53 protein-coding genes (1 of these 53 cut by a window edge) are annotated in these 56,894 nt (G+C 59.1%); 31 read left to right on the top strand and 22 right to left on the bottom strand.

The window, feature by feature from the left end; translation table 11 throughout:
* The 6 genes from U367_RS0121895 to U367_RS0121870 all read right to left on the bottom strand — a co-directional run.
* Positions 1-1,021 carry the 5' portion of an MFS transporter gene (locus U367_RS0121895; RefSeq protein ID WP_028618614.1) on the bottom strand. 287 nt of this gene lie to the left of the window's left edge, so 1,021 of the gene's 1,308 nt are visible here — the first part of the coding sequence; the start codon lies at positions 1,019-1,021; its stop codon lies off the left edge, out of view.
* Between the two features lie 141 nt (positions 1,022-1,162).
* Complete coding sequence (dgoD, locus tag U367_RS0121890; protein WP_003170741.1) at positions 1,163-2,311, bottom strand: galactonate dehydratase; 1,149 nt, start codon at positions 2,309-2,311, stop codon at positions 1,163-1,165.
* A gap of 47 nt (positions 2,312-2,358) precedes the next feature.
* The gene (locus U367_RS0121885; protein ID WP_028618613.1) at positions 2,359-2,979 is read right to left on the bottom strand and encodes a 2-dehydro-3-deoxy-6-phosphogalactonate aldolase; all 621 of its coding nucleotides are present in this window, start codon (positions 2,977-2,979) and stop codon (positions 2,359-2,361) included.
* Position 2,980: 1 nt separating this feature from the next.
* Positions 2,981-3,940 carry a 2-dehydro-3-deoxygalactonokinase gene (locus tag U367_RS0121880; RefSeq protein ID WP_028618612.1) on the bottom strand — a complete coding sequence of 320 codons (960 nt, stop codon included), beginning with the start codon at positions 3,938-3,940 and terminating at the stop codon, positions 2,981-2,983.
* A 96-nt stretch (positions 3,941-4,036) separates the two neighbouring features.
* Positions 4,037-4,366, bottom strand: a complete 330-nt coding sequence (locus tag U367_RS0121875; protein ID WP_028618611.1) for a DOPA 4,5-dioxygenase family protein — start codon at positions 4,364-4,366, stop codon at positions 4,037-4,039.
* A 31-nt stretch (positions 4,367-4,397) separates the two neighbouring features.
* A complete protein-coding gene (locus U367_RS0121870; RefSeq protein WP_028618610.1) occupies positions 4,398-5,348 on the bottom strand; it encodes a choline sulfate utilization transcriptional regulator in 951 nt (316 codons plus the stop codon).
* Positions 5,349-5,451: 103 nt separating this feature from the next.
* Here U367_RS0121870 and betC point away from each other — a divergent pair, with 103 nt between their 5' ends.
* The 3 genes from betC to U367_RS0121855 all read left to right on the top strand — a co-directional run bounded on the left by betC (position 5,452) and on the right by U367_RS0121855 (position 9,598).
* Positions 5,452-6,966 carry a choline-sulfatase gene (betC, locus tag U367_RS0121865; protein WP_028618609.1) on the top strand — a complete coding sequence of 505 codons (1,515 nt, stop codon included), beginning with the start codon at positions 5,452-5,454 and terminating at the stop codon, positions 6,964-6,966.
* Between the two features lie 15 nt (positions 6,967-6,981).
* The gene (gene choX, locus U367_RS0121860) at positions 6,982-7,896 is read left to right on the top strand and encodes a choline ABC transporter substrate-binding protein (protein ID WP_028618608.1); all 915 of its coding nucleotides are present in this window, start codon (positions 6,982-6,984) and stop codon (positions 7,894-7,896) included.
* Positions 7,897-8,029: 133 nt separating this feature from the next.
* Complete coding sequence (locus tag U367_RS0121855) at positions 8,030-9,598, top strand: SulP family inorganic anion transporter (protein WP_028618607.1); 1,569 nt, start codon at positions 8,030-8,032, stop codon at positions 9,596-9,598.
* 119 nt (positions 9,599-9,717) lie between these two features.
* On the opposite strand, the gene aroE is transcribed toward U367_RS0121855, so the two are convergent.
* Both aroE and hemF read right to left on the bottom strand, forming a co-directional pair.
* The gene (aroE, locus tag U367_RS0121850) at positions 9,718-10,536 is read right to left on the bottom strand and encodes a shikimate dehydrogenase (RefSeq protein WP_028618606.1); all 819 of its coding nucleotides are present in this window, start codon (positions 10,534-10,536) and stop codon (positions 9,718-9,720) included.
* Positions 10,536-11,468 (bottom strand): oxygen-dependent coproporphyrinogen oxidase, encoded by a 933-nt coding sequence (hemF, locus tag U367_RS0121845; RefSeq protein ID WP_028618605.1) that lies wholly within the window; start codon positions 11,466-11,468, stop codon positions 10,536-10,538. Before hemF ends, aroE begins: the two co-directional genes overlap by 1 nt.
* A 159-nt stretch (positions 11,469-11,627) precedes the next feature.
* On the opposite strand from hemF, the gene U367_RS0121840 reads away from it, so the two are divergent.
* A complete protein-coding gene (locus U367_RS0121840; RefSeq protein WP_028618604.1) occupies positions 11,628-12,605 on the top strand; it encodes a quinone oxidoreductase family protein in 978 nt (325 codons plus the stop codon).
* A gap of 81 nt (positions 12,606-12,686) precedes the next feature.
* Here U367_RS0121840 and U367_RS0121835 read toward each other — a convergent pair whose 3' ends face one another.
* From U367_RS0121835 to U367_RS0121825, 3 genes are all read right to left on the bottom strand, one after another.
* Positions 12,687-13,244 (bottom strand): L-threonylcarbamoyladenylate synthase, encoded by a 558-nt coding sequence (locus U367_RS0121835; protein ID WP_003170728.1) that lies wholly within the window; start codon positions 13,242-13,244, stop codon positions 12,687-12,689.
* Positions 13,245-13,298: 54 nt separating this feature from the next.
* The gene (gene dprA / locus U367_RS0121830; RefSeq protein ID WP_028618603.1) at positions 13,299-14,393 is read right to left on the bottom strand and encodes a DNA-processing protein DprA; all 1,095 of its coding nucleotides are present in this window, start codon (positions 14,391-14,393) and stop codon (positions 13,299-13,301) included.
* A 63-nt stretch (positions 14,394-14,456) separates the two neighbouring features.
* Positions 14,457-15,233 (bottom strand): hypothetical protein, encoded by a 777-nt coding sequence (locus U367_RS0121825; protein WP_028618602.1) that lies wholly within the window; start codon positions 15,231-15,233, stop codon positions 14,457-14,459.
* A gap of 135 nt (positions 15,234-15,368) precedes the next feature.
* Here U367_RS0121825 and def point away from each other — a divergent pair, with 135 nt between their 5' ends.
* The 5 genes from def to U367_RS0121800 all read left to right on the top strand — a co-directional run bounded on the left by def (position 15,369) and on the right by U367_RS0121800 (position 19,950).
* On the top strand, positions 15,369-15,875 hold the full coding sequence (gene def, locus U367_RS0121820; RefSeq protein ID WP_016978734.1) for a peptide deformylase: 507 nt from the start codon (positions 15,369-15,371) through the stop codon (positions 15,873-15,875).
* 67 nt (positions 15,876-15,942) lie between these two features.
* On the top strand, positions 15,943-16,893 hold the full coding sequence (gene fmt, locus U367_RS0121815) for a methionyl-tRNA formyltransferase (RefSeq protein ID WP_028618601.1): 951 nt from the start codon (positions 15,943-15,945) through the stop codon (positions 16,891-16,893).
* A complete protein-coding gene (gene rsmB / locus U367_RS0121810; RefSeq protein ID WP_028618600.1) occupies positions 16,890-18,200 on the top strand; it encodes a 16S rRNA (cytosine(967)-C(5))-methyltransferase RsmB in 1,311 nt (436 codons plus the stop codon). Before fmt ends, rsmB begins: the two co-directional genes overlap by 4 nt.
* A 22-nt stretch (positions 18,201-18,222) precedes the next feature.
* Entirely contained in the window at positions 18,223-19,596 is a 1,374-nt protein-coding gene (trkA, locus tag U367_RS0121805; RefSeq protein WP_028618599.1) for a Trk system potassium transporter TrkA, read from the top strand.
* 42 nt (positions 19,597-19,638) lie between these two features.
* Complete coding sequence (locus U367_RS0121800) at positions 19,639-19,950, top strand: tetratricopeptide repeat protein (RefSeq protein ID WP_028618598.1); 312 nt, start codon at positions 19,639-19,641, stop codon at positions 19,948-19,950.
* A gap of 111 nt (positions 19,951-20,061) precedes the next feature.
* Here the strand turns inward: U367_RS0121800 and U367_RS0121795 are convergent, their stop codons facing one another.
* Positions 20,062-20,949: a lysophospholipid acyltransferase gene (locus tag U367_RS0121795; protein ID WP_028618597.1), complete on the bottom strand. Its 888-nt coding sequence runs from the start codon at positions 20,947-20,949 to the stop codon at positions 20,062-20,064.
* A 40-nt stretch (positions 20,950-20,989) separates the two neighbouring features.
* Positions 20,990-21,547 (bottom strand): DNA-3-methyladenine glycosylase I, encoded by a 558-nt coding sequence (locus tag U367_RS0121790; protein ID WP_028618596.1) that lies wholly within the window; start codon positions 21,545-21,547, stop codon positions 20,990-20,992.
* 81 nt (positions 21,548-21,628) lie between these two features.
* Here U367_RS0121790 and glyQ point away from each other — a divergent pair, with 81 nt between their 5' ends.
* The 4 genes from glyQ (at position 21,629) to U367_RS0121770 (ending at position 26,025) form a co-directional block, all read left to right on the top strand.
* Positions 21,629-22,582 carry a glycine--tRNA ligase subunit alpha gene (glyQ, locus tag U367_RS0121785; protein WP_003187265.1) on the top strand — a complete coding sequence of 318 codons (954 nt, stop codon included), beginning with the start codon at positions 21,629-21,631 and terminating at the stop codon, positions 22,580-22,582.
* Complete coding sequence (glyS, locus tag U367_RS0121780; RefSeq protein WP_028618595.1) at positions 22,579-24,633, top strand: glycine--tRNA ligase subunit beta; 2,055 nt, start codon at positions 22,579-22,581, stop codon at positions 24,631-24,633. Before glyQ ends, glyS begins: the two co-directional genes overlap by 4 nt.
* A gap of 2 nt (positions 24,634-24,635) precedes the next feature.
* On the top strand, positions 24,636-25,172 hold the full coding sequence (gene gmhB / locus U367_RS0121775) for a D-glycero-beta-D-manno-heptose 1,7-bisphosphate 7-phosphatase (RefSeq protein ID WP_161634130.1): 537 nt from the start codon (positions 24,636-24,638) through the stop codon (positions 25,170-25,172).
* A gap of 82 nt (positions 25,173-25,254) precedes the next feature.
* Positions 25,255-26,025, top strand: coding sequence for a lysophospholipid acyltransferase family protein (locus U367_RS0121770; RefSeq protein ID WP_028618593.1), 771 nt, complete (start codon positions 25,255-25,257; stop codon positions 26,023-26,025).
* 182 nt (positions 26,026-26,207) lie between these two features.
* Here the strand turns inward: U367_RS0121770 and U367_RS0121765 are convergent, their stop codons facing one another.
* Positions 26,208-28,487 carry a CHASE2 domain-containing protein gene (locus U367_RS0121765; RefSeq protein ID WP_028618592.1) on the bottom strand — a complete coding sequence of 760 codons (2,280 nt, stop codon included), beginning with the start codon at positions 28,485-28,487 and terminating at the stop codon, positions 26,208-26,210.
* A gap of 3 nt (positions 28,488-28,490) precedes the next feature.
* A complete protein-coding gene (locus U367_RS0121760; RefSeq protein ID WP_028618591.1) occupies positions 28,491-29,408 on the bottom strand; it encodes a FecR family protein in 918 nt (305 codons plus the stop codon).
* Positions 29,409-29,654: 246 nt separating this feature from the next.
* On the opposite strand from U367_RS0121760, the gene U367_RS0121755 reads away from it, so the two are divergent.
* Positions 29,655-30,377 (top strand): response regulator transcription factor, encoded by a 723-nt coding sequence (locus U367_RS0121755; RefSeq protein ID WP_028618590.1) that lies wholly within the window; start codon positions 29,655-29,657, stop codon positions 30,375-30,377.
* Between the two features lie 105 nt (positions 30,378-30,482).
* Here the strand turns inward: U367_RS0121755 and gyrB are convergent, their stop codons facing one another.
* The 4 genes from gyrB to dnaA are packed head-to-tail and all read right to left on the bottom strand — an operon-like array spanning position 30,483 to position 36,688.
* Positions 30,483-32,900, bottom strand: coding sequence for a DNA topoisomerase (ATP-hydrolyzing) subunit B (gene gyrB / locus U367_RS0121750; protein WP_028618589.1), 2,418 nt, complete (start codon positions 32,898-32,900; stop codon positions 30,483-30,485).
* Positions 32,901-32,904: 4 nt separating this feature from the next.
* Positions 32,905-34,008 (bottom strand): DNA replication/repair protein RecF, encoded by a 1,104-nt coding sequence (gene recF / locus U367_RS0121745; protein ID WP_028618588.1) that lies wholly within the window; start codon positions 34,006-34,008, stop codon positions 32,905-32,907.
* Positions 34,009-34,028: 20 nt separating this feature from the next.
* The gene (gene dnaN, locus U367_RS0121740) at positions 34,029-35,132 is read right to left on the bottom strand and encodes a DNA polymerase III subunit beta (protein ID WP_010207719.1); all 1,104 of its coding nucleotides are present in this window, start codon (positions 35,130-35,132) and stop codon (positions 34,029-34,031) included.
* A gap of 38 nt (positions 35,133-35,170) precedes the next feature.
* On the bottom strand, positions 35,171-36,688 hold the full coding sequence (dnaA, locus tag U367_RS0121735; protein WP_032864428.1) for a chromosomal replication initiator protein DnaA: 1,518 nt from the start codon (positions 36,686-36,688) through the stop codon (positions 35,171-35,173).
* Positions 36,689-37,273: 585 nt separating this feature from the next.
* Between dnaA and rpmH the strand changes: the two genes are divergently transcribed.
* From rpmH to mnmE, 5 genes are all read left to right on the top strand, one after another.
* Positions 37,274-37,408: a 50S ribosomal protein L34 gene (gene rpmH, locus U367_RS0121730; RefSeq protein ID WP_003213577.1), complete on the top strand. Its 135-nt coding sequence runs from the start codon at positions 37,274-37,276 to the stop codon at positions 37,406-37,408.
* A 16-nt stretch (positions 37,409-37,424) separates the two neighbouring features.
* The gene (rnpA, locus tag U367_RS1000000131105; RefSeq protein ID WP_068937760.1) at positions 37,425-37,829 is read left to right on the top strand and encodes a ribonuclease P protein component; all 405 of its coding nucleotides are present in this window, start codon (positions 37,425-37,427) and stop codon (positions 37,827-37,829) included.
* Positions 37,822-38,067: a membrane protein insertion efficiency factor YidD gene (yidD, locus tag U367_RS1000000131100; RefSeq protein ID WP_003213574.1), complete on the top strand. Its 246-nt coding sequence runs from the start codon at positions 37,822-37,824 to the stop codon at positions 38,065-38,067. Before rnpA ends, yidD begins: the two co-directional genes overlap by 8 nt.
* 2 nt (positions 38,068-38,069) lie before the next feature.
* Positions 38,070-39,752: a membrane protein insertase YidC gene (gene yidC / locus U367_RS0121720; protein WP_028618586.1), complete on the top strand. Its 1,683-nt coding sequence runs from the start codon at positions 38,070-38,072 to the stop codon at positions 39,750-39,752.
* Positions 39,753-39,831: 79 nt separating this feature from the next.
* Positions 39,832-41,202 (top strand): tRNA uridine-5-carboxymethylaminomethyl(34) synthesis GTPase MnmE, encoded by a 1,371-nt coding sequence (gene mnmE, locus U367_RS0121715; protein ID WP_028618585.1) that lies wholly within the window; start codon positions 39,832-39,834, stop codon positions 41,200-41,202.
* Between the two features lie 83 nt (positions 41,203-41,285).
* On the opposite strand, the gene U367_RS0121710 is transcribed toward mnmE, so the two are convergent.
* The 3 genes from U367_RS0121710 to U367_RS0121700 form a co-directional block, all read right to left on the bottom strand.
* Positions 41,286-43,724, bottom strand: a complete 2,439-nt coding sequence (locus U367_RS0121710; protein ID WP_028618584.1) for a TonB-dependent siderophore receptor — start codon at positions 43,722-43,724, stop codon at positions 41,286-41,288.
* A gap of 92 nt (positions 43,725-43,816) precedes the next feature.
* On the bottom strand, positions 43,817-44,761 hold the full coding sequence (locus tag U367_RS0121705) for a FecR domain-containing protein (protein WP_028618583.1): 945 nt from the start codon (positions 44,759-44,761) through the stop codon (positions 43,817-43,819).
* Positions 44,761-45,267 (bottom strand): sigma-70 family RNA polymerase sigma factor, encoded by a 507-nt coding sequence (locus U367_RS0121700; RefSeq protein ID WP_028618582.1) that lies wholly within the window; start codon positions 45,265-45,267, stop codon positions 44,761-44,763. The genes U367_RS0121705 and U367_RS0121700 overlap by 1 nt, the downstream gene beginning before the upstream one ends.
* A gap of 565 nt (positions 45,268-45,832) precedes the next feature.
* Here U367_RS0121700 and mnmG point away from each other — a divergent pair.
* The 12 genes from mnmG to atpD all read left to right on the top strand — a co-directional run bounded on the left by mnmG (position 45,833) and on the right by atpD (position 56,855).
* Positions 45,833-47,725, top strand: a complete 1,893-nt coding sequence (gene mnmG, locus U367_RS0121695; protein WP_028618581.1) for a tRNA uridine-5-carboxymethylaminomethyl(34) synthesis enzyme MnmG — start codon at positions 45,833-45,835, stop codon at positions 47,723-47,725.
* Positions 47,722-48,366, top strand: coding sequence for a 16S rRNA (guanine(527)-N(7))-methyltransferase RsmG (gene rsmG, locus U367_RS0121690; RefSeq protein ID WP_028618580.1), 645 nt, complete (start codon positions 47,722-47,724; stop codon positions 48,364-48,366). The genes mnmG and rsmG overlap by 4 nt, the downstream gene beginning before the upstream one ends.
* An 18-nt stretch (positions 48,367-48,384) precedes the next feature.
* Positions 48,385-49,182, top strand: coding sequence for a ParA family protein (locus U367_RS0121685; RefSeq protein ID WP_016978715.1), 798 nt, complete (start codon positions 48,385-48,387; stop codon positions 49,180-49,182).
* A gap of 9 nt (positions 49,183-49,191) precedes the next feature.
* Entirely contained in the window at positions 49,192-50,064 is an 873-nt protein-coding gene (locus U367_RS0121680) for a ParB/RepB/Spo0J family partition protein (RefSeq protein WP_016970690.1), read from the top strand.
* 148 nt (positions 50,065-50,212) lie between these two features.
* Entirely contained in the window at positions 50,213-50,620 is a 408-nt protein-coding gene (locus U367_RS0121675) for a F0F1 ATP synthase subunit I (RefSeq protein ID WP_010565865.1), read from the top strand.
* Between the two features lie 16 nt (positions 50,621-50,636).
* On the top strand, positions 50,637-51,506 hold the full coding sequence (gene atpB / locus U367_RS0121670; RefSeq protein WP_016978714.1) for a F0F1 ATP synthase subunit A: 870 nt from the start codon (positions 50,637-50,639) through the stop codon (positions 51,504-51,506).
* Between the two features lie 134 nt (positions 51,507-51,640).
* On the top strand, positions 51,641-51,898 hold the full coding sequence (gene atpE, locus U367_RS0121665) for a F0F1 ATP synthase subunit C (protein ID WP_002555987.1): 258 nt from the start codon (positions 51,641-51,643) through the stop codon (positions 51,896-51,898).
* Positions 51,899-51,954: 56 nt separating this feature from the next.
* Positions 51,955-52,425 (top strand): F0F1 ATP synthase subunit B, encoded by a 471-nt coding sequence (locus U367_RS0121660; protein WP_008439543.1) that lies wholly within the window; start codon positions 51,955-51,957, stop codon positions 52,423-52,425.
* A gap of 12 nt (positions 52,426-52,437) precedes the next feature.
* A complete protein-coding gene (locus U367_RS0121655) occupies positions 52,438-52,974 on the top strand; it encodes a F0F1 ATP synthase subunit delta (RefSeq protein WP_028618579.1) in 537 nt (178 codons plus the stop codon).
* Positions 52,975-52,995: 21 nt separating this feature from the next.
* Positions 52,996-54,540, top strand: a complete 1,545-nt coding sequence (atpA, locus tag U367_RS0121650) for a F0F1 ATP synthase subunit alpha (RefSeq protein WP_010207686.1) — start codon at positions 52,996-52,998, stop codon at positions 54,538-54,540.
* A 50-nt stretch (positions 54,541-54,590) separates the two neighbouring features.
* Complete coding sequence (atpG, locus tag U367_RS0121645; RefSeq protein WP_028618578.1) at positions 54,591-55,451, top strand: F0F1 ATP synthase subunit gamma; 861 nt, start codon at positions 54,591-54,593, stop codon at positions 55,449-55,451.
* 27 nt (positions 55,452-55,478) lie between these two features.
* Positions 55,479-56,855, top strand: coding sequence for a F0F1 ATP synthase subunit beta (gene atpD, locus U367_RS0121640; RefSeq protein WP_010207684.1), 1,377 nt, complete (start codon positions 55,479-55,481; stop codon positions 56,853-56,855).
* The last annotated feature ends 39 nt before the right edge of the window (positions 56,856-56,894 follow it).

Raw genomic sequence — 56,894 nt, 5'->3', positions numbered from 1 at the left:
CCGTCGAGTCCACGTAGTTGGCGCCGATGATCGCCGTGGAAATCAGCAGCCCGCCGATGATCGGCAACTTGCGGGCAAAGCCCACCGACGCGCCACGACGAATCAGCCAATCGGAAAAGATCCCGGAACACAGCACGCCGACAAACGCCGCGAGGAATGGTAATGACGCCAGCAGGCCGGACTTGATGAAGTCCATGCCGCGGTATTTCACCAGGTAGGTCGGGAACCATGTCAGGAAGAACCACAACGTGGAGTTGAGGCAGAACTGCCCCAGGTAAATGCCCCACAGCTTGCGCTTGCTCAACACGATGCCCAGGTCGACCCAACTGAACGGCGCCTTGGCAGCTTTTTCCTGCATATCAACCAAGCCGCCACCTTCACGGATCAGGTCGATTTCAGCGGCGTTGGCGCCTTTGAAGTCTTTCGGTTCGCGGTACACCGCGTACCAGATAACTGCCCACAGGATCCCCACGCCACCGGTCGCGACAAACACCATGTGCCAGCCAAATGCATGCTGCAGCCAGGCCAGTACCGGCGTCAGGAATGCCAACCCGACAAACTGCCCGGAGGTATAGACGCCAATCGCCGTGGCGCGCTCGCGCTCAGGGAACCAGGTGGTGACTACGCGGCTGTTGATCGGATAGGCCGGGGCCTCTAAAGCCCCTACCGCCATGCGCAACACAAACAGCGCGATAAAGCTGGCCGCGAAGCCGAGCATGACGGTGGCGATGGACCACAACAGCAGCGCCGCCGTGTAGAGAATACGCGGCGGCACGCGGTCCACCAGCCAACCGCCGGGAATCTGCATGGCGGCGTAGGTCCAGCCGAACGCAGAGAAAATCAGCCCGACGTGCACCGGGTCGATCCCCAGTTCACTGGTCAGGGCCGGGGCGGCGATGGACAGGTTGCTGCGGTCGAGGTAGTTGATCACCACGGTGATAAACAGCAGCACCATGATGAAGAAACGCTTTCTGGTAGGCGTGACTAAAGAAGCCTGCCCGGTGAAGGATTCAGGGTGCATGGGGGTTGCCTCTTCTTATGCTTATTGAGGTATGGACCAACTTGTAGGAGCCGACTTGCCGGCGATGGCGGCGCGCCAGTCGACACCGGCAGTGGCTGATCCACCGCAATCGCCGAGCCGGCTCCTACAGATAAGCGGTGCTTACCACTCGGCGAAGCTGCCGTCGGCATGCCGCCAGATCGGATTACGCCAGCGGTGGCCGATGGCCGCGCGTTCGATCACGTATTCCTCATTGATCTCGATGCCCAGGCCCGGTCCGTTGGGGATCTTCACAAAGCCTTGGTCATAGTCGAACACGCCCGGATCGCGCACGTAATCGAGCAGGTCATTGCTCTCGTTGTAGTGAATGCCCAGGCTTTGTTCCTGGATAAACGCGTTGTAGCAGACCGCGTCCAGTTGCAGGCACGCCGCCAGGGCAATCGGGCCCAGCGGGCAGTGCAGGGCCAGGGCCACGTCGTAGGCTTCGGCCATGTTGGCGATCTTGCGGGTTTCGGTGATGCCACCGGCATGGGACGCATCCGGCTGGATGATGTCGACGTAGCCTTCGCTGAGCACACGCTTGAAATCCCAACGCGAGAACAGGCGCTCGCCCAGGGCAATCGGCGTGCTGGTCAACGGGGCCAGCTCTTTCAGCGCTTCGTAGTTCTCGCTGAGCACCGGCTCTTCGATGAACATCAGTTTGTACGGGTCGAGTTCCTTCATCAGCACCTTGGCCATGGGCTTGTGCACCCGGCCATGGAAGTCGACGCCGATGCCGACGTTGGGGCCGACCGCATCACGCACGGCGGCGACGTTGGCCAGGGCCAGGTCGACCTTTTCGAAGCTGTCGACGAACTGCAGCTCTTCGGTGCCGTTCATTTTTACCGCCGTGAAGCCACGGGCCACGGCCTCTTTGGCAGCGCGGGCGGTGTCGGCGGGACGGTCGCCACCGATCCATGAGTACACGCGGATCTTGTCGCGCACCTGGCCACCGAGCAAGTCGCTGACGGAAACACCGAGGGCCTTGCCCTTGATGTCCCACAGCGCCTGGTCGATGCCGGCGAGGGCGCTCATGTGCACGGCGCCGCCGCGATAAAAGCCGCCGCGATAGAGCACGGTCCAGATGTCTTCGATATTGCGTGGGTCTTTGCCGATCAGGTAGTCGGACAGTTCTTCAACGGCAGCCGCCACGGTGTGAGCGCGGCCTTCGACCACGGGCTCACCCCAGCCGGTCACGCCCTGGTCGGTCTCGACCTTGAGGAAGCACCAGCGCGGAGGGACGATAAAGGTCGTCAGTTTGGTTATTTTCATCTGTTATCTCTCTTATAGATGCGGCGCCTGTGGGCGCGAAACTTGATTCAGTTCAGGGCTTTCCAGGCGGCGACATAAGCCTGGGCGCGACTCGCTACCTGATCCACGGTCATACCCGGTTTGAACAACCCGGAACCCAGCCCGAAACCTTTGGCGCCGGCGTCGATGAACACCTGCATGTTGTCCGGGGTAATGCCACCCACCGGCAGCAGCAAGGTGCCGGCCGGCAATACCGCCAGCCACGCCTTGATCACCGAAGGGCCCATTTGCTCGGCGGGGAACAGCTTCAACACGTCAGCACCTTCGGCCAGTGCGGCGAAGGCTTCGGTGGGCGTGGCCACGCCCGGGGACAGAAACAGGCCCGCGGCTTTGGCGGCACGCAACACCTTGGCATCGCTGTGGGGCATAACGATCACCTGGCCACCAGCAGCCTTCACGTGCTCGACCTGCTCCGGCGTCAACACCGTGCCAGCACCGATCAGGCAATCGGCGGGCAAACTGTCGCGCAGGGTGCGGATACTGGTGTAGGGATCAGGCGAATTCAGCGGGACTTCGATCACCCGAAACCCTGCCTGGTACAGCACCTGGCCGACAGCCTGGGCTTCGTCCGGGCGAATGCCGCGCAGGATGGCGATCAAACCGTTTTGCGCGAGTGCTTGCTTGAGCATGTCAGGCCTCCAGTACAGGTTGAGTGAGCCCGCCCGCTAAGGCCAGTTGCCACAGGCCGCGCTCGGTGGCTTCCTGCGCCAGGCTGACGTGGGCAAAGCCGCAGAGGGCGAGGGCGCGTTGATAGCGGGCGCAAAGGGGCGCGGCGCCGACCAGGATGATCGGCTTGTGTTTGGCGCTGTCGGGCAGACCGGCGAGTTCATGGCCGATAAGCAAGCCGGACAGGTAATCGGGCTGTTGGTCAGGGGCGAGTTCGCCGGTGAGCCCCAGGGTGCGGGCACTGAACAAGGTGGACAGCACGCCGCGCTGGCCGTCTTCGGAAAGCGCCACGTGCACGCCTCGGTCGAAGGCTTCGACCTGGAATTGTTCGGACGGCAGCTGAGTACGTCCAAGGATGCTGTGTTTGCTCAACACCGCAAACAGCTCGCCGGTCATAAAGGTATCGAAATGCGTGATACAGCCCTCGACCACCTCGACCCACTTGGAATGGCTGCCCGGCAGGCCGATCAACACATCGGCACCCAGCCCATGCAGCACGCCCAGCACTTGGGTTTCTTCGCCACGCATCACATTGGGCAAGCCGACCTGCTCGATCACGCCCGGCACGATGTGCACGTCCACGCCGCGCAGGCTGTGCACCTGATGCAGCGCCTGGCCGAGGCTGGCGACATCGACCGGGGTATTGCGATAGGCCGCTTCGCTCCAGCCCTGGGCGCTGCCGACCATGCCACAGGCAATTACCGGTAGCCCGGGCTGGGCGTCGAGCCAATCCCCGCACGCCGCATCGAACGCCAACTCGAAACCGTTGCTGCAACGCACGCCGGCAATGTCCCGGGGTTCGCTGGGCAAATGCATGATGCCCCACCCCAGCGAGCGCTGTTCCAGCACCACGCCGGCGGGGCCGAGTTTATAAGCACGAAGGGAGCTGGTTCCCCAATCGAGCGCGATCAATTGCGCCTGCATCGCTTCACCTGAGTTCTGAGCGGATGCAGCGAATATAAACCTACGCGAACGGAAGTCTCAATATATAAATATCAATCCCATATTTAGGGATAACATTTAAGAAAAGGCTGACAGGTTCAGCTCCCGCATCGCCCCCATCCAGACGGCATAATCAGTGTGGTCCTTCAGGTCATCACCGGTTTCGGGGTGCAAAAAAACCACCAGTCCATTGCGATGAATCACCAACCACGGCAACACGACACCGATGTACTCAGGATCGAACGCCAACTGGCAGCTCCAATCCGGGTGCGGGCCTACCGGTCGTTCGTGCACACGGCCCATGCGCAGTGGGAAGAGTTTGGCGGCGTCTTCGCACAAGGTGCGCGCCTGTTCGATGGTGCTCGCGTCGAAGTAGATATGGGCGTGGTAGCCCTTGATACGTTGCATGGCGGACTCCGGATCCAATATGCGCCAGATGCTAGACCGCAATGGACGGCAGGGCCAGCCCGGTCAGCGACTGTGCGCTGCTGGCTTGCTCCGCCACCAGCCAGTCAACGAAACGCTCGACCAATTGCCCCCGACGTTTGCGCTGGGGTTGCACCACGTAATAGCCAAAGCGCGAGATCACCGTGTCGCTGACCGGCCGGCACAACCAGCCCTGCTCCAGCAGGTTATCCACAAGGTGCCGCCAGCCGATGGCCACGCCCTGGCCGGCAATCGCCGCCTGAATGAGCAGGGTGTAGTTGTCGAAACGCAGTTGGCCAGGCGTTGGCGCGCTGGCGATGCCCAGTTCGCGAAACACACCGCTCCAGTCGAACCACTGGCTGTTGTTTTCCTGGCGCAGGTGCAGCAGCGGGAAATCGTGCAAATTTTGCACAGTCAATCGCGTGGCCTGGTCCTTGAGCCACTGCGGGCTGCACACAGGGAACACTTCCTCATTGAACAACCACAGGCTGTCGCCCTGCTTGAAACGGCCGTCACCAAACAACACTGCCACGTCGATATCGCTGCGCAAGGTGGCGTGGTTGCGCTCGCTGGTCACCAGGCTGACATCGACCTGCGGGTTGGCCTGGTGAAATCGATGCAGGCGCGGCATCAGCCAATAGGCGGCGAAGGCGAAGTCGGTGGCGACTTGCAGCACTTCATGCTGGTCCTGTTGGGTAATGAGGCTCAGCCCCTGGTTGATGCCCTGCAACCCACCTTGCACATGCTCGAACAGCAGGGCGCCGGCGTCGGTCAGTTCGATCCCCCGGTAGATACGATCAAACAGGCGGATCGCCAACTGTTCTTCCAGGCGCTTGATCTGTTGGCTGATAGCCGGCTGGGTGGTGCCCAGTTCCATCGCAGCGGCGGTAAAGCTGCGATGACGTGCGGCGGCTTCGAAAGCACGCAGCAAATCGAGGGACAGGTCACCAAGGGCTTCATACATAAGCTGTGCTTATCCTAGACATTGCTTTTCATGGGCTTTACCCCACTTTTCATGGGCTGCATGCTCTTTCGCATAAACACCGCCTATGGAATGCCGATAGATCATGAAGCGCAAGAACATTCTTTTCATCATGGCCGATCAAATGGCCGCGCCGTTGCTTCCGTTCTACGGTTCTTCGCCTATCAAACTACCGAATTTGAGCCGCCTCGCCGCACAAGGCGTGGTGTTCGATGCCGCCTATTGCAACAGCCCGTTGTGCGCGCCGTCGCGTTTCACCCTGGTGAGTGGCCAGCTGCCGAGCAAGATCGGCGCCTACGACAACGCCGCCGATTTCCCCGCCGACGTGCCGACCTACGCCCACTACCTGCGCCGCCTCGGCTACCGCACCGCGCTGTCGGGCAAGATGCACTTCTGCGGTCCCGACCAGTTGCATGGCTACGAAGAACGCCTGACCAGCGACATCTACCCCGCCGACTATGGCTGGGCGGTGAACTGGGATGAGCCGGACGTACGCCCCACTTGGTATCACAACATGTCGTCGGTGCTGCAAGCCGGGCCGTGCGTGCGCACCAACCAGCTGGATTTCGACGAAGAGGTGGTGTTCAAAGCCCAGCAATACCTGTTCGACCATATCCGCGAAGACGGCGACCAGCCGTTCTGCCTGACGGTGTCGATGACTCACCCCCACGATCCCTACACCATTCCCAAGCCGTTCTGGGACCTGTACGACGACGCTGATATCCCGTTGCCTGCAACACCCGCGCAAAGCGATCTCGACCCACATTCCCAGCGCCTGCTCAAGGTCTACGACCTGTGGGACAAGCCGCTGCCTGTGGATAAGATCCGTGATGCGCGCCGTGCCTATTTCGGCGCGTGCAGCTACATCGACAGCAATGTCGGCAAGCTGCTGCAGACCCTGGAAGACACCGGGCTGGCCGACGACACCCTCATCATCTTCTCCGGCGACCACGGTGACATGCTCGGCGAGCGGGGCCTCTGGTACAAAATGCACTGGTTTGAAATGGCCGCCCGCGTACCGCTGCTGATCAGTGCGCCAGGGCAATTCGCGGCGGGCCGCGTCAGCAAAGCCGTGTCCACCGCCGACCTGTTGCCGACCCTGGTGGAATTGGCCGGCGGCGAGCTGGACCCGCGCCTGCCGCTGGACGGCCGCTCGCTTATCCCGCACTTGCGAGGGCAGGGCGGGCACGACGAAGTGTTCGGCGAATACATGGCCGAAGGCACCATCGGCCCGCTGATGATGATTCGCCGTGGCGCCTACAAATTCATCTACAGCGAAGACGACCCTTGTCTACTGTTCGATGTACACAACGACCCTCGGGAGCAGGAAGACCTCAGCCAGTCGCCGCAGCATCAGGCGCTGTTTGCAGCCTTCCTGGACGAGGCGCGGGCCAAATGGGACATCCAGGCGATCCACCAACAGGTGCTCGCCAGCCAACGCCGCCGCCGTCTGGTGTTTGAAGCACTGATCCAGGGCAAGCTGAAGAGCTGGGATCACCAGCCACTGGTGGACGCCAGTCAGCAATACATGCGCAACCATATCGACCTCGACGACCTGGAGCGCAAGGCACGTTATCCACAACCCTGCCAAAACCAATAACACTGAGGGAAGGCCATGCAAAAATTAACTGTGATGCTGGGGCTCCTGGCGCTGGGAAGCGCCAATGTTTACGCAGACGCCAGTTGTGAAACGGTAAAGATGGCCGATCCGGGCTGGAGCGATATTGCGGCCACCAATGCCATCACCGGTTTCCTCCTGACGGGCATGGGCTATAAACCCAAGGTCGACACCCTGGCGGTGCCGATTACGTTTGGCGGGCTCAAGGACGGCCAGGTGGATGTGTTTCTGGGCAACTGGATGCCGGCGCAGCAGGGCTTCTATGACAAGTTCGTGGCCAATGGCGACGTGGTGCAACTGGCGAAGAACCTCGACGGCACTGAGTTCACCCTCGCCGTGCCCGACTATGTGTGGGACGCCGGGGTGCATGACTTTGCCGACCTGAACAAATTTGCCGACAAGTTCGACAAGAAGATCTACGGCATCGGCTCCGGCGCGCCGGCGAATATTTCGTTGCAGGAGATCATCAAGAAAAACGACTTCGCGCTCGGCCAGTGGAAGTTGGTGGAGTCCAGCGAACAAGCGATGCTCGCCGAAGTGTCGCGCGCCGTTAAAAAGCAGAAGTTCGTGACCTTCCTCGGCTGGACCCCGCACCCGATGAACGTGCAGTTGAAAATGCACTACCTCAAAGGCGGCGAGAAATATTTTGGTGACACCGGCAGCGTGTATACCTTGACCCGCAAGGGCTACGCACAGGCCTGCCCGAACGTGGGAAAACTGCTGACCAACCTGAGTTTTACCCAGGAGATGGAGAACAGCATCATGGCCGAGGTGGCCAACAACAAGGTCAGCAATGCCGAAGCGGCGAAGGCGTGGATCAAGGCCAACCCGGCGGTATTGGATAAGTGGCTGGATGGCGTGAAGACCGTAGATGGCAAGGATGCGCTGGCGGCCGTAAAAGCCAAACTCTGAATGCAACATCACCCCCTGTAGGAGCCGGCTTGCCGGCGAAGCACTCGAAAACGCCGCGTTTTTTCAGACAACCCGCGTTATCGTTAGCCACCTTCGCTGGCAAGCCAGCTCCTACAGTATTTCGAGCAGCCCGATGCCCCGGCCCAACCGCCATACACTTTTCCCCTTCCTCGCCTGGCTCCCGCGCCAGACCCGCGCCAGCGTTGGCCGGGATGCGATGGTGGGCCTCAGTGGCGCGGTTCTCGCCTTGCCACAGTCAATTGCCTACGCGCTGATCGCCGGTCTCCCACCCGAATACGGCCTATACGCCGCGATCATACCAGTGCTGATCGCCTGCCTCTGGGGTTCGTCCTGGCACCTGATCTGCGGCCCCACGGCGGCGATTTCCATTGTGCTCTACGCCAGCGTCAGCCCGCTGGCCGTGCCGGGCTCACAGGACTACATCACCCTGATCCTGTTGCTCACCTTCCTCGCCGGGGTTTTCCAGTGGCTACTGGGCATGCTGCGTTTTGGCGCGCTGGTGAATTTTGTCTCCCATTCGGTGGTGCTCGGTTTCACCCTGGGTGCCGCCGTGGTGATTGCGCTCGGGCAACTGCCCAATCTGCTGGGGCTGGATTTGCCGAGCCAAGCCACGGCGATCAATAGCCTGCTGGCACTGATCCACCATAGCGGCGAATGGGATCATGCCTCACTCACTCTCGGGCTCGGTACCTTGCTGGTTGGCGCACTGCTCAAGTACCTCGTACCGCGCTGGCCGACCCTGTTGATCGCCCTGGCGCTGGGCAGCCTGGTGGCGTGGCTGTGGCCGGCGATGTTCGGGCATGTGGCGCTGGTCAGTTCGTTTATCGGTAAACTGCCGCCGTTCAGCCCGTTGCCCATGGACTTGGACGTGATCCTGCGCCTGCTGCCGAGCGCCGTGGCGGTGGGCATGCTGGGGTTGGTGACCAGCCTGTCGATCGCCCGCTCGCTGTCGGCGCGTTCGCAGCAATTGCTCGACGCCAATCAGGAAGTGCGTGCGCAGGGCTTATCCAACATCGTTGGCGGATTTTTCTCCGGGTATTTGTCAGCCGGTTCGTTCACACGCTCTGGTCTCAGCTACGAGGCGGGCGCCTGTTCGCCGTTGGCGGGCGTGTTTTCCGCATTATGGGTGGCACTGTTTGCGCTGTTTGGCGCGGCATTGATCGCCCATATTCCGATCCCGAGCATGGCAGCGAGCATCTTGCTGATCAGTTGGGGGCTGGTGGACCGTCGCGGTATTCGCGCTTTATTCCGCGTCAGTCGTGCCGAATTCGTGGTGATGAGCCTGACCTGCGTCGCCACCTTGCTGCTGGAGCTGCAAACAGCGATTTACGCCGGGGTGCTGGCGTCGCTGTTTTTCTACCTCAAGCGCACGTCGCAGCCACGGGTTCAGCAATGGCGCGATGGTGATGAGGATGTGCTGCGAGTGGGCGGTTCGATCTTTTTCGGCGCCAGCCACTACCTGCAAGTGCGCCTGCAAAGCCTGCAGGGCGAACGGGTGGTGATCGAGGCGCAGCAGATCAACTTTATCGACTATTCCGGGGTGGAGATGCTGCACCAGGAGGCGCGGCGCTTGCGCGGGTTGGGGCGCAGCTTGACGTTGCGTCGGGCGCGGGCACAGGTCGTTGAAGAACTTAAGAAGCTGGAGGGGGCCGACAAGTGCCCCCTCCATTTCGAAGACTGAACCCACCCCTGTAGGAGCCCGGCTTGCCGGCGATAGCGCCCGCGAGGTCAGCACACGTCTTGAGGGCCAATCGCCGGCAAGCCGGCTCCTACAATGACCGTGCCCGTGCCAGATCGATGTCAGGCCAACTGGCGGCGCAGCTCGGCCAACACCGGCGCTGACTCCGGGCGCACACCGCGCCACAGGAAGAACGCTTCCGCCGCCTGTTCCACCAACATGCCCAGGCCATCCATCGCCACGGCTGCGCCTTGTTCGCTGGCCCAGCGGCAGAACGCGGTCGGCTCCTTGGCATACATCATGTCGTAGCAAAACGTCTTGCCTGGTTCGATCAGGCTGCCGGCAATCGGCGGTACATCGCCTGACAGGCTGGCGGAAGTGGCGTTGATGATGACGTCCACCGGCTCGCGAAGCCAGTCGAAACCACTGGCGGACACCGGGCCAAGATCATCGAACAACTCGGCGAGTAGTTCGGCCTTTTCCACGGTTCGGTTGGCGATGATCAGCGAAGCGGGCTGTTCGGCCAGCAACGGTTCCAATGCGCCGCGCACCGCGCCTCCGGCGCCCAACAACAGGATGCGTTTGCCTTGCAGGCTCAACCCGGCGTTGACCGTGAGGTCGCGCACCAGGCCGGCGCCGTCGGTGTTGTCACCCAATAGGCTGCCGTCGGCCAGCTTGCTCAGGGTGTTCACCGCGCCCGCGCGTTGGGCGCGTTCGGTCAAGGTGTTGGCCAAACGGTATGCCTCTTCCTTGAACGGCACGGTGACGTTCGCACCACGGCCTTGTTGGAAAAACTCACGGGCACAGCCGGTGAAATCTTCCAAGGGCGCCAGCAAGGTGCTGTAGTCCAGTTGCTCGCCGGTCTGCTCGGCGAACATGCGATGGATCAGCGGCGACTTGCTGTGGCCGATGGGGTTGCCGAACACGACATAGCGGTCCATCAGACAGCCGCCTTGGGCGCGGCCAGGCCCAGCCAGTCACGGTCTTGCAGGAAGTAGTCGGTGAGACGCGCTTCTTCGCTGCCGGCCTCGGCTTTCCAGTCGTAGCTCCAGCGCACTTGCGGCGGCAACGACATCAGGATCGACTCGGTGCGCCCGCCCGATTGCAGGCCGAACAGGGTGCCACGGTCGTAGACCAGGTTGAATTCAACGTAGCGGCCGCGACGGAATTCCTGGAATTTGCGCTGCTGCTCGGTGTAGGCGGTGGCCTTGCGGCGCTGCACGATCGGCAAGTAGGCGTCGATGTAGGCGTCACCGATGGCGCGGATGAAGGCGAAGCAGGTGTCAAAGTCCCATTCGTTCAGATCATCGAAGAACAGGCCGCCGATGCCGCGCGGTTCGTTGCGGTGCTTGATGTGGAAGTAGCTGTCGCACCAGGCTTTGTAGCGCGAATACACGTCTGGACCGAACGGTGCACAGGCCTGCTCGGCCACGCGGTGCCAGTGGATGCAGTCTTCGTCGTTGCCATAGTAAGGCGTGAGGTCGAAACCACCGCCGAACCACCACACCGGCTCTTCGCCTTCTTTTTCAGCGATGAAAAAGCGCACGTTGGCGTGGGAAGTCGGTACGTGTGGGTTGTGCGGGTGGATCACCAGCGACACCCCCAAGGCCTCAAAGCCACGGCCGGCCAGCTCAGGCCGATGCGCGCTGGCGGACGGTGGCAGACCGCTGCCAAACACGTGGGAAAAGTTGACGCCGCCTTTTTCGATCACCGAACCGTTTTCGATCACGCGGGTGCGACCGCCGCCGCCCGCAGGCCGGGTCCACGCGTCTTCGATAAAGCGAGTGTCCGTCTCAAAGGTTTCCAGGGCGCTGCAAATGCGGTCTTGCAGGTCAAGCAGGTAGGCCTTTACAGCCTCGGTGCGGGTAGTCATGGCATCACCTTGAATCGGGCAAAGCTACGCGAGGCCATTGGGCGTCGGCGGCAAATGGGCGCACAGGATACCACTGCACCCGGTTGCGCCGCAGTTGACGAAGATCAAGCTTAGGAGTGGGATAGGGGGCTATGCGAATTCGACCCAAGGAGAAGGCAGATGGCAAAACGTATCCAGTTCAGCGCCCATGGCGGCCCCGAAGTGCTTGAGTATGTGGACTACACGCCGGCAGATCCCGGCCCGCAGCAGGTTCGCGTACGTAATGAGGCGATCGGCCTCAACTTCATCGACACCTATTTCCGCAGCGGTCTGTATGCGCCGCCCGCGTTGCCATCGGGGTTGGGCGCAGAAGGCGCCGGGGTGGTCGACGCGGTCGGCAGTGAAGTCACTCAATTCAAAGTCGGTGACCGCGTGGCCTACGGCAGCGGCCCGCTGGGCGCCTACAGCCAACTGCATGTGTTGCCCGCCGCCAACCTGGTACATCTGCCGGACGACATCAGCTTCGAACAAGCCGCCGGCGCCATGCTCAAGGGCCTGACCGTGCAGTACCTGCTGCGCCAGACCTATGAACTCAAAGGCGGCGAAACCATCCTGTTCCATGCCGCCGCAGGTGGCGTGGGCTCCCTGGCCTGCCAATGGGCCAAGGCCCTAGGCGTCAAGCTGATCGGGACCGTGAGTTCGCCGGAAAAAGCCGCGCTGGCCAAATCCCTCGGCGCCTGGGAAACCATCGACTACAGCAAGGAAGACGTCGCACAGCGCGTGCTGGAATTGACCGACGGCAAAAAAGTGCCAGTGGTGTACGACGGCGTCGGCAAGGACACCTGGCTGACCTCGCTGGACAGCGTAGCGCCACGTGGGCTGGTGGTGAGTTTTGGCAATGCGTCAGGCGCGGTGGACGGGGTGAACCTGGGGATCCTGTCGGCCAAGGGCTCGCTGTACGTCACCCGGCCAACCCTGGCGACCTACGCCAACAACCCGCAAAACCTGCAGGCGATGGCGGATGACCTGTTCTCGATGATCAAGAGCGGCAAGGTGCGCATTGATATCAACCAGCGGTATGCGCTGGCGGAGGCGGCGAAAGCGCAGACGGAGTTATCGGGACGGCGGACGACAGGGTCGACCATTCTGTTGCCGTAAGGCTTCAGGGTGCTGTCGCCGGCAAGCCGGCTCCTACAGAAAGCACACAATCCCTGTAGGAGCCGGCTTGCCGGCGAGGTCTCAAGAAGGCCGCACCACCTCACCCGTCACCAGATCGCGAATCAGGCTCGGGTTCTTGCGCCCACCCAGGGCGCCACCCAGTACCAGGTCCACTTGGCCACGGAAGTATTGCTCCACGCGAATCCGCGTGCGCGCCGCCGGGCGACCCTGTGGGTTGGCCGAAGTAGAAATCAACGGCCCTACCAGCGAGCACAAATCCCTCACCAGCGGATGGTCAGTCACCCGCAGCGCTACGGTGTCGTGCACACCCGTCACCCACTCCGGCAACAAGTCCTGATGGGGCACCAGCCAGGTGTTCGGCCCTGGCCAGGTGCTGGCCATGCGGTCGATCCAGTCCTGCGGGAAATCTTCGAACAGAAAGTCGAACTGACGGATGTTGTCCGCCACCAGGATCAGGCCCTTGTCCACCGAACGGTTCTTGATGGCGAGCAAACGGTCCACTGCTTCTTCGTTCCACGGGTCGCAGCCCAAGCCCCAAACCGCTTCGGTTGGATAGGCAATCACCGCGCCTGCGCGAATTTCTCGTGCGGTTTCCAGCACACGCCACCGGTTGACCATTGTTCACTCTCCAGACTAAAGCTCTGCGCAGTTTACCGATCTTCTTTACAAAACCTAGCAGCGCGCAAGCCAGCGCCCGCTTTCGCAGATGACCTGACCTTCGAGCTCAAGCTCCGTAAGGGTTGCCAGCACCTGGGACAACGATCGCCCACTGGCAATCGCCAGGGCTTCGCTGGTGTGGGGCGCCGCGTGCAGCAACGCCACCAGCGGATGCACAACCGGCATCGGCGCTGGGCGGGACAATGCCTGCCAGCCACGTAAACCTTCCAGGATGTGCTCGATCGTCTCCACTAGAACCGCGCCGTCACGGATCAACTGGTGGCATCCCTTTGCACCGGGATGGTGGATGGAACCCGGGATCGCATACACCTCGCGCCCTTGCTCCGCCGCCAGCTTCGCCGTGATCAGCGAACCGCTGGCCATGCTGGCTTCCACCACCAACACACCCAGGGACAGGCCACTGATGATCCGGTTGCGGCGGGGAAAATTGCCCGCCTGGGGCGGTGCGTCCAGAGGAAACTCGGAAACCACGGCGCTGCCTTGGTCAATCATCGCCGCCGCCAGCCGTCGGTGGCGCTGTGGATAAAAATTTTCCAGCCCGGTGCCAAGCACACCGATTGTCTGGCCACCCACGTCCAATGCCGCCTGATGGGCTGCACCGTCAATGCCTAACGCAAGGCCACTGGTGATGACAAAACCGGCGCTCGCCAGACTGCGTGAAAACGCTGCCGCCGTGTCCATGCCGGGACGCGATGCACGACGACTACCCACCATCGCGAGTTGCGGTTTTTCCAGGATCGCAGGTTCACCGGCGACGAATAGCAACGGTGGCGCGTCATCGATCTGGGCAAGCAGTGCGGGGTAGTCAGGCTGGTCCCACATCAGCAAATGCTGGGCCGGGCGGGCCAGCCAGGCCAATGCCGCGCTGGCGCCGTCGCGGATTTCATGACTGCGCCGGGCATCAGCGCTGATGGCCGGCAACCCCAGCGAACGCCAGGCACTGGCAGGTGCGCTGATGGCTTTTGAGGCAGAGCCGAAGGCCTCGATCAATAAGCGAAAACGTTTCTGACCCAGTTCCGGCAGCCTGTGCAAGCGTAGTCGAGCTTCCAGTTCTGACGGGGATATTTCGTGGTTGTTTGTCGGATACATCTGATCATCCTTGACCGTAACAAGCTGTGGATAACTCTGTTGGTAACTTATTTAGCAGGCTATTTATTGCGTTTGATGAGCAGTCTCGAAACGGTCCATCACTGCCAGGGGTCGTGAGGCATTGAGAACCAGGCCGTAACTGAGTTTTTCGTAAGTGCGAAACACCAGCAGGGTGCCCGCGCGTTCGTCGGCCAGTTTGGTCGGTGCGCCGGTCAGGCTGTCGCGAACCTTGGCGCCGGTCTTGATCACGCTGAGCAGTTGGCCTTCAACCAGGCCGTCACGACGACCCTTGTTCAGGGTCACGGCATCCAGCACGCCGATCTGGGTCACGCCCTTGGGGATATCGATGATCTGCCCTTCGATAAAGGGCGTGGTTGGCGAGACCGCAAAGGCTGTCGGATCGGCCGGAGGTTGTGCACGTAACAGACGGTCACCGGGTCGCACCTCCTGGGTAATACGTTGGACGGCCAGGGTGGTGAGGTCGCCAGCCGTTACAAAACGGGCGGTGCCAATGTCGTCGGCGTTGATCCCCAGCAGCTCTCGGGTCTGCGGGTCGGTGTAGACCTTGCCGCCTCGGAATATGCCGTAAAGGGGTTGGGAAGGGTCCAGGTTGCCCCTGGCATGCACCCGCTCGCCATTGGCGCCGAGCACGCGGCCAGCCTCGGCAGCGACGATATACGGCGCGTTGTCCAGGTCCTGGGGTGTATCAAGGATGCGGTTATGCAGCAGGAATCGCTGGATAGCCTGTTGCGTCGGTTGTTCCAGGCGCTGGATGGGCTGGGGCAGCAGGGCCATGGAAAACGGGGACCACAGCAGCAAGACGAGTAGCGATTTCCTCATGGGGTGAATCTCCTTTATTATGTGCATTCGCGTGAAATGCCTTGGCCTTCGCGGCTTTTAAGGGTTTCACACCGGTCGTGTGGGTCCATCCCAACGCCGATTTGCCTCTACCTCACATGTGCAGCAATTACGCTTATGGCTATTTTGAACATCCTCGAATTCCCCGACTCGCGCCTGCGCACGATCGCCAAACCGGTGGCCGTAGTGGACGACAAGGTTCGTCAGTTGGTCGATGACATGTTTGAAACAATGTATGAAGCCCCGGGCATCGGCCTCGCCGCGACCCAGGTCAACGTGCATCAGCGCGTCGTGGTCATGGACCTGTCGGAAGATCGCAGCGAACCGATGGTGTACATCAACCCGGAGTTCGAACCGCTGACCGACGAGATGGGCGAATACCAGGAAGGCTGCCTCTCCGTGCCGGAGTTCTACGAGAACGTCGAACGCCCGCTGCGCGTGAAGATCAAGGCCCTGGACCGCGACGGCAAGCCATTTGAGCTGATTGCCGAAGGCCTGCTGGCGGTGTGCATCCAGCACGAATGCGACCACCTCAACGGCAAGCTGTTTGTCGATTACCTGTCCACGCTCAAGCGCGACCGGATCAAGAAGAAGCTGGAAAAAAAGCATCGCCAGCAAGCTTGATGCCCCTTCCAAAGGCTTGCTGCGGCAAGCCTTTTTCTTTTGTGACTGCTTTTAACCGAGACCTCCCATGACCGAGCCACTGCGCATTGTTTTTGCCGGCACGCCTGAATTTGCCGCCGAACACCTCAAGGCCCTGCTTGCCAGCCCTTATGACATCGTCGCGGTGTACACCCAGCCGGATCGCCCGGCCGGTCGTGGACAAAAACTGATGCCGAGCCCGGTCAAGCAGCTGGCGCTGGCGCACAACATTCCCGTGCTGCAACCGCCGACCCTGCGCAACGCCGAGGCCCAGGCCGAACTGGCCGCGCTGAAGCCGGACCTGCTGGTGGTGGTGGCCTACGGCTTGATCCTGCCGCAAGTGGTGCTGGATATCCCACGCCTGGGCTGCATCAACAGCCATGCCTCGCTGCTGCCACGCTGGCGCGGTGCGGCGCCAATCCAGCGCGCCGTAGAAGCCGGTGACAGCGAAAGTGGTGTGACCGTGATGCGCATGGAAGCCGGCCTGGACACCGGCCCCATGCTGCTCAAGGTCACCACCCCGATCACCGGCGAAGACACCGGAGGCAGCCTGCACGACCGCCTTGCCGAGCTGGGCCCACCTGCTGTGATCCAGGCCATCGCCGGCCTGGCCGCCGGCACCCTGGAAGGCGAAGTGCAGGACGACAACCTCGCCACCTACGCCCACAAACTCAACAAAGACGAAGCGCGCATCGACTGGAGCCGCCCGGCCGTGGAGCTGGAGCGCCTGGTGCGGGCCTTCAACCCATGGCCGATCTGCCACAGCACCCTCAACGGCGAAGCCTTGAAAGTGTTGGCCGCCACCCTGGCCGAGGGCAAAGGCGCTCCCGGTGAGATCATTGGCGCCAGCAAGGACGGCCTGTTGGTCGCTTGCGGCGATAAGGCGCTGTGCCTGACTCGTCTGCAATTGCCCGGGGGCAAGGCGCTTAATTTCAGCGATTTGTTCAACAGCCGTCGTGAGAAATTTGCCGTGGGCACCGTCCTTGGGGCTGCCCAATGAACCCACGTCTGGCCGCCGCCAAGGCTCTCGCCGCCGTCCTCCAAGGCAAGGCTTCTCTCAACAGTTCGTTGCCCACCCAACTGGACAAGGTCGAAGACCGTGATCGCGGTTTCACCCAGGATTTGGCCTTTGGCACGGCACGCTGGCAGCCACGCTTGTCGGCGCTGGCAACCAAATTACTGCAAAAGCCGTTCAAGCCGGCCGATGCGGATGTCGAGGCGCTGCTGCTGGTGGGCCTCTATCAACTGCTCTACACCCGCGTGCCCGCCCACGCCGCAATCGGCGAAACGGTCGGTTGCGCCGACAAGCTGAAAAAACCCTGGGCCAAGGCCCTGCTCAACGCCGTACTGCGCCGCGCCCAGCGCGAAAGCGAGGCGCTGCTGGCCGAGCTGGAACATGACCCGGTGGTGCGCACCGCCCATCCGCGCTGGCTGCAAAAGTCCCTGAAGGCGTTCTGGCCTGAGCAGTGGGAAGCCATTTGCGCGGCGAACAATGCGCACCCGCCGATGATCCTGCGGGTCAACCGTCGTCATCACAGCCGTGACGCCTACCTGCAATTGCTCAACGAGGCCGGCATCAACGCCACGCCATGCGTGTACAGCGTCGACGGCATCGTGCTCGAAGCCGCCACTGACGTGCGCAGCCTGCCGGGCTTTGCCGAAGGCTGGATCAGCGTGCAGGACGAAGCCGCGCAACTGGCCGCCGACCTGCTCGACCTGGCGCCGGGCCAGCGCGTGCTCGACGCCTGCTGCGCGCCAGGCGGTAAGACGTGTCACATCCTGGAAGTCGAAAAAGACCTGGCCGGTGTCGTCGCTGTCGACCTGGAGGCCAAGCGTCTGGTGCGCGTGCGCGAGAACCTGGCGCGCCTGGGCCTCAGCGCCGAGCTGATCGCTGCCGACGGCCGTGACACCGCCACCTGGTGGGACGGCAAGCCGTTCCAGCGCATCCTGCTCGATGCACCGTGTTCCGCCACCGGCGTGATCCGCCGCCACCCGGACATCAAGCTCACCCGCCAACCCGACGACATCGCCGCCCTGGCCGTGCTGCAAGGTGAGCTGCTCGACGCGATGTGGCCGACCCTGGAAGTCGGCGGCATCCTGCTCTACGCCACCTGTTCCACCTTGCCGACGGAAAACACCGAGGTGATCGAAGCCTTCCTCGCCCGCACCAGCGGCGCCCGAGAGCTGGACCTTGCCACCACGGCCGGCATCAAGCAGCCCCATGGCCGCCAGTTGCTCGCGCAAGAGGGCGGACACGATGGCTTCTACTACGCCAAACTGATCAAGATCGCCGCCGCGCGCGGCTGAATGGTTTTAAGGGAGTGACCGGATGAAAATCATCATCCTTGGGGCAGGGCAGGTCGGCGGTACGCTGGCCGAACATTTGGCCAGTGAAGCCAACGACATCACCGTGGTCGACACTGATGCCGAGCGCCTGCGCAACCTCGGCGACCGCCTGGACATCCGCACGGTGCAGGGCCGCGCGTCGTTTCCAACCGTGCTGCGCCAGGCCGGCGCCGACGATGCCGACATGCTCGTCGCCGTGACCAACAGCGACGAAACCAACATGGTCGCCTGCCAGGTCGCCCACACCCTGTTCCACACCCCGACCAAGATCGCCCGTGTGCGCGAGGCGGCCTACCTGACCCGCGCAGGTCTGTTCGACAACGACGCGATTCCCGTCGACGTGCTGATCAGCCCGGAACAAGTGGTCACCCATTACATCAAGCGCCTGATCGAAATTCCGGGCGCCTTGCAGGTGATCGACTTTGCCGGCGGCAAGGCGCAACTGGTCGCGGTAAAGGCCTATTACGGCGGCCCGCTGGTGGGCCAGCAACTGCGTCAGTTGCGTGAGCACATGCCCAGTGTGGAAACCCGCGTCGCCGCGATTTTCCGGCGCGACCGCCCGATACTGCCCCAGGGCGATACCGTGATCGAGGCCGACGACGAAGTGTTTTTCATCGCCGCCAAAGCGAATATTCGTGCAGTCATGAGCGAAATGCGCCGCCTCGATGAAACCTATAAGCGCATCGTCATCGCGGGCGGTGGGCAGATCGGCGAGCGTTTGGCCGAAGCCATCGAAAGCCGCTATCAGGTGAAGATCATCGAGATGAGCCCGGCACGTTGCCGGCATTTGTCCGACACCCTCGACAGCACCGTCGTACTGCAAGGCAGTGCCTCGGACCGCGACCTGCTGATGGAAGAGAACATCGCCGACGCAGATATCTTCCTGGCCCTGACCAACGATGACGAAGCCAACATCATGTCGTCGTTGCTGGCCAAGCGGCTGGGCGCGAAAAAAGTGATGACCATCATCAACAACCCCGCCTACGTGGACCTGATCCAGGGCGGCGATATCGACATCGCCATCAGCCCGCAGTTGGCGACCATCGGCACCTTGCTGGCCCACGTGCGCCGTGGCGATATCGTCAGCGTGCACTCCCTGCGCCGGGGCGCGGCGGAAGCCATCGAGGCGATTGCCCACGGCGACTCGAAGTCGAGCAAAGTGATCGGCAAGGCCATCCGCGATATCGGCTTGCCGCCGGGCACCACCATTGGCGCGATTATTCGTGATGAAGAGGTGATCATTGCCCACGACGATACGGTGATCGAAACCGGGGACCATGTGATTCTGTTTCTGGTGGATAAAAAACATATCCGCGATGTGGAGAAGCTGTTCCACGTGGGGTTGAGTTTTTTCTGATGACGCTATCGCCGGCAAGCCGGCTCCTACAGGATCCTTTGTATGCTTGAATCCTTGGAAAAAATGCTGGCCAAGGGTGTGGATAACTCCCTGCTGCGCTTTGGTTTGGGCAAGGGTTATTTGGACCTGAAGGACAACGCCAAGGCGGCGGAGCATTTGCAGAAATGCGTGGAGTTCGACCCCAAGTATTCGGCGGCGTGGAAGTTGTTGGGTAAGGCGCAGTTGGGCTTGGAAGAGCGTGCGGCGGCGCGGCTGGCGTGGGAGAAGGGCATCGAAGCGGCCCAGGCCCATGGCGACAAACAGGCCGAAAAAGAGATGACCGTATTTCTCAAGAAGTTGGAAAAACAACTGTAGGAGCGAGCTTGCTCGCGAAGAACTCAAAAGCACCACGAGCATTCATGCGTGTACGCGTTATCGTTAGAGATCTTCGCGAGCAAGCTCGCTCCTACAGTGTGCGGGTAGCCGTCAGTACCACCGCGCCTCGCCCGGCGGGCGTTTCTTGAAGCGCTTCATGCTCCACATGTACTGGCTCGGATAAGCGCCGACATACCGCTCCACCACCTTGCTCATTGCCGCGCAGGACGTGGCGGTGTCGGTGCTGTACATGTCTTCCGGCGCCGCTTCCAGGATCACTTTGTAACCCGAACCGTCCGGCAGCCGCAGCGCATGCAGGAACACACCTACCGCCTTGTGGCCGGCGAGCATGTTCGGCACGAACTTGCTGGTCAGCGCCTGGGTGGCGAAGAATGGCACGAAGATCCCGGCGGATTCGGCCGGCTCCGGGTCGGCGGGGATACCTACCTGGCCGCCTTTGCGCACTTCCTTGATCACACTGAGAATGCCTTCCTTGGTCGACGCGGCCACGCGGTTGCCCAGTTGCACGCGCTGCTTGCGCAGCAATTCGTCCACCGCCTTGAGTTTGGGTGGGCGGTAGAAAATGATCGGTTTGCATTGGCTGCAATAGAAGTGGTTCAGCACTTCCCAGTTGCCCAGGTGGCTGGTGATGCCGACCACGCCTTTGCCCGAGGCGAGGGCTTCGTGCAGCACTTCCAGGCCTTCGACTTCACGCACCAGGTCGATGGAGCGCTGGGCCGGCCAGATCCAGGCGCAGGCGCTTTCGGTCAGGGACTTGCCGATGTCCATCAGGCTGCGCCCGACCAGCGCTTCGCGCTCGGCTGGGTTCATGTCCGGGAAGCATTTGGACAGGTTGATCCGCACCGTGTCGCGGGAGCGGTTGGGGGTTTTCCACATGATCCAGCCAATGGCCGTGCCGACGGCCTGGACAGCGCGCCAGGGCAGTAGGGCAAACAGCCGGAGAGCGCCTACCAGCAAGGCGCCTTTAAACTTTTCCACAGGTCACTCCTGATCGTGTGTGGTGCGCAAAGCCGGCATTCTAACCGGCGTTGGCCAAGTCCGCGTAACGGTCGCAGTCTTGAGTGTGGTCCATGACCATGCCCGAGGCCTGCATGAACGCGTAGCAAATGGTTGGCCCGACGAAAGTGAAACCGGCTTTCTTCAAGGCTTTGCTCATGGCTTCAGCCTGCGGTGTAATCGCCGGCACTTCGCTGCGATCCTTGAAATTATTGACCCTGGGGATGCCGCCAACAAAGGACCAGAGCAACCCCACCGGGTCCTCCAACGCCAGCCAGGCAGCGGCATTGCGACGGGTGGCGTTGAGCTTCAGGCGATTGCGCACAATGCCCGGATCCTGCATCAGCGCTTCGATCTCATCATCGGTCAACCGCGCCAATCGCTGCGCGTCAAAACCAAACAAGACCTTTCGATAATGCTCACGTTTGCGTAAAACGGTGATCCAGGAAAGGCCCGCCTGGAACCCTTCGAGCAAAAGCAACTCGAACAAACCCTGCGCATCGCGCAGCGGCGTTCCCCACTCCTGATCGTGATAAGCCATGTACAGCGGATCTTCAGAACACCAAAAGCAGCGTGGCATAAGGCTCCAGGGGATGGTGGCGCGGCCGAATCGGGTATACTCCCGCTCTTTAAATCGCAGCCCAAGTAACAGGTGAATTTCGTGAGCCAGCCTACGCCAGCCGTGCGTACCTTCCAAGACTTGATCCTCGCCCTCCAGCAATACTGGGCCGAGCAAGGTTGTGTGGTACTTCAGCCCTACGATATGGAAGTAGGCGCCGGCACTTTCCACACCGCTACATTCCTGCGGGCCATTGGCCCGGAAACCTGGAACGCCGCTTATGTGCAGCCCAGTCGTCGCCCGACTGACGGCCGCTACGGCGAAAACCCGAACCGTCTGCAGCACTACTACCAGTTCCAGGTGGTACTGAAGCCGAACCCGGATAACTTCCAGGAACTGTACCTGGGCTCGCTGAAACATGTCGGCCTGGACCCACTGGTCCACGACATCCGTTTTGTCGAAGACAACTGGGAATCGCCGACCCTGGGCGCCTGGGGCCTGGGCTGGGAAGTCTGGCTCAATGGCATGGAAGTGACGCAGTTCACTTACTTCCAGCAAGCGGGCGGCATCGAGTGCTACCCGGTGACCGGCGAAATCACCTACGGTCTCGAGCGCCTGGCCATGTACCTGCAAGGCGTGGACTCGGTCTACGATCTGGTGTGGGCTGATGGCCCGTTCGGCAAAGTGACCTACGGCGACGTGTTCCACCAGAACGAGGTGGAGCAGTCCACCTACAACTTCGAACACGCCAACGTCGACAAACTGTTCGAACTGTTCGACTTCTATGAAAGCGAAGCCAAGCGCCTGATCGAACTCGACCAGCCGCTGCCGTTGCCAAGCTATGAAATGGTGTTGAAGGCCTCCCATACCTTCAACCTGCTGGATGCCCGCCGTGCCATCTCGGTCACCGCGCGCCAGCAATACATCCTGCGTGTACGCACCCTGGCGCGTTCCGTCGCCCAAGCCTACCTGCTGGCTCGCGCCAAGCTGGGCTTCCCGATGGCGACCCCGGACCTGCGTGATGAAGTGTTGGCTAAGCTGGAGGCTGCACAATGAGTGCTCAAGATTTCCTGGTTGAACTGGGCACAGAAGAGCTGCCACCCAAGGCACTGAACACCCTGGCCGACGCGTTCCTGGCCGGTATCGAAAAAGGCCTGCAGACCGCTGGCCTGAAATTCGCCGCGAAAAAAGTCTACGCCGCGCCACGTCGCCTGGCCGTGTTGCTGACCGCGCTGGAAACCCAGCAGCCGGACCGCAGCATCAACCTCGACGGCCCGCCACGCCAGGCGGCTTTCGATGCTGAAGGCAACCCGACTCAAGCTGCACTGGGTTTTGCCAAGAAGTGTGGCGTCGAGCTGAGCGAAATCGACCAGAGCGGTCCGAAACTGCGTTTCAGCCAGATCATCACCGGCAAGCCGACTGCCAGCCTGTTGCCGACCATCGTTGAAGACTCGTTGAATGATTTGCCGATCCCCAAGCGCATGCGCTGGGGTGCACGTAAAGAAGAGTTCGTACGTCCGACCCAATGGCTGGTGATGCTGCTCGGTGACCAGGTCATCGATTGCACCCTTCTCGCCCAGAAGTCCGGTCGTGATTCCCGTGGTCACCGCTTCCATCACCCGCAAGCTGTACGCATCACCTCGCCGGCCAACTACGCCGCCGACCTGCGTGCCGCCTACGTGCTGGCCGACGCCAACGAGCGTCGCGAGCTGATCAGCAAGCGCACCGAAGAGCTGGCTCGTCTGCAAGAAGGCACCGCCATCGTGCCGCCAAGCCTGCTCGACGAAGTAACTGCGCTGGTCGAATGGCCGGTGCCGCTGGTGTGCTCGTTCGAAGAACGTTTCCTCGACGTGCCGCAAGAAGCGCTGATCACCACCATGCAGGACAACCAGAAGTATTTCTGCCTGCTGGATGTGGATGGCAAGTTGCTGCCGCGCTTTATCACCGTGGCCAACATCGAAAGCAAGGACCCGCAGCAGATCATCGCCGGTAACGAGAAAGTCGTTCGCCCGCGCCTGACTGACGCCGAGTTCTTCTTCAAGCAAGACAAGAAGCAAAAGCTGGAAGACTTCAACCTGCGCCTGCAAAACGTGGTGTTCCAGGAAAAACTCGGCAGCGTCTACGACAAGGCCGTACGAGTCTCCAAGCTGGCCGCTTACATTGCGCCACGCATTGGCGGCGATTCCGCCTGGGCTGCGCGTGCAGGCTTGCTGTCCAAGTGCGACCTGGCCACCGAGATGGTCGGCGAGTTCCCGGAGATGCAAGGTGTTGCCGGCTACTACTACGCACTCAACGACGGCGAGCCGCAAGATGTCGCCCTGGCCCTGAACGAGCAGTACATGCCACGCGGTGCCGGCGCTGAACTGCCGACCACCCTGACCGGTGCAGCCGTGGCGATCGCCGACAAGCTGGACACCCTTGTGGGTATCTTCGGTATCGGCATGTTGCCAACCGGCAGCAAAGACCCGTATGCCCTGCGCCGTGCGGCCCTGGGCGTGCTGCGCATCCTGATCGACAAGAAGCTCGACCTCGACCTGACCCAGGCCGTGGTGTTCGCCGTCGGCCAGTTCGGCGCCAAGGTCAAGCAAGCCGGCCTGGCCGAGCAAGTGCTGGAGTTCGTGTTCGACCGCCTGCGTGCGCGCTACGAAGACGAAGGCGTGGACGTGTCGGTGTACCTGTCGGTACGTGCCCTGCAGCCGGGTTCGGCGCTGGACTTCGACCAGCGCGTACAAGCCGTGCAGGCCTTCCGCAAACTGCCGGAAGCCGATGCCCTGGCCGCCGTGAACAAGCGTGTGTCGAACCTGCTGAGCAAGGCCGAAGGCCTGGGCAACGCAGAAGTCGACCCTGGCCTGTTTGCCGATGCCAAGGAGTTCTCGCTGAACTCGGCCATCGCCAAGGCGGAGAACGCGGTGAAACCGTTGATCGCCGAGCGCAACTACGCCGAAGCCCTGGCGCGCCTGGCCACCTTGCGTGAGCCGGTGGATGCGTTCTTCGAAGCGGTGATGATCAATGCCGACGATGCCGGCGTGCGGAAAAACCGCTACGCCATGCTGGCGCGCCTGCGCGGCTTGTTCGTCAATATCGCTGACATTTCGACGCTGAGCTGACCATGTTGAAACTGCTGATTCTCGATCGGGACGGGGTGATCAATTATGACTCCGACGCTTACATCAAGTCGGTGGCGGAGTGGATTCCACTGCCCGGCTCGATCGAGGCCATCGCGCAGTTGAGCAAAGCCGGCTGGACGGTGGCCATCGCCACCAACCAGTCTGGCATCGCCCGTGGTTACTACGACATCGCCACCCTGGACGCCATGCACGCACGCCTGCGCGCGTTGGTGGCCGAGCAGGGCGGTGACGTGGGGCTGGTGGTGTACTGTCCCCACGGGCCGGATGAGGGCTGCGATTGCCGCAAACCCAAGCCCGGCATGTTGAAAACCATTGCAGAACATTACAAGGTGCCCTTGGCTGGGATATGGTTCGTCGGGGACAGCCTCGGTGACCTGGAGGCGGCCAAAGCCGTCGACTCTCAGCCAGTTTTGGTTAAGACCGGAAAAGGCGAAAAGACCCAGGCGAAAAACCTGCCGGTAGGCACCTTGATTTTTGACGATCTGGCGGCCGTTGCCGCAGAACTTATCAACAACTAGCCACCCTCGACTTCCTGAACAAGGATTGCTCGGGAGTGCGCTTTTAGCAGGCGGGCCGTGTCCCGCAACGGTAAATGCCGCCATGTCGATTTTGCAGGCCATCAGAACCTTTTTCTTTTACCTGCTGCTGGGCACCAGTTCGTTTCTCTGGTGCACCCTGAGCTTTTTTATTGCGCCCTTCCTGCCGTTCAAGGCGCGCTATCGCTTTATCAACGTCTACTGGTGCCGCTGCGCTTTGTGGCTGACCAAGGTGTTCCTGAACATCCGTTTCGAGGTCAAGGGCGCGGAAAACGTCCCGGACCAGCCCTGCGTGATTCTGTCGAACCACCAGAGCACCTGGGAGACCTTCTTCCTGTCGGCGTACTTCTCGCCGTTGAGCCAGGTGCTCAAGCGTGAGTTGCTGTATGTGCCGTTCTTCGGCTGGGCCATGGCCATGCTGCGTCCGATCGCCATCGACCGTGATAACCCCAAGGCCGCGCTCAAGCACGTGGCCAAGAAGGGTGACGAGTTGCTCAAGGATGGTGTTTGGGTGCTGATCTTCCCCGAAGGCACACGTGTGCCCTACGGCACGGTAGGCAAGTTCTCACGCGGAGGTACGGCTTTGGCGGTCAATGCCCATCTGCCGGTACTGCCGATTGCGCATAACGCCGGCAAGTTCTGGCCAAAGACCGGCTGGGCTAAACGCCAAGGCACCATCACCGTGGTGATCGGTGAACCGATGTACGCCGAAGGTGAAGGACCCCGCGCCATCGCCGCGCTGAATGACCGCGCCCAAGCGTGGAATGAAGCCCAGCAACGGGCCATGGGATCGCTGCCGCCGGTGCCGGTTGTAGTCGACACGCCCGTCATCTGATCATCTGTGGATAACCTGTGTACGGTTTGTTGGCGAATCGTCTTTTTTGTCTTTTAAGAGGCTGATTTACTTACATATTTCCCAAGCTCATAAAATTACGGAAAAGGTGCATAAGTTTTTTCCGCCTAAAAAAAACCGGTCCTTGCGACCGGTTTTTTATGCACAGAAGAAAAGTAGGTTTTTCAGTCTTCCAACAGCGGCAGTTGAAGGCTGAATGTGGTGCCTTTGCCCACCACGCTTTCACAACTGATGCGCCCGCCGTGACGCTCCACCACGGCCTTGACCATGGTCAGTCCCAGCCCCAGGCCTTCACTGCCCTGGGCTGAATCGAAGCGACGGTATTGGCTGAACAGTTCCGGCAAGTCCACCGCGGCAATCCCCGGGCCCTGGTCGCTGATACGGCATTCCAACCAGCCTTGCTCGCTACTGTGCCCCAACCTCACGGTCGTCCCGGAAGGCGAATACTTGATCGCGTTCTCCAGCACGTTGAACAAAGCCCGTGTGAGCAGTGACTGGTCGGCAGAGACCATACCTTCATCCGCTTCATCCAAGTCATGGACCAAATGAATCCCTTTAAGCTGGGCAATCAACGCCACCTGGTCAAAAGCATCCATGACCAACATGGCGAACAGGGTCGGTTGGAATTGGTAACCATCAGCCTCGGCTTTCGCCAGTTGCACGAAGGATTCGGTGAGGCCCAAGGCACGGCGAACCTGCTGTTCGATCTGGGCGAAGACCGGGGACTCGCCGTTATGCACATCCAGCAGCGCAAGGATCGCTGAATGGGGCGCGCGCAGGTCGTGAGAGAGGAACCGCAACATGGTCTCGCGGTGTTGCTGGGCTTCGCGCTCCTTACTCAAATCCGTCAGGCTCAGCAGCCAACCAAGGGCGACATCGCCTTCAGCCGGCAGCAAGGGCGCAAGCTCCATGCGCAGGCTGCGTTGGTGGATGTCCCGAAACTCCACAAGTTCCAGCGCCGACAGGGCAGGGCGCACGCCATTGTGCAGCGGCGGGTAGCCCAGGTCGGCGAGTTGCTCCAACAGGTTTTCGTTGACCAGATCGTTGCCGAACACGTCCCGGGCAATGCGGTTGGCCAGCAGGATATTGCCCTTGGGGTCGGTAATCAGGGTTGCCACCGGCAGGCACTCCAGGCCATCGGCCATGAAGCGCCGTGTGTCGCGTGTGCGGCTCACGGCTTGTTCCAGGGCAAAGATACGCGCCTGCAACACATCGCCTTTGCTGGCGGGCGCACGGCGGCGTTCAGGCAGGACTTTGGGTTCGTTGTCCAGCCTCGCCAGTTCCCAGCCGAAATAGGCGAGGATCACACTGAGGCGGCGCCAGTTCCAGATCAGGTAACTGAGCAACAAACCGATCAGACAGGCCGCAGGCGACCACCAGTGGCCCAGGCGCAATAGAGCCAGGGAACTGACTAATGCGACGGCCATGCAACCCAGCGTCATCCACAGCGCATAGCGCGGGCGATAGAGCAGCAGACCCAATAGCAATGCGACCAACGAGGTCGCCATCAAGGCCGCGAGCCAGCCTGGCAGATCAACGATGCTGCGGCCTTGAAGCAAGCCATTCAGCACGTTGGCCTGGATCTCTACGCCTGCCGTAGTCCCCACCGTCGAAGACAGAGGTGTGACGAAACGATCACCCAACCCGGAGGCTGTCGATCCCACCAAGATCAAACGACCACGTAGTTGCTCGGGAGCGACTTCACCGCGCAGTACGCTGGCGTAAGACACACTGGGAAAATGGGTATGAGGTGCAATAAACGGGATGCGGATAGCGTGTTCCCGGTGCCAGTGCTGAGTAATCGATTGCAGAGGCTCGCCCGGCATTTCAGACAACTCGCCACTCATCTCATAGGCCAACCAGGCCAACTGCGGTGCCGTGGCATCAGGCGGGCCTTCACGCAGGTAGAGGCTGCGGACCACGCCGTCGGTGTCTGCTTCAACATTGATGTGGCCCACACCTTTGGCGCATTTAAGCAGGGGCATCATCTGCGTGTCCGGTTGGCTGTAGTTCGCAGCACCTTCACGCACCAGGGGTAGCAAGACATTGCCAGCGTTGCAGACCGACTCGGCCAGGCGTTTGTCATGGGTGGGGTCACCGGGCTCACTGAAGATCACATCGAACAGAATGCCTGCCGGTTGCGCGGCGCTCAGACGGTCGATCAGGTCGGCGTGCAGGCTGCGTGGCCAAGGCCATCGTCCGAGCTTTTTAAGGCTGGAATCATCGATCGTAACCAGCAGGATACGTGGATCGACGGGTAGTGGTGCGAGGCGACGCAGGCTGTCGTATAAAGGATTGTTCAAGGCCAGGCCTGGGCTCAGCGACAGGTAGGCGGTGATAGGCAGCAGCAGCAAGCCTATCCACAACCATTCGCGCACCAGACCGTGGAACAGTCGCTGGGCATGGGTGGGTTGTCGTTTTTCGGCCTTGCCCCAGAGCATCATTGGTCAACGTACCTGGGCAGTCGGCGGGTAGTAGAAGATGTCATAGACCCCGGTTTCTCCCTCCAGGCCGTTTTCGTCGTAAGCCGACAAGCGCACGTGATAGAACGAGGCTTTGAGCCCAGTGAAGCTCATTTTCGGCGCGCTGGAAAAGTTTTCCTGCTTGATGTTCATAAAGGCTTTGTCGGTGGCGACCTGGGCACGGTAGCGCTGGGCGCCGGGCAATGGCCGAAGGTACAAGCTCCAGACCGGCGCGTCGCCTTTTTGGCCGTCTTGGCCCATGAGCTTAGGGGCGGGAAGCAGCTCCACGGGATTGAGGTCGCCCTGTTTCTTGAAGAGCAGACCTTGGCGGGCGTCAACTTTGATCTCGCCTGTCCGTCCTCGGTTGGCGGCTACCTGACCGTCCAACACTTCCAACAGCGATCGCTCAGCGTCATTGCGCACTCGAAAGTGCGTGCCCCGTACGCCCAGCACACCTACCGGCGTCACGATCTGGAAGCGATCATGATCGCTGGCGCGCTTGATCACATACGCCTCGGCCTGGCCTTGTTCGAGCACCACCTGGGGAATCGACAGTTTCTTCTCCACGCGCAACCGCACCTGGGAGTCAGAGGGCAACACTACGCGGGATCCATCACCGAGCAACAGGCTGACGAACGCCGAAGCCGAGGTCTTCACACCTTCCCGTTCATCAATGGTCATGCCTTCCAGCAAGGGAGTTACCTTGCCCTGGATGTCGAGTTTCCAGGCCTCACCGGTGAGATGCTGGACCACGGCAGGCAGAGGCTGGGCTCGGCACAGGAAGTCATCGTCGATGTAAGTTGCACGAACCTTTGTAGCAGCGCCCGCCGAGCCAATCACCATGATCAACAGAGAGGGAAGGGCACGGCGCAAGCAATTGGAAGTAACAAACATGGCGCTCATAAAGTCAGGTTTCCAGAGGGCATCAGCGCACAGGAGTTTACGGCAGCACATGCGTCGGCTGATCCTTTTCCTTAAGGTCAGGAGCCGGTATCTTTCCCTCATCGGTATCGAGCACTTTCAATGGGTCAACCGCTCATTGATCCCAGCGTATAGAGAGATCCGAGAGGTCGATGAATCTGCGCACAATTCTTCAGATTCAAAAACCGGCCGACGGCTGCCGCACTCTTCAAATGAAAGGACCCACCCATGCGTGTCGCAATACTGGATGACGAACCCGCCGAACTGCGCCGGGTGGAACAGACACTGCGACAAATCCCCAGTACCGCAGAACAGCCTTGGTCCCTGCATTGCTTTGAACGTGGCGAAGACCTGCTCCGCCAACTGCGCCGGGAAACCTTCGACCTGCTGATACTCGACTGGCAATTGCCGGATATCACCGGGATCGCGTTGCTGCGCTGGACCCGCGAACACATGGAGTCGCCGCCCGCCGTCATCATGCTCACCAGCCGTGATGCCGAGAGCGACATCGTCACCGCGCTCAACAGTGGCGCCGATGATTACGTCAGCAAACCTTTCCGTCCTAATGAACTGAAAGCACGGGTCACGGCGGTTCTGCGTCGGCATGGACTGCAAAAGTCTGCCACCCACGAAGTGCAGAGTTTTAATGACTTGACCTTTGATGATGCTGAATTGACCGTGACCCGCGCGGGCAAACCGATCAACCTCACGGAGCGTGAGTACCGTTTGGCTAGCTGTCTGTTTGCCAACCTGGCACGCCCCCTTTCTCGCGAGTACCTCTACGAGCGGTTCTGGACCCATGAAGAAATGGTGTCCTCGCGGCCGCTGGATACGCATATCTACCGGCTAAGAAACAAGCTCGGACTGACCGCGGATCGGGGTTGGCAGTTGCTGACCATCTATGGATATGGCTACCGCTTGGAGAGTGTTGCAGCGGCGTCCCAAGCCTGATCCGTTGATGTTCCACGTGGAGCATTTCAAAACCAGTGATTTTTACCCAATAAAAAAGGCCAACGTCTAAACGTTGGCCTTTTTAATATGACGGGCTTACCGGGATCAGAAGTCCAGGTTAGAAACCGCCAAGGCATTACTCTCGATGAAGTCACGACGAGGCTCGACCGCATCACCCATCAGGGTGTTGAAGATCTGGTCCGCGCCAATGGCGTCTTCGATGGTCACGCGCAGCATGCGACGCTGAGCCGGGTCCATGGTGGTTTCCCACAGCTGATCCGGGTTCATTTCACCCAGGCCTTTGTAGCGCTGGATGGTGTGGCGCTTGGTGCTTTCCGCCATCAGCCAGTCAAGGGCTTCCTTGAATTCCTTGACCTGCTTCTTGCGCTCGCCCCGCTGAATATAAGCGCCGTCGTCCAACAAGGTGCTCAGTTGAGCGCCCAGGGTCACCACGGTCTTGTAGTCATTGCTGCCAAAGAAATCGCGGTTGAAGGTGACATAGTTCGAAAGGCCGTGGGAGATCAGTTCGACCTCTGGCAGCCACACGTTACGTTCACGGTCTTCACGCAGACTGGCTTTGTACACAAGGCCAGACTTCTCGACAGTACGCAGGCGCACTTCGTACTGAGCCAGCCAATCCTGCATCGCTGCGTGATCGCCCAACTGTTCCAGGCTGACGGCCGGCAGGTAGATGAAATGCTCGGTCAGCTCCTGAGGGTACAGGCGCGACAAACGCTTGAGGGTCTTCATCACCATGCGGAAGTCGTTAACCAGACGCTCCAGCGCCTCACCGGAGATGCCTGGCGCTTCGTCGTTCAAGTGCAGGCTGGCATCTTCAAGGGCCGACTGCGTCATGTACTCTTCCATGGCGTCGTCGTCTTTGATGTATTGCTCTTGCTTGCCCTTTTTCACTTTGTACAACGGCGGCTGAGCGATGTAGATGTAGCCACGCTCGATCAGCTCCGGCAACTGACGGAAGAAGAAGGTCAGCAGCAGGGTACGGATGTGCGAACCGTCGACGTCAGCATCGGTCATGATGATGATGTTGTGGTAGCGCAGCTTGTCGATGTTGTACTCGTCGCGACCGATACCGCAACCCAACGCCGTGATCAAGGTGCCAACTTCCTGGGAAGAAATCATCTTGTCGAAGCGAGCCTTCTCGACGTTGAGGATCTTACCTTTCAACGGCAGGATGGCCTGGGTGCGACGGTTACGACCCTGCTTGGCGGAACCGCCAGCAGAGTCACCTTCCACCAGGTACAGTTCGGAGAGGGCAGGGTCCTTCTCCTGGCAGTCAGCCAGTTTGCCTGGCAAGCCGGCGATATCCAGCGCGCCTTTGCGGCGAGTCATCTCACGGGCTTTACGCGCCGCTTCACGGGCACGCGCAGCGTCGATCATCTTGCCGACGACCAGCTTGGCTTCGTTCGGGTTCTCCAGCAGGAAGTCGGAGAAGTACTTGCCCATTTCCTGTTCAACGGCAGTCTTCACTTCGGAAGACACCAGCTTGTCTTTGGTCTGGGAGCTGAACTTGGGATCCGGTACTTTTACCGAGATAATCGCGGTCAGGCCTTCACGTGCATCGTCACCAGTGGTGGCGACTTTGTGCTTTTTGGCCAAGCCTTCGGCTTCGATGTAAGTGTTCAGGTTACGCGTCAGTGCGGAACGGAAACCCACCAAGTGAGTACCGCCGTCGCGCTGAGGAATGTTGTTGGTGAAGCACAACAGGTTCTCGTTGAAGCTGTCGTTCCACTGCAGGGCGATTTCCACACCGATGCCGTCTTCACGCTGGATGTTGAAGTGGAACACCTGGTTGACCGCAGTCTTGTTGGTGTTCAGGTATTCAACGAACGCACGCAGGCCGCCTTCGTACTTGAACAGCTCTTCCTTGCCGCTGCGCTCATCCTTGAGGACGATGCCCACACCGGAGTTCAAGAAGGACAGTTCACGAATACGCTTGGCCAGGATGTCCCAGCTGAAGTGGATATTCTTGAAGGTTTCAGCCGATGGCTTGAAGTGGATCTGTGTACCGGTGGTTTCACTGTCGCCGACGATTTTCATCGGCTCTTGTGGGACGCCGTGAACGTAAGTCTGTTCCCAGATCTTGCCGCTGCGGCGAACCGTCAGGATCAGCTCTTCGGACAGTGCGTTCACTACAGAAACGCCCACACCGTGCAAACCGCCGGAGACTTTATAGGAGTTGTCGTCGAACTTACCGCCGGCGTGGAGCACGGTCATAATGACCTCTGCTGCCGAAACGCCTTCTTCTTTGTGCACGTCTACCGGAATACCGCGACCGTTGTCGCGCACGGTAATCGACTCATCCGGGTGGATGATGATGCTGATGTCGTCGCAGTGACCGGCCAGAGCTTCGTCGATGGAGTTGTCGACCACCTCGAACACCATGTGGTGCAGACCGCTACCGTCATCAGTGTCGCCAATGTACATACCGGGACGTTTGCGTACGGCATCCAAACCTTTCAGCACTTTAATGCTGGTCGAGTCGTACGTGTTTTCTTCGCTCATGCCTTCACTCCCGATGGTCGTGGGTCTGGGTGATACGGCCTTGTTCCACGTGGAACAAAGCGACTGGCGTTTCCGTCTGCCAGCCTTCCCTCAATAATTCGTGGTCTACACAGGTGATAAACACCTGGCAGCGTAATTCTTCCAACAAGCGGCATAGCGCGCGGCGGTGTTGCTCGTCGAGTTCTGACGGCAAGTCATCCACCAGATAAATACACTGTCCGCGTCGGGCCTGGCTAACCAGATGGCCCTGGGCGATACGCAGCGCACACACCACCAACTTCTGCTGGCCACGGGACAAGATGTCCGCAGCATTGTGAGCGCCTAATCTAAGACGCAAATCAGCCCGTTGGGGGCCGGCCTGGGTATGGCCAATTTGCTGATCCCGCTGCAAGGACGCCGCGAGCACAGCACTCAGCTCACGTTCTTTATCCCAACCACGGTAGTAACTCAGCGTCAGCCCCTCAAGATCCAACAACTCACTCAAGGTGTGTTCAAAGACTGGTTTCAAGGCTTTGATATAGGCACGGCGGTATTCATCTATTTCGTCGCTGGCCAGGCACAGCTCCCGGTCCCAGGCCGCTTGAGAAGCGGCGTCAAGTGTACCATGCCGCAGCCATGAGTTCCGCTGCCGCAGGGCCTTCTGCAGGCGCTGCCAAGTGGCCATGAAACGCGGTTCCACGTGGAACACTCCCCAATCGAGGAATTGCCTGCGGATTTTTGGAGCACCTTCCAACAGACGAAAACTGTCAGGGTTGATCAATTGCAGCGGCAGGATCTCTGCCAACTGCGCAGCACTGCGTGCATTTTGCCCGTCAATGCGAATCTGGAACTCTCCGCCGCGATCGCGGGATATCCCCAGGCTGCTATGCCCACCTTCAGCGAGTTCGACTTGGCCAAACACGGTGCACGCCAATTGCTCGTACTGAATCACTGGTAACAAGCGAGCGCTGCGAAAGGATCGGGCGAGGCCCAGCAGATGAATGGCTTCCAGCACGCTGGTTTTGCCACTGCCGTTGGCGCCGTGGAGGATATTGATGCGGGGAGAAGGGGAGAAGGTCACCGGGTGCAGATTGCGCACCGCGGTGACCGAGACGCGACTGAGGGACATCTAGCTTCTGCTGAGCATGATTACAGGCGCATCGGCATGACAACGTACGCCGAGTCGTCGTTGTCGGATTCCTGCACCAGGGCGCTGCTGTTGGAGTCCGACAGAATCAGGCGAACCTGTTCGGTGGTCATAACACCCAATACGTCCAACAGGTAGCTCACGTTGAAGCCGATCTCCAGCGAACCGCCGTTGTAGTCGACGCCCACTTCTTCTTCCGCTTCTTCCTGCTCCGGGTTGTTCGCCTGGATCTTCAACTGACCGTTGGCCAGTTGCAGGCGGATACCACGGTACTTTTCGTTGGACAGAATCGCGGTACGGCTAAACGCTTCGCGCAGTGCCTGACGATCACCGAGAACCAGCTTGTCGCCACCTTTAGGCAGCACACGCTCGTAATCCGGGAATTTGCCGTCAACCAGCTTGGAGGTGAAGGTAAACTCACCAGTGGTCGCGCGAATATGGTGTTGACCCAACACGATGCTGACGTTGCCTTCCGGCTCGGTAAGCAGGCGCGCCAGTTCAAGGATACCTTTGCGCGGCACGATAACCTGGTGACGGTCCGGCTGACCGATATCGGCGCGCATCGAGCACATGGCCAGGCGGTGACCGTCGGTGGCCACGGCGCGGATAATGCCTTCCGACACTTCCAGCAGCATGCCGTTTAGGTAGTAACGCACGTCTTGCTGGGCCATGGCGAAGCTGGTGCGTTCGATCAAACGACGCAGCTTGCTCTGCTCTAGGCTGCAGGTCAGCGAGCCCGGGCCTTCTTCAACGGTCGGGAAATCATTCGCCGGCAACGTGGACAGGGTGAAACGGCTGCGGCCGGCCTTGACCACCAACTTCGCTTCATCAACTTTGATGTCGATCAGCGCGTCGTTCGGCAGGCTCTTGCAGATGTCCATCAGCTTGCGCGCCGGTACGGTGATCTCGCCCGGCTCGGCAGGCTCTTCCAGCTGCACACGACCGACCAGTTCGACTTCCAAGTCAGTACCGGTTAAGGACAACTGCTGGCCTTCGACTACCAGCAATACGTTGGAAAGCACCGGCAAGGTCTGTCGGCGCTCGACGACGCCTGCGACCAGTTGCAGGGGTTTCAACAGGGCTTCGCGTTGAATGGTGAAATGCATGGTCTAGTCCCTTGCCTTAATAAGCTGCGCTGGTGTCATCAAGTGGTCAGTGTACGCAGCAGGTTCTTGTAGTCCTCGCGAATATCCGCGTCGGATTCCTTAAGTTCGTTGATCTTGCGGCACGCGTGCAAGACCGTGGTGTGGTCGCGCCCGCCAAACACATCACCGATTTCCGGCAGGCTGTGGTTGGTCAGCTCTTTGGAGAGCGCCATGGCCACCTGCCGAGGACGTGCCACCGAGCGCGAACGGCGCTTGGACAGCAGGTCGGAAATCTTGATCTTGTAGTACTCGGCCACGGTGCGCTGGATGTTATCCACACTCACCAGTTTGTCCTGCAGTGCCAGCAAGTCCTTCAGGGATTCACGAATCAACTCGATGGTGATGTCGCGGCCCATGAAATGAGAGTGTGCGATGACCCGCTTGAGCGCGCCTTCCAACTCACGCACGTTGGAGCGGATGCGTTGAGCGATGAAAAACGCCGCATCGTGGGGCAAGTCGACCTTGGCCTGGTCGGCTTTTTTCATCAGGATCGCAACGCGGGTTTCCAGCTCCGGCGGCTCTACCGCAACGGTCAGGCCCCAGCCGAAGCGGGATTTCAGACGTTCTTCGAGGCCTTCGATTTCTTTCGGGTAACGGTCACTGGTCAAGATGACCTGCTGGCCACCTTCAAGCAGCGCGTTGAACGTGTGGAAGAACTCTTCCTGGGAACGCTCTTTGCGGGCAAAGAATTGAATGTCATCGATCAACAACGCATCTACCGAGCGGTAGAACCGCTTGAACTCGTTGATGGCGTTGAGCTGCAAGGCCTTGACCATGTCAGCCACGAAGCGCTCCGAGTGCAGGTACACGACCTTGGCATTCGGGTTCTTCTTTAATAGGTGGTTACCCACAGCGTGCATCAAGTGAGTCTTACCCAAGCCAACACCGCCATAAAGGAAGAGCGGGTTGTAACCGTGCTTGGGGTTGTCGGCGACCTGCCAGGCGGCAGCGCGAGCCAGCTGGTTGGACTTACCTTCGACGAAGTTCTCGAAGGTAAAGGTGCGGTTCAGGTAGCTGGTGTGCTTGAGCGCGCCTTCGACCTGCACAGTGCGCTGTTCGGCGCGAACTGGGGCTTGTTGGGAGGCGGCGCCTGCCATAGGGTCGAAGCTGTCGCGGGATGGCTCTTCATTCTCTGGAGCGCTTTTTTGCGCAGAGGATTTGGAGGGCGCCGGTGCAGGCGCGGGCGCACTGACAGCAGGTGCTGTCGCTGCCTGGGCTTGGGACGCAGCCGCGGCCAGTGGCGCATTCGGCGCAGCGCGAGGCGCCGAGCTACGTTTGCTGCCTATTAATAAGGAGAGCACGGGCGCGAGGCCGTTGCCATGTTCATCGAGCAATTCGAGAACGCGGCTCAGGTACTTCTCATTGACCCAGTCGAGAACAAAACGATTGGGCGCGTAGACACGCAACTCGTCGCCTTCGGCTTCGACCTGTAGCGGACGGATCCAGGTGTTGAATTGCTGGGCAGGCAGCTCTTCGCGCAAAAGCTCCACGCACTGCTGCCAAAGTTCCACTGACACGGATATCCCCTAAGTTGAAAGCCGGTGAGGCAAAAACAGCCGCCATTGTAGCGGCGAGCCGCCCACTTATCCACATGTAGGTTGATCAGAGGCCAGCCAAAATCAACGTCTTAACAGCAATAAAGGCGACCAATGGTCTGTGCATAAGCTCTGTGGATAAGCGCCCTTGAGGTCGTTGTACAAGTGGGGTCGAAAGTCTGTGGGTAACTAGCCTGTGGATAACAAGCCATTCCACCCACAGCTTATCCGACAGCGCAGCACAGGCAGAGCACCGTTTCTCCCCCGTGTTGTCATTCTCTGTACAGCACGTAGAATATGGCCTTAAGGCAGTTATCCACAGATGATTGGCTGCCTAGCTTTTATAAGCTTTACAGAAAAGCTTTAAATAACTTCCTTCTTTATTTTTATATCTATCCCATGACCGGTGGAAGCCTGGCGGACAGAAATGACCGGATGGCCTGTGGAGATCTAATTAAAGGAAAAGCTGGTTGGAAATTGACCTAGAGGCTTGCTTTCAATAGAATCGCCGGTCTCTTAAAACGGGGGCCATTCCGGCCCGTTGTGGACGAACCAGGTAACAACGCCATGAAACGTACTTTCCAACCAAGCACCATCAAACGCGCCCGCACCCACGGCTTCCGTGCTCGCATGGCTACCAAGAACGGCCGTGCTGTACTGTCGCGTCGTCGCGCCAAAGGTCGTGCGCGTCTGGCAGTTTGATAATCCGGTACTGGTGGTGAGTCAGGACTTCAGTCGGGAAAAGCGTCTGCTAACCCCCCGGCATTTCAAGGCAGTCTTTGACTCCCCCACCGGCAAGGTTCCGGGGAAAAATCTCCTGCTCCTTGCGCGTAACAACGATCTTGATCACCCCCGTCTCGGGTTGGTGATCGGCAAGAAGAGCGTAAAGCTCTCCGTTGAGCGCAATCGCCTCAAGCGTCTGATGCGCGAATCGTTTCGCCTCCACCAGGACACTCTGGTTGGTTGGGATATTGTTATCGTCGCGCGCAAAGGCTTGGGTGATGTAGAAAACCCCGAATTGATTCAGCATTTCGGCAAGCTCTGGAAACGTCTGGCGCGTACCAACAAACCAGCTCCAGCGGCCAACACCGAAACTGTAGGGGTAGACAGCACCGATGCGTAAACTGGCCCTCGTTCCGATCCAGTTTTACCGCTATGCCATTAGTCCTCTGATGGCCAACCACTGTCGTTTCTACCCCAGTTGTTCCTGCTACGCGTTAGAGGCCATAGAAAATCATGGTCTTCTGCGCGGTGGCTGGCTGACCTTTCGTCGTTTAGGTCGCTGTCATCCGTGGAATCCCGGTGGTTATGACCCGGTTCCACCTATCCCTACCTCCCGTTCTTCTTCGATGGCCGAGTAATCATGGATATTAAACGCACGATCCTGATCGTCGCCCTGGCAATCGTGTCCTACGTCATGGTTCTTAAGTGGAACCAGGACTACGGCCAAGCTGCCCTGCCGACTCAGAATGTTGCTACCAATCAGGCTGCGCCGGCTATTCCGGACACCCCGCTGGGTAACAATGCGTCCGCGAGTGCCGATGTTCCCAGCGCGAATGGCGAGACAAGCGCCCCTTTAGAAACGCCAGTGGTCACCAATAAAGACCTCATCCACGTAAAAACGGATGTGCTCGACCTGGCTATCGACCCACAAGGTGGTGATATCGCGCAGTTGAAACTGCCGCTGTATCCACGTCGCCAAGACCATCCGGATGTTCCGTTCCAACTGTTCGATAACGGTGGTGAACGTACTTATCTGGCGCAAAGTGGCCTGACCGGCACCAATGGTCCGGATGCTCGTGCTACCGGTCGTCCGGTTTATTCGTCCGAACAGAAGACTTATCAACTGGCTGATGGCCAGAACCAGTTGAACGTTGACCTGAAATTCAGCCTCGACGGCGTCAACTACATCAAGCGTTTCAGCTTTACCCGTGGTCTGTACGACTTGAAGGTCACTTACCTGATCGACAACGAAAGCGACAAACCATGGAGCGGCAACCTGTTTGCCCAGCTCAAGCGTGATGCCAGTTCCGATCCTTCTTCCAGCACCGCCACCGGCACCGCGACTTATCTGGGCGCCGCCCTGTGGACAAGTAGCGAACCGTATAAAAAAGTGTCGATGAAAGATATCGACAAGGGCTCGCTGAAAGAAACCGTCCAAGGTGGTTGGGTAGCCTGGCTGCAACACTACTTTGTGACCGCCTGGATCCCGAGCAAGGGCGACGCGAACCTGGTTCAAACCCGCAAGGACAGCCAAGGCAACTACATCATTGGCTTCACTGGCCCGGCGTTGACCGTCGCGCCAGGCGCCAAGGCTGAAACCAGCGCCACGTTGTACGCCGGCCCGAAAAGCCAGGCTGTGCTGAAGGAGTTGTCCCCAGGTCTGGAACTGACTGTGGATTACGGCTTCCTGTGGTTCATCGCCCAGCCGATTTTCTGGTTGCTGCAACATATCCACAGCATTGTGGGTAACTGGGGCTTCTCGATCATCTTCCTGACCATGCTGATCAAGGGGATCTTCTTCCCTCTGTCGGCAGCCAGCTACAAGTCGATGGCGCGCATGCGTGCCGTGGCCCCGAAACTGGCGGCGCTGAAAGAGCAGCATGGCGATGACCGGCAGAAAATGTCGCAGGCCATGATGGAGCTGTACAAGAAAGAGAAGATCAACCCGCTGGGTGGATGCTTGCCGATTCTGGTGCAGATGCCGGTATTCCTGTCGCTGTACTGGGTACTCCTGGAAAGCGTGGAAATGCGTCAGGCTCCGTTCATGCTGTGGATAACTGACCTGTCGATCAAAGACCCGTTCTTTATCCTGCCGATCATCATGGGCGCGACCATGTTTATCCAGCAGCGTTTGAACCCGACTCCGCCGGATCCGATGCAGGCCAAGGTAATGAAAATGATGCCAATCATCTTCACCTTCTTCTTCCTGTGGTTCCCTGCTGGTCTGGTGCTGTACTGGGTGGTCAACAACGTGTTGTCGATCTCTCAACAGTGGTACATCACACGTAAAATCGAAGCGGCTACCGCAAAAGCCTCTGCGTAATTTACTCTGTGGATAACCACTCAAGACGCCCCCTAGTGGGGCGTTTTGCTTTCCGTCATTTTAGTTCTGGAACCTGCTGATGAGCGCTCCTCGTGAAACCATCGCTGCTGTCGCTACCGCTCAAGGTCGCGGTGGTGTCGGTATCGTTAGAATTTCCGGGCCGCTCGCAAGCGTTGCAGCCAAGGCTATCAGCGGCCGCGAGTTGAAGCCGCGGTATGCCCATTACGGCCCGTTCCTGGATGCAGATGAAACGGTGCTGGACGAAGGCTTGGCTCTTTATTTCCCAGGGCCCAATTCCTTTACTGGGGAAGATGTCCTGGAATTGCAGGGCCACGGCGGCCCGGTTGTGCTGGATATGTTGCTGCAGCGTTGCCTGCAACTGGGCTGCCGTCTGGCCAGGCCTGGGGAATTCAGCGAACGCGCCTTTCTCAACGACAAGCTCGACCTGGCCCAGGCTGAGGCCATTGCTGATTTGATCGAAGCCAGTTCTGCACAGGCTGCACGCAACGCACTGCGCTCGCTGCAGGGCGCGTTCTCGCTACGTGTGCATAACCTGACCGAACAACTGATCAGCCTACGCATATACGTCGAGGCGGCGATTGATTTTCCCGAGGAAGAAATCGATTTCCTCGCCGATGGCCATGTATTGGCGATGCTCGATAAGGTCCGTGATGAGTTATCCACAGTGCTGCGTGAAGCCGGGCAGGGTGCGCTGCTGCGTGACGGCATGACGGTGGTGATTGCTGGACGGCCCAATGCAGGCAAATCCAGTCTGTTGAATGCGCTGGCGGGGCGTGAGGCCGCCATCGTCACTGAGATCGCCGGCACCACCCGGGATATCCTGCGCGAACATATCCACATCGACGGCATGCCATTGCACGTGGTCGACACCGCCGGCTTGCGCGACACCGATGACCAAGTGGAAAAGATCGGCGTGGAACGCGCGCTCAAGGCCATCGGCGAAGCGGATCGAGTTCTGCTGGTGGTGGATGCGACGGCGCCCGAGGCTGTGGATCCTTTCGCGTTGTGGCCGGAGTTCCTTGAGCAACGGCCGGACCCAGCGAAGGTCACCTTGATTCGTAACAAAGCCGACCTGACGGGTGAAGCCATTGCGATGGAAACCAGCGCGGATGGTCACGTCACGATCAGCCTGAGCGCCAAGTCGGCGGGTGAAGGCCTGGAACTGCTGCGCGAGCACCTTAAGGCCTGTATGGGCTACGAGCAGACCTCGGAAAGTAGCTTCAGTGCGCGCCGTAGGCACCTGGAGGCGTTGCGCCACGCGAGCGCAGCGTTGGAGCACGGCCGGGCACAGTTGACCTTAGCAGGGGCAGGGGAGCTGCTGGCAGAGGATCTCCGTCAGGCGCAGCAGCTGTTGGGAGAGATAACCGGTGCATTCAGCTCCGATGATTTGTTGGGCCGGATCTTCTCCAGCTTCTGCATCGGTAAATAAAAAAGTTATCCACAGACCCTGCAGGCATTGGCTTGGCAGCGATAGCGGCCTGAAGAACACCACATTCTTCAGGCGCTCACCCATCACCAGTTGTACGAAACCGTCCCAAGCAGGGTGCGGCTATCCCCCCAATAGCAGCGGCCTGCATCGTTGCAACCAGATACATATTCCTTGTCGAACAGGTTCTTGGCGTTCACATCCACAGACCAATGTTTGTCGATTTGATAGCCAACGGCTGCGTCCACCAAGGTGACGCTTCCTGCATCCAACTTCCCGTATAGCGATGGCGCGGTGTAGGAAAAGGTGCTGTCGAAATAACGCACACCGCCGCCCAACGACAAACCTTTGAGTTGGCCATCAAGGAAGCGGTACTTGCCCCATACCGAAGCCTGGTTGCGTGGAACCCCCGTCATCTGGTGCCCTTCGACCAGCGATGTAGCCGAATCCTTGGTAATCCGAGCGTCAGTGTAGGTGTAAGCGGCCGTCACATTCAGGTTGGGCGTGATGTTGCTGTTCACCTCGACTTCCGCACCTTTGGCCCGGCTTTCGCCCACCTGGCGATAGCTGTTGGTGGTGGCGTCGAGGTAGGTGTCGTCTTCCTTGCGCAGGTCATATACCGAGAGGGTCATCGCCGTATCCCAGCCGATCGGCTCGTACTTCACACCCACTTCGTACTGACTACTGGTAATCGGCTTCAGCGGTGACCCGGCATTGGAGATCTGCTGCACCGGCACAAATGCGGTGGAGTAGCTGACGTACGGCGTCAGGCCGTTGTCGAACTGGTACATCACCCCGCCTTGGTAGGTGAACTTGCGATCTTCCGAGCCGGTGTTACTGGCCTTGTTGACCTTGTCGCGGAAATCGCTGTCGACCCAATCCTGACGGCCACCCAGCAAGAACAGCCAGTGGTCGTACTTGCTCTGGATCTGTGCATAAACGCCCTTCATCTGCTGCTCGAGCAAGGTGTTTTGCACTGCCACCGGCGTAAGCGGATCACGCAGATACACGGGGTTATACACACTGATGGTGCCGGCGAAACCGGCGTCCCAATCCTGATTGAACGAAGTGCGGTCATAGCTGGCACCCAACAGCACCGTATTTTCCAGACCGCCCACCTGGAATTTGCCTTCCAACTGGTTATCCAGGGAATACACCATCGACTTGTTATAGCGGTCATAGGCGGTCATGTTCAGTTGCGTACCAAACCCGCGGTTATTCAGGGCGCTGGGCCAGGTTTCATGGCGGTTGATGCGCGACTGCATATACCGCGAGTTCTGGCGGAACTGCCAATCGTCGTTGAAGCTGTGGCTGAATTCGTAACCGGTGCTCCAGGCTTCACGTTCAAAAGTGTTCCAGTCCGGGTCGCCGAGCATGGTGTGCTTGGACAGCTTGCCATTGGGATTTGTCAGCAAGGTGCCGGCGGCCGGTAGGCCAAGTTCGAGATTGGTGTGGTCCTTTTGATAATTAGCCAACAGGGTAAGGGTGTTGTAGTCGTCGAAATTCAGGGTCAGTGATGGCGCGATATACAGGCGATCATCTGGCACATGGTCGGTCTGCGTGTCGGATTTGCGACCGAGCATCACAACTCGGCCAAGAATATTGTCGCTGTCATTGAGCGGCCCCGAGATATCCACACCCAGCTGACGCCGATTATTCGAGCCATACCCCAGCTGGACCTCACCTTGCGGCGTGGCTGTCGGGTGCTTGCTCACCAGGTTCACCAAACCGCCAGGTGCGTTTTCGCCGTAGAGCAGGGAAGAGGGGCCACGGAAGATTTCGACGCGCTCCAGGCCATACGGCTCACTGGTGGTGTCATACCGATTGCCCTGTACACGTAGGCCATCTCGCAGCAAACCGTAGCCGTAATCGGTGGCATTGAAACCACGAATGAAGAACAGGTCACCAGCCAGACCGTCGCCGGCAGCAAAGGGTGGCGCAAAGATACCTGGCACGTAGCCCAACACTTCCGTCAGGGTCTGTGACTTCTGGTCCTTGATGCGCTGACCGGTGACTACGGATACCGAACGCGGTGTTTCTGACAGAGGCGTACTGGTCTTGGTACCGACGCGGCTGTTTTGTGCCTTGTAGCCCACATCCCCGGCGATCTCCTGGTTGAACCCGTCCTGTTGATAAGTGCTGACCGTGGTGGGCGCAAGCGTGAGCTGCCCAGCAGGAATGGCCTGCAGGACATAGCTGCCGGGCGCCTGGGCTACCGCTTGTAAACCCGAGTTCTGCAGCAACAGCGCGAAGCCTTGCTCTACCGAATAGTCGCCTTCAATCCCGGTCGAGTTCAAACGCGCAGTTTGCTGGGGCGAGAAAGATAGAATCACATTCGCCCGAGCGGCAAATTGGCTCAACGCATTGTCCAGGGGCCCCGCCGCAATAGCGTAGTGCTGCACCGCGCTGGCGGCCAGGACATCAGTGGATAACAAAATACCGCCGGTGGCTACCGTGCCGAGTAGCAGGCTGCACGTCATACCGTGGTAGGAAAGTCGCTGGCGGAGCTTGGAAGGGAGGCGCATAAGTGGATAAGCCCTGAAGGTGGCGTCGTGATTACCTGTAGGGCCGTGTCAGGTCAAAAAAAGATAACCCCTTGTGCGGATATTTTTTGCAATCAGCCGATTCGTTTCACTGAAACCCAATAGCGGGTGAAATACTTCACCTGGATCGGCAGGGTTGCCTGCAGATTGGCCAGTACCGCATCGGTGGAATCCAGGCGGAAGGTCCCGGAGACACGCAGGCGTGCCGACGCCAAGTCGCATTGCAGGACACCCGGGCGGTAGCGGGCGAGGTCTTCGATCACATCCCCGAGGCGAGCATCCAATACGATCAACTGACCATCGACCCACGCCGCTTGTGAGCCGCGGTAAGCGTGGTTAAGCCCCACGTGTTGGCGATCGAAGTCAGCGCTGTCACCGGCACTGAGTAGCCGCGCGTGATTGGGTTGGTCACCAGGCGCTACGCTCACCCGATCCTCGAGGACGCCGACACGTGTGGAGTCTGGCAACTGGCGCACGGTGAAGGTGGTGCCCAGGGCCTGGATTCGGCCTTGGCGGGTCTCGACATAAAAGGGCGTCTGGCCACCCCGCTTGCCGGTGTGGATAAGTACTTCACCTTCACGCAGGCGAATCAAACGCTGGCGCCCATCGAATACCACGTCAATTGCCGTACGGGTGTTCAGATCAATCCGCGTACCGTCAGCCAGCTCGATACGCCGGCGCTCACCCACGGACGTCCGGTAGTCGGCCCATACATTGCCCAGGGGCGTGTGTTGCTGGACATTCCAGCCGAGGTACCCGGTACCGCCCAGCACCAGCATCCACTTCAACACCTGGCGCCGTTGCTGGCCGGTCGACAAGGCCCGGCGGGTGAAATCCTGGGGCAGGGCGCCGAGACTGCGCTGCAACTGCTCCATCTGGTTCCACGCGGCCTGATGGGACGGATCGCCGTTGATCCATTGTTGCCAGGCTTGGCACTCGGCGGCGGTAGGGGTTTGGGATTGAAACTGCACATACCAATTGGCAGCGGCCTCGAAGGTCTTGCGATCAGGCGCCGCCATTACAAGCTGGCCATGATCAATGCGCATTCGGTCAATGCACGGATCATGTGCTTCTTCACCGTGGTCAGTGAAACCTGAAGCTGATCGGCAATCTGTTGATAAGTCAGGCCCTCGATCTGCGACAGCATGAATATCCGCCGTGCTCGCTCGCCGAGTGCCGACAAGGCTTTATCCACAGCTACCAACGTCTCGATGATGATGGCTTTGTCTTCTTCGCTGATGGCTATGGCTTCAGGCCGTTCGGCCAAGGTTTGCTTATAGGCCTGTTCGATGGCATGTCGACGGTAGCGATCAATCACCAAGCCCCTGGCAATGGTCGCCAAATAGTCTCGCGGTTCAACGATCTGCGCCGCATGCCGCCCGCCCAGGATGCGCACGAACGTGTCGTGCGCCACATCGGCCGCATCGCAGGCGTTATGCAACCTCCCTTTGAGCCACCCGTGCAGCCAGGAATGGTGCTGCTCATAGATGTTCTGGACCGCAGCCGTGTGTGAAGAAGGGGACATAGGGCAAGACAATGTAGGTTAATGATAATCGCTATTATTAACTGCCCTGTCGTTTTCTCACAATAGATCTCTTTTTTTGCTGTGCTCACCACCGATTGGAGGTTTCAGTTGACGTTGTCGTGGACTGAATACGGACAGCTTTACCGATTTCTGTGGATTAAGCCCTGTGAATAACCGCCTCTGTGCCCAGTTGATAACAGGGCCTGAAACCTGAGTAAAAACCCGCCTGTGGATAAGCACCTGTTTAATCCACAGGCTTAAAGCACTTATCCAAGCCCCTCATTGGCACATGACCACAGACTTTTGAATCGCTGTACACAATGTAAACAAAGGCCTGCAGAGATCTATCCACAGAAAGGTGGCTACATAGAAATAAACATAAAAACAAAGATTTAATAAATTTCTCTCTTTTAATTTCTATTGTCTGTGATTCATCCACAGCTGGTTAAATTTTGTGCAAAGGGTTCTTTAGGAAGGGCTAAGTCCCTATACTTGCCGCCAAAGCTCTAAAACTCTTTCAACAGACAATTCCTGATTACCTACATAAGCAGGCACGAGGTGCGTGGTGGATTTCCCTTCCCGTTTTGAAGTGATCGTCATCGGCGGCGGTCATGCCGGTACCGAGGCAGCACTGGCGTCAGCACGCATGGGCGTAAAAACCCTGTTGTTGACGCATAACGTGGAAACCCTCGGAGCAATGAGTTGCAACCCCGCCATTGGTGGGATCGGCAAAAGCCATTTGGTCAAGGAAATCGATGCCCTTGGCGGCGTGATGGCCATGGCTACCGATAAGGGTGGTATTCAATTTCGTGTGCTCAACAGCCGCAAAGGCCCAGCCGTACGGGCTACCCGGGCTCAAGCCGACCGCATCCTGTACAAGGCTGCTGTGCGCGAAACCCTGGAAAACCAACCGAACCTGTGGATATTTCAGCAAGCCGCGGATGACCTGATCGTCGAACAAGACCAGGTACGCGGGGTTGTCACGCAAATGGGCCTGCGTTTCTTCGCGGAATCCGTGGTGTTGACCACCGGCACATTCCTCGGCGGACTTATCCACATTGGTATGCAGAACTATTCCGGCGGTCGCGCCGGTGATCCGCCGTCGATTGCTTTGGCAAAACGCCTGCGTGAATTGCCGCTGCGTGTCGGCCGCCTGAAAACCGGGACCCCGCCGCGTATCGACGGGCGTTCTGTGGACTTCTCGGTGATGACCGAACAGGCCGGCGATACGCCGATCCCGGTCATGTCGTTCATGGGTTCCAAAGAACAGCACCCGAAACAGGTAAGCTGCTGGATCACCCACACCAATGCCCGCACCCACGAAATCATTGCTGCGAACCTCGATCGTTCGCCGATGTACTCCGGTGTGATCGAAGGGATCGGCCCGCGTTATTGCCCGTCGATCGAAGACAAGATCCACCGCTTTGCCGACAAGGAAAGCCATCAGGTCTTCATCGAGCCCGAAGGCTTGACCACTCATGAGCTGTACCCGAACGGCATTTCCACTTCCCTGCCGTTCGACGTGCAAATCCAGATCGTGCAATCGATCCGCGGCATGGAAAACGCACACATCGTGCGTCCGGGCTACGCCATCGAATACGACTATTTCGACCCGCGCGACCTGAAGTACAGCCTGGAAACCAAAGTGATTGGCGGTCTGTTCTTCGCTGGCCAAATCAACGGAACCACCGGTTATGAAGAAGCCGGCGCCCAAGGTTTGCTGGCCGGGACCAACGCAGCATTGCGTGCGCAAGGCAAAGACAGCTGGTGCCCACGTCGAGACGAAGCGTATATCGGCGTTTTGGTCGATGACCTGATTACATTGGGCACCCAGGAACCGTACCGGATGTTCACCTCTCGGGCGGAATACCGTTTGATCCTGCGCGAGGACAACGCCGACCTGCGCCTGACCGAAAAAGGACGTGAACTTGGCCTGGTCGATGATGTGCGTTGGGAAGCCTTCTGCAAAAAACGCGAAAGCATTGCATTGGAAGAACAGCGCCTGAAAAGCACCTGGGTTCGCCCGGGGACTGAACAAGGCAACGCGATCGCTGAAAAATTCGGCACGCCGCTGACCCACGAGTACAACTTGCTCAACCTGCTGTCCCGTCCGGAAATCGACTACGCTGGTCTGGTCGAAGTGACCGGCCAGGGCGCGGAAGATCCACAGGTCGCCGAGCAGGTCGAAATCAAGACCAAATACGCCGGTTACATTGACCGCCAACAGGACGAGATCGCTCGCCTGCGCGCCAGTGAAGACACCAAGTTGCCTGTGGATATCGACTACACCGGGATTTCCGGCTTGTCGAAAGAAATCCAAAGCAAGCTGGGGATAACTCGTCCCGAGACATTGGGCCAGGCTTCACGTATTCCCGGCGTCACCCCAGCAGCCATTTCGCTGTTGATGATTCATTTGAAAAAACGCGGCGCGGGCCGTCAGTTGGAGCAAAGCGCTTGAGTTCGTTGGTCACCTCGCAACACGCAGAAGAGTTATCCACAGGCGCACGCCAGTTGGGCGTCGACCTGACCGAAACCCAGCACGAGCTGCTGTTGGGGTATTTGGCGTTGTTGATCAAATGGAACAAGGCTTACAACCTGACCGCAGTGCGTGATCCCGACGAAATGGTGTCCCGTCACCTGCTCGACAGCTTGAGCGTGATGCCATTCATCGAAAACGGCCGCTGGCTTGACGTTGGCAGTGGCGGCGGCATGCCTGGTATTCCGTTGGCCATCCTGTTTCCCGAGTCCCAAGTGACCTGCCTGGACAGCAACGGCAAGAAAACCCGTTTCCTGACCCAGGTCAAACTCGAACTCAAGCTGGATAACCTGCAAGTTATCCACAGTCGCGTCGAAGCCTTCACGCCTGAACAGCCTTTCAACGGAATTGTTTCCAGGGCCTTCAGCAGCATGGAGAACTTCAGCAACTGGACCCGCCACCTCGGCGACCGCGATACCCGCTGGCTGGCAATGAAGGGCGTCCATCCAAGCGATGAGCTGTTAGCATTGCCGGCAGACTTCCACCTCGATAGCGAACACGCCTTGGCTGTACCCGGTTGCCAAGGCCAACGCCATCTGCTGATACTGCGCCGCACGGCATGATTGGGAACACAAGCAAGAATGGCTAAGGTATTCGCGATAGCGAACCAGAAAGGTGGCGTGGGCAAAACCACCACCTGCATCAACCTCGCAGCATCCCTGGTCGCCACCAAGCGCCGGGTGCTGTTGATCGATCTCGATCCACAGGGCAACGCCACCATGGGTAGCGGTGTGGATAAACACGGCCTGGAAAACTCGGTCTACGACTTGCTGATTGGCGAGTGCGACCTGGCCCAGGCCATGCACTACTCCGAACACGGCGGTTATCAACTGCTGCCGGCCAACCGCGATTTGACCGCGGCGGAAGTGGTGCTGCTGGAAATGCAGATGAAGGAAAGCCGTCTGCGTAGCGCCTTGGCGCCGATCCGCGAGAATTACGACTACATTTTGATCGACTGCCCGCCGTCACTGTCGATGCTCACGCTGAACGCGTTGGTGGCAGCTGATGGGGTGATTATCCCCATGCAGTGCGAGTACTACGCACTGGAAGGCTTGAGCGACCTTGTGGATAACATCAAGCGTATCGCTGAGTTGCTCAACCCAAACCTGCAGATCGAAGGCTTGCTGCGGACCATGTTCGATCCGCGCCTGAGCCTGATGAACGATGTGTCGGCGCAGCTCAAGGAACATTTCGGTGATCAGCTTTACGACACGGTGATCCCGCGCAACATCCGTCTGGCCGAAGCGCCAAGCTACGGCATGCCCGCGCTGGCGTACGACAAGTCATCCCGTGGTGCCATTGCCTACCTGGCCCTGGCCGGCGAGATGGTTCGTCGCCAACGCCGCAACTCACGCACCGCTGCAGCCCAGCCAACTTAAGGAATCCCCATGGCCGTCAAGAAACGAGGTCTCGGACGTGGACTGGATGCACTGTTGAGTGGTCCGACCGTCACATCGCTTGAAGAACAAGCGGTGCAGGCCGACGAGCGCGAGTTGCAGCACCTGCCGCTGGACCTGATCCAGCGCGGCAAATACCAGCCACGCCGGGACATGGACCCCCAGGCACTGGAAGAACTGGCCAATTCGATCAAGGCCCAGGGCGTGATGCAGCCAATCGTGGTACGCCCGATTGGCGGCGGCCGCTTTGAAATCATCGCCGGTGAGCGCCGCTGGCGCGCCAGCCAGCAGGCCGGCAAGGAAACCATCCCGGCGATGGTGCGCGATGTACCGGATGAAACCGCCATCGCCATGGCGTTGATCGAGAACATCCAGCGCGAAGATCTCAACCCGATCGAAGAAGCTATCGCGTTGCAGCGTTTGCAACAGGAATTCCAGCTGACCCAGCAACAGGTGGCCGAGGCGGTGGGTAAATCCCGCGTAACCGTGTCCAACTTGCTGCGTTTGATTGCGCTGCCGGAAGTCATCAAGACCATGTTGTCCCACGGCGACCTGGAAATGGGTCACGCCCGTGCTTTGCTCGGTTTGCCGGAAAATCAACAGGTTGAAGGGGCGCGACACGTTGTCGCACGGGGGCTCACCGTTCGCCAGACCGAGGCGTTGGTTCGCCAGTGGCTCAGCGGCAAACCTGCACCGGTCGAAACGGCTAAACCTGATCCGGATATCGCCCGTCTCGAGCAGCGCCTGGCCGAGCGCCTGGGCTCTGCGGTGCAAATTCGCCACGGCAAGAAAGGCAAAGGGCAATTGGTCATCGGTTATAACTCGCTTGATGAGCTCCAGGGCGTCCTTGCCCACATCCGCTGAAACATTTGCTTATGTAGCGTGTGATCGGAAATCACTACCCGACAGTTGAATAGGGGCAGAACCGCCCCTATACTCTGCGCGCATTTTGTCGGCACAAATTATGCCAAGTTATTGATTTCCGGCAGCCGACCATTGAGGAGCAAGAGTGATGGAAACCCGCACGCCAAACACGTTGCCGTTCCATCGCTTGGCCGTTTTTCCGGTTTTATTGGCTCAATTTGTCATTTTGCTGATCGCCGCGTTGGCGCTTTGGTATTGGCATGGAGTCGTTGCCGGATATTCAGGACTCTGCGGAGGCCTGATAGCCTTGCTGCCCAATATGTATTTTGCTCACAGGGCCTTTCGGTTTTCCGGCGCCCGAGCAGCCCAGGCTATCGTCCGGTCATTTTATGCCGGCGAGGCAGGGAAACTGATTTTGACGGCAGTGCTGTTTGCACTGACCTTTGCAGGTGTGAAGCCATTGGCGCCGCTGGCTGTATTCGGCGTCTTCGTGTTGACCCAACTGGTCAGCTGGTTCGCTCCCCTGCTAATGAAAACAAGACTTTCGAAACCTTAGGGCGTTTGAGGCAACCATGGCAGAAACAACCGCTTCGGGCTATATCCAGCACCACTTGCAGAACCTGACCTTCGGTCAGCTTCCTAATGGCGGCTGGGGCTTTGCCCACTCCGCAGCAGAGGCCAAAGAAATGGGCTTCTGGGCTTTCCACCTGGATACTCTGGGCTGGTCGGTCGCATTGGGTCTGATCTTCGTCTTCATTTTCCGCATGGCGGCAAAGAAGGCGACTTCCGGTCAGCCAGGTGCTTTGCAGAACTTCGTTGAAGTACTGGTCGAATTCGTCGATGGCAGCGTGAAAGACAGCTTCCATGGCCGTAGCCCGGTGATCGCACCGCTGGCACTGACCATCTTCGTCTGGGTGTTCCTGATGAACGCCGTCGACCTGATCCCGGTTGACTGGATTCCTCAGCTGGCCATGGCGATCAGCGGCGACCCGCACATTCCATTCCGTGCCGTATCGACCACTGACCCGAACGCTACCCTGGGCATGGCCCTGTCGGTCTTCGCGTTGATCATTTTCTACAGCATCAAGATCAAGGGCATCGGCGGCTTCATCGGCGAACTGACCCTGCACCCGTTCGGCAGCAAGAACATCTTCGTTCAAGCCCTGCTGATCCCGGTGAACTTCCTGCTGGAATTCGTGACCCTGATCGCCAAGCCGATTTCCCTGGCTCTGCGACTGTTCGGCAACATGTATGCCGGCGAGCTGGTATTCATTCTGATCGCTGTGATGTTCGGCAGCGGCCTGCTCTGGCTTAGCGGCCTGGGCATTGTTCTGCAGTGGGCGTGGGCTGTGTTCCACATCCTGATCATCACCCTGCAGGCCTTCATCTTCATGATGCTGACCATCGTCTACCTGTCGATGGCGCACGAAGAGAACCATTAAGACCGGTCTCGACTAGTCTGATGTCCTTCCCGGTCAAACGGGAAGGTAGGCCCTACCGGGCTATGAAACGATTTGTTTTACCGCTTTAAAATCTAAAAAACCTAAACCATACGACGTAAAAGTCGGGAGGAAAGATGGAAACTGTAGTTGGTCTAACCGCTATCGCTGTTGCACTGTTGATCGGCCTGGGCGCCCTGGGTACTGCCATTGGTTTCGGCCTGCTGGGCGGCAAGTTCCTGGAAGGCGCAGCGCGTCAGCCAGAAATGGTTCCAATGCTGCAAGTTAAAATGTTCATCGTCGCCGGCCTGCTCGACGCCGTGACCATGATCGGTGTTGGTATCGCTCTGTTCTTCACCTTCGCGAACCCTTTCGTTGGTCAACTCGCCGGTTAATCACTCGTCTTTTCGAGTGATTGGTGTGTTGTGCAACGAATGAGCGAGGTATTGGCGTGAACATTAATGCAACCATTATTGGTCAGTCCTTAGCGTTCTTGATTTTTGTCGTTTTCTGCATGAAGTTCGTATGGCCTCCGGTCATCGCAGCTCTGCACGAACGTCAGAAGAAGATCGCGGATGGGCTGGACGCTGCAGCACGAGCAGCTCGCGACCTGGAGTTGGCCCAAGATAAAGCGGGTCAACAACTGCGCGAAGCGAAAGCTCAAGCAGCCGAAATCATTGAGCAAGCCAAGAAACGCGGTAACCAGATCGTTGAAGAGGCTGTTGAAAAAGCCCGTATCGACGCTGACCGTGTGAAGGTTCAGGCTCAGGCCGAGATCGAGCAGGAACTGAACGGTGTCAAAGATGCGCTGCGTGCCCAACTGGGTGCTCTGGCCGTCGGCGGTGCTGAGAAGATCCTGGGTGCCACAATCGATCAAAACGCGCACGCGGAGCTGGTAAACAAACTGGCTGCTGAAATTTAAGCGAGGGCGATCATGGCAGAATTGACCACGTTGGCCCGACCTTACGCTAAGGCAGCCTTCGAGCACGCCCAGGCCCACCAGCAGCTGGCCTCTTGGTCAGCCATGCTCGGCCTGGCTGCAGCAGTGTCGCAAGACGACACAATGCAGAGCGTGCTCAAGGCCCCGCGACTGACGAGCGCAGACAAGGCCGCCACTTTTATTGAAGTGTGCGGCGACAAGTTTGATGTGAAAGTGCAGAACTTCATCCACGTCGTTGCCGAAAACGACCGTCTCCTGCTTCTGCCGGAGATTGCCGCTCTGTTCGACCTGTACAAGGCCGAGCAAGAGAAGTCGGTAGACGTTGAAGTGACCAGTGCTTTTGCATTGAACCAAGAACAGCAAGACAAACTCGCCAAGGTTCTCAGTGCACGACTCGACCGGGAAGTGCGCCTGCAAGTTGCGGAAGACAAGTCCCTCATTGGGGGCATTGTCATTCGCGCCGGCGACCTGGTTATCGATGGCTCGATTCGCGGCAAACTCGCGAATCTTGCCGAAGCATTGAAATCTTGAGTTTGAAGGGGCAGCAGAGCAATGCAGCAACTCAATCCTTCCGAAATAAGTGAAATTATCAAGGGCCGCATCGACAAGCTCGATGTGACCTCCCAAGCCCGTAACGAAGGCACTGTCGTCAGCGTATCTGACGGTATCGTGCGGATTCACGGTCTGGCCGACGTAATGTCCGGCGAGATGATCGAGTTTCCGGGCGGCGTCTTCGGTATGGCCCTCAACCTGGAGCAGGACTCCGTAGGTGCCGTTATCCTGGGCGCTTACCAGTCTCTGGCTGAAGGCATGAGCGCCAAGTGCACTGGCCGCATCCTGGAGGTTCCGGTTGGTAAGGAACTGCTGGGTCGCGTAGTCGACGCACTGGGTAACCCTGTTGACGGCAAAGGTCCACTGGGCAACACCGAGACCGACGCGGTCGAGAAAGTTGCTCCAGGCGTGATCTGGCGTAAGTCGGTAGACCAGCCTGTACAGACTGGCTACAAGGCTGTCGATGCCATGATCCCTGTCGGCCGTGGCCAGCGTGAGCTGATCATCGGTGACCGTCAGATCGGTAAAACCGCTCTGGCGATCGACGCGATCATCAACCAGAAAGACAGCGGCATTTTCTGCGTCTACGTAGCCATCGGTCAGAAGCAATCGACCATCGCCAACGTGGTTCGCAAGCTGGAAGAGAACGGCGCACTGAAAAACACGATCATCGTGGCTGCCAGTGCTTCGGAATCGCCTGCACTGCAATACCTGGCACCGTATGCCGGTTGCACCATGGGTGAATTCTTCCGCGACCGCGGTGAAGACGCGCTGATCGTTTATGACGATCTGTCCAAGCAAGCAGTGGCTTACCGCCAGATTTCCCTGCTGCTGCGCCGTCCACCAGGCCGTGAAGCTTACCCAGGCGACGTGTTCTATCTCCACTCCCGTCTGCTGGAGCGCGCATCCCGCGTTTCGGAAGAGTACGTAGAGAAGTTCACCAACGGCGCAGTGACCGGCAAAACCGGTTCCCTGACCGCACTGCCGATCATCGAAACCCAGGCTGGCGACGTTTCCGCGTTCGTTCCGACCAACGTGATTTCCATCACTGACGGTCAGATCTTCCTGGAATCGGCCATGTTCAACTCGGGCATCCGCCCTGCAGTGAACGCCGGTGTTTCGGTATCCCGTGTGGGTGGTGCCGCTCAGACCAAGATCATCAAGAAGCTCTCCGGTGGTATCCGTACCGCTCTGGCTCAGTACCGTGAACTGGCGGCATTCGCCCAGTTCGCTTCTGACCTGGACGAAGCGACCCGTAAGCAACTTGAGCATGGTCAGCGCGTTACCGAGCTGATGAAGCAGAAGCAATACGCCCCAATGTCGATCGCTGACATGGCGTTGTCGCTGTATGCCGCTGAGCGTGGGTTCCTGACTGACGTCGAAATCGCCAAGGTCGGCAGCTTTGAACAAGCGCTGATTGCTTACTTCAACCGCGATCACGCCGACTTGTTGGCCAAGATCAACGTGAAGGGTGACTTCAATGACGAAATCGACGCTGGCCTCAAAGCCGGTATCGAGAAGTTCAAGGCCACCCAAACCTGGTAAGCCGCAGCGGGAGCCGCAAGGCTCCCGCTTGCTAACCTGATAGGTGTTACATGGCAGGCGCAAAAGAGATTCGCAGTAAGATTGCGAGCATCAAAAGCACGCAAAAGATTACCAGCGCCATGGAAAAAGTGGCGGTCAGCAAAATGCGCAAGGCACAAATGCGCATGGCTGCTAGCCGTCCTTATGCGGAGCGTATCCGCCAGGTAATTGGGCATCTGGCCAACGCCAACCCGGAATACCGCCACCCATTCATGATCGAGCGCGAAGTTAAGCGTGTGGGTTATGTGGTTGTGAGCAGTGACCGTGGTTTGTGCGGTGGTTTGAATACCAACCTGTTCAAGGCCCTGGTCAAGGACATGGCGGTAAACCGCGAAAACGGCGTCGAGATTGATCTGTGTGTAGTTGGTAGCAAGGGTGCGGCCTTTTTCCGCAACTTCGGCGGCAACGTCGTAGCAGCTATCAGCCACCTGGGTGAAGAGCCGTCGATCAACGATTTGATCGGCAGTGTGAAGGTGATGCTGGATGCATACCTGGAAGGCCGGATTGACCGCCTCTCCGTGGTATCCAACAAGTTCATCAACACCATGACCCAGCAGCCAACCGTGGAGCAATTGATTCCACTGGTGGCGACTCCGGATCAGGAACTCAAGCACCACTGGGACTACCTCTACGAACCAGACGCCAAAGAGCTGCTTGACGGCTTGATGGTGCGCTACGTGGAGTCGCAGGTGTACCAGGCGGTGGTCGAGAACAACGCAGCTGAACAAGCGGCGCGGATGATCGCGATGAAAAACGCTACCGATAACGCCGGTGATCTGATCAGCGATTTGCAGCTGATCTACAACAAGGCGCGTCAGGCTGCGATCACCCAAGAGATCTCGGAAATCGTCGGCGGCGCTGCCGCGGTTTAACGGTTCAAATATTCAGAGGATCCAGCTATGAGTAGCGGACGTATCGTTCAAATCATCGGCGCCGTTATCGACGTGGAATTTCCACGCGACAGCGTACCGAGCATCTACAACGCGCTGAAAGTACAAGGCGCGGACACTACCCTGGAAGTTCAGCAGCAGCTGGGCGACGGCGTAGTTCGTACCATTGCGATGGGTTCCACCGAAGGCTTGAAGCGCGGTCTGGACGTTGTCGACTCTGGCGCAGCCATCTCCGTACCGGTCGGTAAAGCGACCCTGGGCCGGATCATGGACGTACTGGGCAACCCGATTGACGAAGCTGGTCCGATCGACACCGAAGAGCGTTGGGGCATTCACCGTCCAGCACCTTCGTTCGCGGAACAAGCTGGCGGCAACGACCTGCTGGAAACCGGCATCAAGGTTATCGACCTGGTTTGCCCGTTCGCCAAAGGCGGTAAAGTCGGTCTGTTCGGTGGTGCCGGTGTAGGCAAGACCGTAAACATGATGGAACTGATCCGTAACATCGCCATCGAGCACAGCGGTTATTCCGTGTTCGCCGGTGTGGGTGAGCGTACCCGTGAGGGTAACGACTTCTACCACGAGATGAAGGACTCCAACGTTCTGGACAAAGTGGCACTGGTTTACGGTCAGATGAACGAGCCGCCGGGTAACCGTCTGCGCGTAGCACTGACCGGCCTGACCATGGCCGAGAAGTTCCGTGACGAAGGTAACGACGTTCTGCTGTTCGTCGACAACATCTACCGTTACACCCTGGCCGGTACTGAAGTATCCGCACTGCTGGGCCGTATGCCTTCCGCAGTAGGTTACCAGCCGACCCTGGCTGAAGAGATGGGCGTTCTGCAAGAACGTATCACTTCGACCAAGGAAGGTTCGATCACTTCGATCCAAGCGGTATACGTACCTGCGGATGACTTGACCGACCCGTCGCCAGCGACCACCTTCGCCCACTTGGACGCCACCGTCGTTCTGTCCCGTGACATCGCTTCCCTGGGTATCTACCCAGCGGTCGATCCACTCGACTCGACTTCGCGCCAGCTGGACCCGAACGTGATCGGCCAGGAGCACTACGACACCGCTCGCGGCGTTCAGTACGTGCTGCAGCGTTACAAAGAACTGAAGGACATCATTGCGATCCTGGGTATGGACGAGCTGTCGGAAGCCGACAAGCAGTTGGTAAACCGTGCTCGTAAGATCCAGCGTTTCTTGTCGCAGCCGTTCTTCGTGGCTGAAGTCTTCACCGGTGCATCGGGTAAATACGTTTCCCTGAAAGACACCATTGCTGGCTTCAAAGGCATCCTCAACGGTGACTACGACCACCTGCCAGAACAAGCGTTCTACATGGTCGGCGGCATCGAAGAAGCGATCGAGAAAGCCAAGAAACTGTAATCCAGGCGCCCGGAAACGGGCGCTCATCAGGTTGAGGCA

The sequence above is a fragment of the Pseudomonas canadensis genome (assembly GCF_000503215.1).
Taxonomy (GTDB): Bacteria; Pseudomonadota; Gammaproteobacteria; order Pseudomonadales; family Pseudomonadaceae; genus Aquipseudomonas; species Aquipseudomonas canadensis.
The sequence above is the reverse complement of the archived record's forward strand: the minus strand, read 5'-3'. Positions and strand labels throughout refer to the sequence as shown.

Bases quoted from the DNA above. Each gene is read 5' to 3' on its own strand.
- def (WP_016978734.1), top strand. From the start codon at position 15,369: ATGGCTATTTTGAACATCCTCGAATTCCCCGACTCGCGCCTGCGCACG.
- gmhB (WP_161634130.1), top strand. From the start codon at position 24,636: ATGTTGAAACTGCTGATTCTCGATCGGGACGGGGTGATCAATTATGAC.
- atpD (WP_010207684.1), top strand. From the start codon at position 55,479: ATGAGTAGCGGACGTATCGTTCAAATCATCGGCGCCGTTATCGACGTG.
- recF (WP_028618588.1), bottom strand. From the start codon at position 34,008: ATGTCCCTCAGTCGCGTCTCGGTCACCGCGGTGCGCAATCTGCACCCG.
- U367_RS0121765 (WP_028618592.1), bottom strand. From the start codon at position 28,487: ATGATGCTCTGGGGCAAGGCCGAAAAACGACAACCCACCCATGCCCAG.
- U367_RS0121760 (WP_028618591.1), bottom strand. From the start codon at position 29,408: ATGAGCGCCATGTTTGTTACTTCCAATTGCTTGCGCCGTGCCCTTCCC.
- dprA (WP_028618603.1), bottom strand. From the start codon at position 14,393: ATGTATCCGACAAACAACCACGAAATATCCCCGTCAGAACTGGAAGCT.
- yidC (WP_028618586.1), top strand. From the start codon at position 38,070: ATGGATATTAAACGCACGATCCTGATCGTCGCCCTGGCAATCGTGTCC.
- atpB (WP_016978714.1), top strand. From the start codon at position 50,637: ATGGCAGAAACAACCGCTTCGGGCTATATCCAGCACCACTTGCAGAAC.
- trkA (WP_028618599.1), top strand. From the start codon at position 18,223: ATGAAAATCATCATCCTTGGGGCAGGGCAGGTCGGCGGTACGCTGGCC.
- hemF (WP_028618605.1), bottom strand. From the start codon at position 11,468: ATGACTACCCGCACCGAGGCTGTAAAGGCCTACCTGCTTGACCTGCAA.
- U367_RS0121685 (WP_016978715.1), top strand. From the start codon at position 48,385: ATGGCTAAGGTATTCGCGATAGCGAACCAGAAAGGTGGCGTGGGCAAA.
- U367_RS0121705 (WP_028618583.1), bottom strand. From the start codon at position 44,761: ATGGCGGCGCCTGATCGCAAGACCTTCGAGGCCGCTGCCAATTGGTAT.
- U367_RS0121655 (WP_028618579.1), top strand. From the start codon at position 52,438: ATGGCAGAATTGACCACGTTGGCCCGACCTTACGCTAAGGCAGCCTTC.
- U367_RS0121800 (WP_028618598.1), top strand. From the start codon at position 19,639: ATGCTTGAATCCTTGGAAAAAATGCTGGCCAAGGGTGTGGATAACTCC.
- U367_RS0121675 (WP_010565865.1), top strand. From the start codon at position 50,213: ATGGAAACCCGCACGCCAAACACGTTGCCGTTCCATCGCTTGGCCGTT.
- atpG (WP_028618578.1), top strand. From the start codon at position 54,591: ATGGCAGGCGCAAAAGAGATTCGCAGTAAGATTGCGAGCATCAAAAGC.
- U367_RS0121680 (WP_016970690.1), top strand. From the start codon at position 49,192: ATGGCCGTCAAGAAACGAGGTCTCGGACGTGGACTGGATGCACTGTTG.
- dgoD (WP_003170741.1), bottom strand. From the start codon at position 2,311: ATGAAAATAACCAAACTGACGACCTTTATCGTCCCTCCGCGCTGGTGC.
- rpmH (WP_003213577.1), top strand. From the start codon at position 37,274: ATGAAACGTACTTTCCAACCAAGCACCATCAAACGCGCCCGCACCCAC.
- betC (WP_028618609.1), top strand. From the start codon at position 5,452: ATGAAGCGCAAGAACATTCTTTTCATCATGGCCGATCAAATGGCCGCG.
- U367_RS0121840 (WP_028618604.1), top strand. From the start codon at position 11,628: ATGGCAAAACGTATCCAGTTCAGCGCCCATGGCGGCCCCGAAGTGCTT.
- U367_RS0121855 (WP_028618607.1), top strand. From the start codon at position 8,030: ATGCCCCGGCCCAACCGCCATACACTTTTCCCCTTCCTCGCCTGGCTC.
- U367_RS0121870 (WP_028618610.1), bottom strand. From the start codon at position 5,348: ATGTATGAAGCCCTTGGTGACCTGTCCCTCGATTTGCTGCGTGCTTTC.
- U367_RS0121875 (WP_028618611.1), bottom strand. From the start codon at position 4,366: ATGCAACGTATCAAGGGCTACCACGCCCATATCTACTTCGACGCGAGC.
- U367_RS0121885 (WP_028618613.1), bottom strand. From the start codon at position 2,979: ATGCTCAAGCAAGCACTCGCGCAAAACGGTTTGATCGCCATCCTGCGC.
- dnaN (WP_010207719.1), bottom strand. From the start codon at position 35,132: ATGCATTTCACCATTCAACGCGAAGCCCTGTTGAAACCCCTGCAACTG.
- U367_RS0121880 (WP_028618612.1), bottom strand. From the start codon at position 3,940: ATGCAGGCGCAATTGATCGCGCTCGATTGGGGAACCAGCTCCCTTCGT.
- fmt (WP_028618601.1), top strand. From the start codon at position 15,943: ATGACCGAGCCACTGCGCATTGTTTTTGCCGGCACGCCTGAATTTGCC.
- U367_RS0121790 (WP_028618596.1), bottom strand. From the start codon at position 21,547: ATGCCACGCTGCTTTTGGTGTTCTGAAGATCCGCTGTACATGGCTTAT.
- aroE (WP_028618606.1), bottom strand. From the start codon at position 10,536: ATGGACCGCTATGTCGTGTTCGGCAACCCCATCGGCCACAGCAAGTCG.
- glyS (WP_028618595.1), top strand. From the start codon at position 22,579: ATGAGTGCTCAAGATTTCCTGGTTGAACTGGGCACAGAAGAGCTGCCA.
- atpA (WP_010207686.1), top strand. From the start codon at position 52,996: ATGCAGCAACTCAATCCTTCCGAAATAAGTGAAATTATCAAGGGCCGC.
- U367_RS0121770 (WP_028618593.1), top strand. From the start codon at position 25,255: ATGTCGATTTTGCAGGCCATCAGAACCTTTTTCTTTTACCTGCTGCTG.
- U367_RS0121835 (WP_003170728.1), bottom strand. From the start codon at position 13,244: ATGGTCAACCGGTGGCGTGTGCTGGAAACCGCACGAGAAATTCGCGCA.
- U367_RS0121700 (WP_028618582.1), bottom strand. From the start codon at position 45,267: ATGTCCCCTTCTTCACACACGGCTGCGGTCCAGAACATCTATGAGCAG.
- yidD (WP_003213574.1), top strand. From the start codon at position 37,822: ATGCGTAAACTGGCCCTCGTTCCGATCCAGTTTTACCGCTATGCCATT.
- gyrB (WP_028618589.1), bottom strand. From the start codon at position 32,900: ATGAGCGAAGAAAACACGTACGACTCGACCAGCATTAAAGTGCTGAAA.
- choX (WP_028618608.1), top strand. From the start codon at position 6,982: ATGCAAAAATTAACTGTGATGCTGGGGCTCCTGGCGCTGGGAAGCGCC.
- U367_RS0121825 (WP_028618602.1), bottom strand. From the start codon at position 15,233: ATGAGGAAATCGCTACTCGTCTTGCTGCTGTGGTCCCCGTTTTCCATG.
- rsmB (WP_028618600.1), top strand. From the start codon at position 16,890: ATGAACCCACGTCTGGCCGCCGCCAAGGCTCTCGCCGCCGTCCTCCAA.
- mnmE (WP_028618585.1), top strand. From the start codon at position 39,832: ATGAGCGCTCCTCGTGAAACCATCGCTGCTGTCGCTACCGCTCAAGGT.
- atpE (WP_002555987.1), top strand. From the start codon at position 51,641: ATGGAAACTGTAGTTGGTCTAACCGCTATCGCTGTTGCACTGTTGATC.
- U367_RS0121710 (WP_028618584.1), bottom strand. From the start codon at position 43,724: ATGCGCCTCCCTTCCAAGCTCCGCCAGCGACTTTCCTACCACGGTATG.
- U367_RS0121755 (WP_028618590.1), top strand. From the start codon at position 29,655: ATGCGTGTCGCAATACTGGATGACGAACCCGCCGAACTGCGCCGGGTG.